The 56,627-nt window shown below is 74.6% G+C and carries 53 protein-coding genes (1 of these 53 running past the window's edge); 19 read left to right on the top strand and 34 right to left on the bottom strand.

Features of this window, described 5'->3' with window-relative positions:
* The 7 genes from ACI78Q_RS15950 to ACI78Q_RS15920 form a co-directional block, all read right to left on the bottom strand.
* Window positions 1–1,313 carry the 5' portion of an ABC transporter substrate-binding protein gene (locus tag ACI78Q_RS15950; RefSeq protein WP_456924388.1) on the bottom strand. It extends 25 nt beyond the left edge of the window, so only the first 1,313 of its 1,338 coding nucleotides appear in the window; it begins with the start codon at window positions 1,311–1,313; its stop codon lies off the left edge, out of view.
* Window positions 1,310–2,590 (bottom strand): branched-chain amino acid ABC transporter permease, encoded by a 1,281-nt coding sequence (locus tag ACI78Q_RS15945; RefSeq protein ID WP_456924387.1) that lies wholly within the window; start codon window positions 2,588–2,590, stop codon window positions 1,310–1,312. The genes ACI78Q_RS15950 and ACI78Q_RS15945 overlap by 4 nt, the downstream gene beginning before the upstream one ends.
* Window positions 2,587–3,513: a branched-chain amino acid ABC transporter permease gene (locus ACI78Q_RS15940; protein WP_456924386.1), complete on the bottom strand. Its 927-nt coding sequence runs from the start codon at window positions 3,511–3,513 to the stop codon at window positions 2,587–2,589. The genes ACI78Q_RS15945 and ACI78Q_RS15940 overlap by 4 nt, the downstream gene beginning before the upstream one ends.
* Window positions 3,514–3,525: 12 nt before the next feature.
* The gene (locus ACI78Q_RS15935; RefSeq protein ID WP_456924385.1) at window positions 3,526–4,242 is read right to left on the bottom strand and encodes an ABC transporter ATP-binding protein; all 717 of its coding nucleotides are present in this window, start codon (window positions 4,240–4,242) and stop codon (window positions 3,526–3,528) included.
* Window positions 4,235–5,071 carry an ABC transporter ATP-binding protein gene (locus ACI78Q_RS15930; protein ID WP_456924384.1) on the bottom strand — a complete coding sequence of 279 codons (837 nt, stop codon included), beginning with the start codon at window positions 5,069–5,071 and terminating at the stop codon, window positions 4,235–4,237. Before ACI78Q_RS15930 ends, ACI78Q_RS15935 begins: the two co-directional genes overlap by 8 nt.
* Window positions 5,072–5,075: 4 nt before the next feature.
* The gene (locus tag ACI78Q_RS15925; protein WP_456924383.1) at window positions 5,076–6,062 is read right to left on the bottom strand and encodes a DODA-type extradiol aromatic ring-opening family dioxygenase; all 987 of its coding nucleotides are present in this window, start codon (window positions 6,060–6,062) and stop codon (window positions 5,076–5,078) included.
* Between the two features lie 103 nt (window positions 6,063–6,165).
* Entirely contained in the window at window positions 6,166–6,843 is a 678-nt protein-coding gene (locus tag ACI78Q_RS15920; RefSeq protein ID WP_456924382.1) for a nuclear transport factor 2 family protein, read from the bottom strand.
* A 385-nt stretch (window positions 6,844–7,228) separates the two neighbouring features.
* Between ACI78Q_RS15920 and ACI78Q_RS15915 the strand changes: the two genes are divergently transcribed.
* The 4 genes from ACI78Q_RS15915 to ACI78Q_RS15900 all read left to right on the top strand — a co-directional run bounded on the left by ACI78Q_RS15915 (window position 7,229) and on the right by ACI78Q_RS15900 (window position 11,946).
* Window positions 7,229–8,428: a cytochrome P450 gene (locus tag ACI78Q_RS15915; protein WP_456924381.1), complete on the top strand. Its 1,200-nt coding sequence runs from the start codon at window positions 7,229–7,231 to the stop codon at window positions 8,426–8,428.
* Complete coding sequence (locus ACI78Q_RS15910) at window positions 8,416–9,132, top strand: SDR family NAD(P)-dependent oxidoreductase (protein ID WP_456924380.1); 717 nt, start codon at window positions 8,416–8,418, stop codon at window positions 9,130–9,132. The genes ACI78Q_RS15915 and ACI78Q_RS15910 overlap by 13 nt, the downstream gene beginning before the upstream one ends.
* Window positions 9,133–9,316: 184 nt before the next feature.
* Window positions 9,317–10,288: an ABC transporter substrate-binding protein gene (locus tag ACI78Q_RS15905; RefSeq protein WP_456924379.1), complete on the top strand. Its 972-nt coding sequence runs from the start codon at window positions 9,317–9,319 to the stop codon at window positions 10,286–10,288.
* The gene (locus ACI78Q_RS15900) at window positions 10,285–11,946 is read left to right on the top strand and encodes an FAD-dependent monooxygenase (protein WP_456924378.1); all 1,662 of its coding nucleotides are present in this window, start codon (window positions 10,285–10,287) and stop codon (window positions 11,944–11,946) included. The genes ACI78Q_RS15905 and ACI78Q_RS15900 overlap by 4 nt, the downstream gene beginning before the upstream one ends.
* Before the next feature lie 44 nt (window positions 11,947–11,990).
* Here ACI78Q_RS15900 and ACI78Q_RS15895 read toward each other — a convergent pair whose 3' ends face one another.
* From ACI78Q_RS15895 to ACI78Q_RS15845, 11 genes are all read right to left on the bottom strand, one after another.
* The gene (locus ACI78Q_RS15895; protein ID WP_456924377.1) at window positions 11,991–14,102 is read right to left on the bottom strand and encodes an acyl-CoA dehydrogenase family protein; all 2,112 of its coding nucleotides are present in this window, start codon (window positions 14,100–14,102) and stop codon (window positions 11,991–11,993) included.
* Window positions 14,099–15,112, bottom strand: coding sequence for an amidohydrolase family protein (locus tag ACI78Q_RS15890; RefSeq protein WP_456924376.1), 1,014 nt, complete (start codon window positions 15,110–15,112; stop codon window positions 14,099–14,101). Before ACI78Q_RS15890 ends, ACI78Q_RS15895 begins: the two co-directional genes overlap by 4 nt.
* A complete protein-coding gene (locus ACI78Q_RS15885) occupies window positions 15,109–15,501 on the bottom strand; it encodes a RidA family protein (protein ID WP_456924375.1) in 393 nt (130 codons plus the stop codon). Before ACI78Q_RS15885 ends, ACI78Q_RS15890 begins: the two co-directional genes overlap by 4 nt.
* A complete protein-coding gene (locus ACI78Q_RS15880) occupies window positions 15,498–16,136 on the bottom strand; it encodes an RraA family protein (protein WP_456924374.1) in 639 nt (212 codons plus the stop codon). Before ACI78Q_RS15880 ends, ACI78Q_RS15885 begins: the two co-directional genes overlap by 4 nt.
* Window positions 16,133–16,795, bottom strand: a complete 663-nt coding sequence (locus ACI78Q_RS15875) for an RraA family protein (protein ID WP_456924373.1) — start codon at window positions 16,793–16,795, stop codon at window positions 16,133–16,135. Before ACI78Q_RS15875 ends, ACI78Q_RS15880 begins: the two co-directional genes overlap by 4 nt.
* A gap of 25 nt (window positions 16,796–16,820) precedes the next feature.
* Window positions 16,821–17,495 (bottom strand): RraA family protein, encoded by a 675-nt coding sequence (locus tag ACI78Q_RS15870; RefSeq protein WP_456924372.1) that lies wholly within the window; start codon window positions 17,493–17,495, stop codon window positions 16,821–16,823.
* Window positions 17,495–17,959, bottom strand: a complete 465-nt coding sequence (locus ACI78Q_RS15865) for a MaoC family dehydratase (protein ID WP_456924371.1) — start codon at window positions 17,957–17,959, stop codon at window positions 17,495–17,497. The genes ACI78Q_RS15870 and ACI78Q_RS15865 overlap by 1 nt, the downstream gene beginning before the upstream one ends.
* A gap of 28 nt (window positions 17,960–17,987) precedes the next feature.
* Entirely contained in the window at window positions 17,988–19,601 is a 1,614-nt protein-coding gene (locus ACI78Q_RS15860; protein ID WP_456924370.1) for an AMP-binding protein, read from the bottom strand.
* Window positions 19,598–20,503, bottom strand: a complete 906-nt coding sequence (locus tag ACI78Q_RS15855; RefSeq protein WP_456924369.1) for an amidohydrolase family protein — start codon at window positions 20,501–20,503, stop codon at window positions 19,598–19,600. The genes ACI78Q_RS15860 and ACI78Q_RS15855 overlap by 4 nt, the downstream gene beginning before the upstream one ends.
* A 5-nt stretch (window positions 20,504–20,508) precedes the next feature.
* A complete protein-coding gene (locus tag ACI78Q_RS15850; protein WP_456924368.1) occupies window positions 20,509–21,420 on the bottom strand; it encodes an SDR family NAD(P)-dependent oxidoreductase in 912 nt (303 codons plus the stop codon).
* A 153-nt stretch (window positions 21,421–21,573) separates the two neighbouring features.
* A complete protein-coding gene (locus ACI78Q_RS15845; protein WP_456924367.1) occupies window positions 21,574–22,488 on the bottom strand; it encodes a PaaX family transcriptional regulator in 915 nt (304 codons plus the stop codon).
* Window positions 22,489–22,684: 196 nt separating this feature from the next.
* Between ACI78Q_RS15845 and ACI78Q_RS15840 the strand changes: the two genes are divergently transcribed.
* From ACI78Q_RS15840 to ACI78Q_RS15825, 4 genes are all read left to right on the top strand, one after another.
* Entirely contained in the window at window positions 22,685–24,295 is a 1,611-nt protein-coding gene (locus tag ACI78Q_RS15840; protein WP_456924366.1) for an AMP-binding protein, read from the top strand.
* 30 nt (window positions 24,296–24,325) lie between these two features.
* Window positions 24,326–25,837, top strand: a complete 1,512-nt coding sequence (locus tag ACI78Q_RS15835; protein WP_456924365.1) for an aldehyde dehydrogenase family protein — start codon at window positions 24,326–24,328, stop codon at window positions 25,835–25,837.
* Window positions 25,834–27,450, top strand: a complete 1,617-nt coding sequence (locus ACI78Q_RS15830; protein ID WP_456924364.1) for a GMC family oxidoreductase — start codon at window positions 25,834–25,836, stop codon at window positions 27,448–27,450. Before ACI78Q_RS15835 ends, ACI78Q_RS15830 begins: the two co-directional genes overlap by 4 nt.
* Before the next feature lie 84 nt (window positions 27,451–27,534).
* Window positions 27,535–27,879, top strand: a complete 345-nt coding sequence (locus ACI78Q_RS15825) for a nuclear transport factor 2 family protein (RefSeq protein WP_456924363.1) — start codon at window positions 27,535–27,537, stop codon at window positions 27,877–27,879.
* Window positions 27,880–27,885: 6 nt separating this feature from the next.
* On the opposite strand, the gene ACI78Q_RS15820 is transcribed toward ACI78Q_RS15825, so the two are convergent.
* Window positions 27,886–29,214, bottom strand: a complete 1,329-nt coding sequence (locus ACI78Q_RS15820) for an MFS transporter (RefSeq protein WP_456924362.1) — start codon at window positions 29,212–29,214, stop codon at window positions 27,886–27,888.
* A gap of 144 nt (window positions 29,215–29,358) precedes the next feature.
* On the opposite strand from ACI78Q_RS15820, the gene ACI78Q_RS15815 reads away from it, so the two are divergent.
* The 3 genes from ACI78Q_RS15815 to ACI78Q_RS15805 all read left to right on the top strand — a co-directional run bounded on the left by ACI78Q_RS15815 (window position 29,359) and on the right by ACI78Q_RS15805 (window position 32,780).
* A complete protein-coding gene (locus ACI78Q_RS15815) occupies window positions 29,359–30,357 on the top strand; it encodes a GlxA family transcriptional regulator (RefSeq protein ID WP_456924361.1) in 999 nt (332 codons plus the stop codon).
* A gap of 215 nt (window positions 30,358–30,572) precedes the next feature.
* Entirely contained in the window at window positions 30,573–32,174 is a 1,602-nt protein-coding gene (locus ACI78Q_RS15810; protein WP_456924360.1) for a DEAD/DEAH box helicase, read from the top strand.
* 105 nt (window positions 32,175–32,279) lie between these two features.
* Window positions 32,280–32,780: a hypothetical protein gene (locus ACI78Q_RS15805; RefSeq protein WP_456924359.1), complete on the top strand. Its 501-nt coding sequence runs from the start codon at window positions 32,280–32,282 to the stop codon at window positions 32,778–32,780.
* Window positions 32,781–32,815: 35 nt separating this feature from the next.
* Here the strand turns inward: ACI78Q_RS15805 and ACI78Q_RS15800 are convergent, their stop codons facing one another.
* The gene (locus tag ACI78Q_RS15800; RefSeq protein ID WP_456924358.1) at window positions 32,816–33,346 is read right to left on the bottom strand and encodes a helix-turn-helix domain-containing protein; all 531 of its coding nucleotides are present in this window, start codon (window positions 33,344–33,346) and stop codon (window positions 32,816–32,818) included.
* A gap of 54 nt (window positions 33,347–33,400) precedes the next feature.
* Here ACI78Q_RS15800 and ACI78Q_RS15795 point away from each other — a divergent pair, with 54 nt between their 5' ends.
* The 3 genes from ACI78Q_RS15795 (at window position 33,401) to ACI78Q_RS15785 (ending at window position 35,260) form a co-directional block, all read left to right on the top strand.
* Window positions 33,401–33,748, top strand: coding sequence for a hypothetical protein (locus ACI78Q_RS15795; RefSeq protein ID WP_456924357.1), 348 nt, complete (start codon window positions 33,401–33,403; stop codon window positions 33,746–33,748).
* 2 nt (window positions 33,749–33,750) lie between these two features.
* On the top strand, window positions 33,751–34,701 hold the full coding sequence (locus tag ACI78Q_RS15790; RefSeq protein WP_456924356.1) for an alpha/beta hydrolase family protein: 951 nt from the start codon (window positions 33,751–33,753) through the stop codon (window positions 34,699–34,701).
* Between the two features lie 88 nt (window positions 34,702–34,789).
* A complete protein-coding gene (locus ACI78Q_RS15785; protein WP_456924355.1) occupies window positions 34,790–35,260 on the top strand; it encodes a cupredoxin domain-containing protein in 471 nt (156 codons plus the stop codon).
* Window positions 35,261–35,358: 98 nt separating this feature from the next.
* Here ACI78Q_RS15785 and ACI78Q_RS15780 read toward each other — a convergent pair whose 3' ends face one another.
* From ACI78Q_RS15780 to ACI78Q_RS15750, 7 genes are all read right to left on the bottom strand, one after another.
* The gene (locus tag ACI78Q_RS15780) at window positions 35,359–36,366 is read right to left on the bottom strand and encodes a sugar phosphate isomerase/epimerase family protein (RefSeq protein WP_456924354.1); all 1,008 of its coding nucleotides are present in this window, start codon (window positions 36,364–36,366) and stop codon (window positions 35,359–35,361) included.
* 25 nt (window positions 36,367–36,391) lie between these two features.
* A complete protein-coding gene (locus ACI78Q_RS15775; RefSeq protein WP_456924353.1) occupies window positions 36,392–37,561 on the bottom strand; it encodes a Gfo/Idh/MocA family protein in 1,170 nt (389 codons plus the stop codon).
* A 67-nt stretch (window positions 37,562–37,628) separates the two neighbouring features.
* Window positions 37,629–38,687: a substrate-binding domain-containing protein gene (locus ACI78Q_RS15770; RefSeq protein WP_456924352.1), complete on the bottom strand. Its 1,059-nt coding sequence runs from the start codon at window positions 38,685–38,687 to the stop codon at window positions 37,629–37,631.
* Window positions 38,688–38,817: 130 nt separating this feature from the next.
* Window positions 38,818–40,002 (bottom strand): ABC transporter permease, encoded by a 1,185-nt coding sequence (locus tag ACI78Q_RS15765; protein WP_456924351.1) that lies wholly within the window; start codon window positions 40,000–40,002, stop codon window positions 38,818–38,820.
* Complete coding sequence (locus ACI78Q_RS15760) at window positions 39,999–41,543, bottom strand: sugar ABC transporter ATP-binding protein (protein WP_456924350.1); 1,545 nt, start codon at window positions 41,541–41,543, stop codon at window positions 39,999–40,001. The genes ACI78Q_RS15765 and ACI78Q_RS15760 overlap by 4 nt, the downstream gene beginning before the upstream one ends.
* 224 nt (window positions 41,544–41,767) lie before the next feature.
* Entirely contained in the window at window positions 41,768–42,934 is a 1,167-nt protein-coding gene (locus ACI78Q_RS15755) for an ROK family protein (RefSeq protein WP_456924349.1), read from the bottom strand.
* Between the two features lie 4 nt (window positions 42,935–42,938).
* Window positions 42,939–43,595: an alpha/beta fold hydrolase gene (locus ACI78Q_RS15750; RefSeq protein WP_456924348.1), complete on the bottom strand. Its 657-nt coding sequence runs from the start codon at window positions 43,593–43,595 to the stop codon at window positions 42,939–42,941.
* A 121-nt stretch (window positions 43,596–43,716) separates the two neighbouring features.
* Between ACI78Q_RS15750 and ACI78Q_RS15745 the strand changes: the two genes are divergently transcribed.
* Window positions 43,717–45,141, top strand: coding sequence for an NAD(P)/FAD-dependent oxidoreductase (locus tag ACI78Q_RS15745; protein WP_456924347.1), 1,425 nt, complete (start codon window positions 43,717–43,719; stop codon window positions 45,139–45,141).
* Here ACI78Q_RS15745 and ACI78Q_RS15740 read toward each other — a convergent pair.
* The 5 genes from ACI78Q_RS15740 to ACI78Q_RS15720 are packed head-to-tail and all read right to left on the bottom strand — an operon-like array spanning window position 45,119 to window position 51,098.
* Window positions 45,119–45,820 (bottom strand): alpha/beta hydrolase, encoded by a 702-nt coding sequence (locus ACI78Q_RS15740; protein ID WP_456924346.1) that lies wholly within the window; start codon window positions 45,818–45,820, stop codon window positions 45,119–45,121. The genes ACI78Q_RS15745 and ACI78Q_RS15740 overlap by 23 nt on opposite strands.
* 5 nt (window positions 45,821–45,825) lie before the next feature.
* Window positions 45,826–47,127, bottom strand: a complete 1,302-nt coding sequence (locus tag ACI78Q_RS15735; RefSeq protein WP_456924345.1) for an erythromycin esterase family protein — start codon at window positions 47,125–47,127, stop codon at window positions 45,826–45,828.
* Between the two features lie 4 nt (window positions 47,128–47,131).
* A complete protein-coding gene (locus ACI78Q_RS15730; RefSeq protein ID WP_456924344.1) occupies window positions 47,132–47,923 on the bottom strand; it encodes an SDR family NAD(P)-dependent oxidoreductase in 792 nt (263 codons plus the stop codon).
* 41 nt (window positions 47,924–47,964) lie between these two features.
* Complete coding sequence (locus tag ACI78Q_RS15725; RefSeq protein ID WP_456924343.1) at window positions 47,965–49,128, bottom strand: carboxylate-amine ligase; 1,164 nt, start codon at window positions 49,126–49,128, stop codon at window positions 47,965–47,967.
* Window positions 49,125–51,098 carry an alpha-amylase family protein gene (locus tag ACI78Q_RS15720; protein ID WP_456924342.1) on the bottom strand — a complete coding sequence of 658 codons (1,974 nt, stop codon included), beginning with the start codon at window positions 51,096–51,098 and terminating at the stop codon, window positions 49,125–49,127. The genes ACI78Q_RS15725 and ACI78Q_RS15720 overlap by 4 nt, the downstream gene beginning before the upstream one ends.
* A 103-nt stretch (window positions 51,099–51,201) precedes the next feature.
* Here ACI78Q_RS15720 and ACI78Q_RS15715 point away from each other — a divergent pair, with 103 nt between their 5' ends.
* The 3 genes from ACI78Q_RS15715 to ACI78Q_RS15705 all read left to right on the top strand — a co-directional run bounded on the left by ACI78Q_RS15715 (window position 51,202) and on the right by ACI78Q_RS15705 (window position 54,693).
* Window positions 51,202–52,152: a S1C family serine protease gene (locus ACI78Q_RS15715; protein WP_456924341.1), complete on the top strand. Its 951-nt coding sequence runs from the start codon at window positions 51,202–51,204 to the stop codon at window positions 52,150–52,152.
* A gap of 125 nt (window positions 52,153–52,277) precedes the next feature.
* Window positions 52,278–53,210, top strand: a complete 933-nt coding sequence (locus ACI78Q_RS15710) for a GGDEF domain-containing protein (protein WP_456924340.1) — start codon at window positions 52,278–52,280, stop codon at window positions 53,208–53,210.
* An 85-nt stretch (window positions 53,211–53,295) separates the two neighbouring features.
* Complete coding sequence (locus ACI78Q_RS15705; RefSeq protein ID WP_456924339.1) at window positions 53,296–54,693, top strand: NAD(P)/FAD-dependent oxidoreductase; 1,398 nt, start codon at window positions 53,296–53,298, stop codon at window positions 54,691–54,693.
* Between the two features lie 4 nt (window positions 54,694–54,697).
* Here ACI78Q_RS15705 and ACI78Q_RS15700 read toward each other — a convergent pair whose 3' ends face one another.
* The gene (locus ACI78Q_RS15700; protein WP_456924338.1) at window positions 54,698–55,510 is read right to left on the bottom strand and encodes an SDR family oxidoreductase; all 813 of its coding nucleotides are present in this window, start codon (window positions 55,508–55,510) and stop codon (window positions 54,698–54,700) included.
* 268 nt (window positions 55,511–55,778) lie between these two features.
* Here ACI78Q_RS15700 and ACI78Q_RS15695 point away from each other — a divergent pair, with 268 nt between their 5' ends.
* The gene (locus tag ACI78Q_RS15695) at window positions 55,779–56,192 is read left to right on the top strand and encodes a hypothetical protein (RefSeq protein ID WP_456924337.1); all 414 of its coding nucleotides are present in this window, start codon (window positions 55,779–55,781) and stop codon (window positions 56,190–56,192) included.
* Window positions 56,193–56,239: 47 nt separating this feature from the next.
* Here ACI78Q_RS15695 and ACI78Q_RS15690 read toward each other — a convergent pair.
* Window positions 56,240–56,627, bottom strand: a 388-nt coding sequence (locus ACI78Q_RS15690) for a DUF222 domain-containing protein (protein WP_456924336.1), incomplete at its 5' end; no start/stop codon positions are given.

The following is a 56,627-nucleotide window of genomic DNA, read 5'->3' as shown; positions in this document are numbered from 1 at the left end:
CTGGTGCCGGAGTAGTCCCAGTCCATCTGCGACTCCCAGCCCTTGGTGGCCGTGGAGTAGGAGGCCATCTCGCCGGACTCGGCGATGAACGGGTCCTCCGGACCGCTGGTGGTGGCCTGCGGGTGGAGCATGAGCGGCCGCTCCAGGTCGGTGTTCCACGCGGCGCTCATCAGGTTGGCCCGGGTCAGGCCGCCCTCCATCTCCGCGGCGTCCTCGAGGTTCGCGACGAGCAGCTGGGCCCAGCCGTAGCCGTCGAGGGCGTTGCCGAACCGGGCGAGGTCCTGCTGGCCGGCGGCCTCCATGTCGGCCAGGTACTCCTGCATGGCGGGGTCGGAGTCCCAGCGGGTGTCGGACGGGTCCTTGCGGAACAGCGGGGCGACGACGCCCTCACCGGCCGGGTCGGACGGCGTGATCCACTGCGCGGCGCCGTTGGCCGAGGAGTTGAGCACGATCAGGCCCTCGTAGCCGGCCCGCGCCAGGCCGGTGATGAAGCCGGGGGCGTAGTTGGGCAGCGCCTCGAGCACGATCGCGTCGGGCTGGCCGGCGACGGCGGCGGAGATCTGCGCGTCGATGTTCGTCGAGCCGGCCGGGATGGTCTGGTCCGGCTGCACGGTCAGCCCGGCGTCCTCGGCCAGGCGCGGGAGCGCGGCGTGGAAGTCCTCGCTCAGCGCGTCCGAGCCCTTGATCTCGGCGACCGAGCCACCGGGGACCTGCTCGGCGATGTAGTCGACGATCGCCTTCGCCTCCACCGGCGCCGGCGGGATGCCGTTGACGGTCCACTCGTGCTCCGACGGGTTGGTGAACGCCGGGCCGGTGGTGATCGTCCACAGCTGCGGCACGCAGGCGGCCTCGTAGATCGGCTGCGTCGCGCTGATCTGAGGGGTACCGACCTGGGCCAGGTTGGCGAACACCGGGTCCTCGCCGACGAAGGACTGCGCGTTGGACACCGCCCGAGCGGCGTCGTACGCGTCGTCCTTGGCGACCAGCTCCAGCTGGTGGCCGTCGATGCCGCCGGCCTTGTTCACCTTGTCGAAGTAGGCGGTGATGCCGGCGACGTTGGCCGCGCCGCCTGAGGCCAGCGGGCCGCTGAGCGGCTGGCTGGTGCCGATGCGGATCGGCTCGCCGTCGGCGAGCTCGGTCGTGGCGTCCTCGGGGCAGGCAGCGGTGTCCACGACGAACTGGCCCTCGGCGTTGGTCTCCCCACCGCCGCCGCCGCCGGCGTTGCCCTCGCTGCGGCTGTCGCCGCAGGCGGCCAGGCCGAGCAGCAGCAGGCCGGCACTGGCCACCGCCATCGAACGGGACCTTCTCGTCATCGAGTTCTCTCCTCCTGGCTGGCGCCACGGGCGGGGGTGAGGCCCCGGGCGGGCTGCCCGGGGTCGTGGGACGGGTCGTGCTCGCCGGCGGGCGACAGGTGCCCGCCGATGGCCGGGGTGGGGCCGGCCAGTCCTCCGTCGGGCGCGCCCGGCGTGGTGTCGCTGCCGGGCTGCCGCCGTCCGGTCGCCGTCCGGGGGACGGCCACCCCCGGGACGGCGACCGCGGCCGCCTCCGGCGGGACGATGAGGAGGTACCGGGTGCGCAGCCGGGTGAGCAGCGGCACGAGCCCGGACGGGACGAAGTAGATGAAGACGATGAGGACCACGCCGTAGATCACGTTGGCGAACAGGCCCGGCTGGTCGGTGAGGCTGCGCAGCAGCGGGATCTGCCCGGCCCACTCGGCGGTGTAGTACGGCAGGAAGACCATCGCCAGGCCGCCGAGCCAGGCGCCGGAGACCGTCGCGGCACCGCCGAGCACCATCGCGGTGATGAACAGCAGCGTGATGGTGAACCCGACCGTGGTGGGGCTGACGATCGGCGTGGTGAGCAGGTAGAGCGAGCCGCCGAGCGCGCCGAACAGCGCGCTGACGGCGAACGCCACCGTCTTGACCTCCGCGGGCCAGACCCCGGAGATCGCCGCGGCCGTGCCGTTGTCCCGCAGCGCCACCATGGCCCGGCCGATCCGGCTGCGGACCAGCCCGGTGGCCAGCCAGAACAGCACGCCGGCGACGGCGGCCATGACGAGGAACATCCAGCCGCGGTCGGAGACGTCCAGGCCGAACCAGCCGGGCTTGTCCCAGCCGATCCGCACCGGCTTGCCCGCGACGCCGCCGGTGCCCAGCGCGATGCCGACCGGCTGGCTGACCACCACCGGGAAGGCGACGCCGACGGCGAGGGTGATGACCGCGAGGTAGAGCCCGTGCAGCCGCAGCGCCGGCACGCCGACGACGAAGCCCAGCGCCAGGCCGAGCAGGGCGGCCACCGGCACGGTCGCCGCCCAGGCCCAGCCGTGGTCGGTCACCAGGATCGCCGTCGTGTAGGCGCCGATGCCGAAGAAGGCACCGTGGCCGAGGGAGACCTGGCCGGTGAAGCCGGTGACCAGGTTCAGCCCCAGCACCGCCACCGCGTAGGCGATGACCAGGCTGAACTGGCCGATCCGGAAGTCGCCGGCCAGCAGCGGCAGCGCCAGGACGACCAGCACGGCCAGCAGCAGGCCGGCGCCCTGCCAGATCCGGTGGGCCCGTGAGCCCTCGAGGACGACGCGCGGCGAACTCACACCCGCTCCAGGGTCTTGGTCCCGAACAGCCCCTGCGGCCGGACGAGGAGGACGACGAGGACCACCAGCAGCGCGATGACCAGGCTCAGGTCGCCCTCGATGACGGTGAACAGGCCCGGCACGAACGCCATGACCAGGCCGAGCACGAGCCCGCCGACCGCCGCGCCCGGGACGCTGTCGAAGCCGCCCAGGGTGGCCGCGGCCAGGCCGAAGATGAGGATCGCGCCCATCGAGTTGAAGTCGAGCGCGCCGGCGGTCTCGGCGACCAGCGCGGCGGCCAGGGTGCCCAGCGCCGCGGCGATCCCCCAGCCGAACATGTACATCCGCCCGACCGGGATGCCCATGACCTCCGCGGCCTCGCGGTTGGCCGCCACCGCCCGGTAGCCCAGGCCCAGCTTGGTCTTCTCGAGCAGCAGCCAGAGGCCGAGCAGGAGGACCACCAGGACGGCGAGCACGCCGATCGACACGTGGGTGATGAAGAACGGCGGGGCGCCGCCGATGACGTCGACCTTGTCCTCGATGCCGCCGGGGAACGGCCGCGGCGGGGCCACCGGCGTCGTCCCCCAGATGATGGCCACGCCGGCGTTGATGATGAGGAACAGGGCCAGCGTCGCGAGGATGACGGGGAAGATGCCCCGGCGCTCCAGCGGCCGGATCAGCCCCCGCTCCAGGCCCGCGCCGACGCCGAACGAGAGCACCAGCGCCAGCGCGATCGCCACCCACACGTTGACCCCGTGCCGGGTGAGCTCGAAGACGGCGAAGGCGCCGAGGGTGGCCATCTCGCCCTGGGCCAGGTTGATGTGGCTGGTCGTCTTGTAGACCAGCACGATCGCCAGGGCCACCAGCGCGTAGAGGGCGCCGTTGGTCAGCCCGCCGGTGAGCAGGGTGAGCAGGTAGGACGGGTTGTCGATGTTCGGTGACACGTCGGGACCTCCTCAGTAGCCCAGGTAGGCGCGGCGCATGTCCTCGTTGCCGCGGACCTCGTCGGCGCTGCCGGACAGCACGATCGAGCCGGACTCGAGCACGTAGCCACGGGTGGCGAAGGAGAGCGCGAGCTCGGCGTTCTGCTCGACGATGAGCATCGCCACGGACTCCTCGCGGTTGATCTCCTCGAGCTGGGCGAACAGCCCGCGCGTGATGATCTGGGCCAGGCCCAGCGACGGCTCGTCCAGCAGCAGCAGCCGCGGGCGCGCCATCAGCCCGCGCGCGATGGCGAGCATCTGCTGCTCGCCGCCGCTCATCCCGCCGGCCAGCTGCGTGCGCCGCTCGGCCAGCCGGGGGAAGACGTCGTACCAGCGGTCGATGTCGGCCTCGATGCCCTTGGTGTCCTTGCGGTTCCAGGCACCGACGCGCAGGTTCTCCTCGACCGAGAGGACGCCGAAGACGCCGCGGCCCTGGGGCACGTGCGAGATGCCCTGGCGCACGATCCACTCGGTCGGCTTCCCGGTGAGCTCGGTGCCGCCGAGACGGACCGAGCCGCGGGTGCCGACCATGCCGCAGATGGAGCGCAGCGTGGTCGTCTTGCCCGCGCCGTTGGCGCCGAGCAGGACGACGACCTCGCCGTCGCCCACCTGCAGGTCGATGCCGCGCAGCACCTCCGCCTCCCCGTAGGAGGCGTGGACGCCGGACAGCTGGAGCAGCGGCTCAGCCACGACCCGCCTCCTCCGCGGAGCCGTCGCCACCGAGGTAGGCCTCGATGACCGCGGGGTCACGCTGCACCTGGGCGGGGGTGCCGTCGGCGATCCGCCGTCCGAAGTCGAGGACGGTGACCCGGTCGCTGATGCCCATGACCATCTTCATGTGGTGCTCGACCAGCAGCACCGACAGCCCGAAGTCGTCGCGCAGCCCGCGGATGACCGCACCGAGCTCGTCGACCTCGGAGTGGGTCAGGCCGTTGGCCGGCTCGTCGAGCAGCAGCAGCTTGGGCCGCGCGGCCATGGCGCGGGCCAGCTCGATCCGCTTCATCGTGCCGAAGGGCAGCCCGGCCACCGGCCGCAGCGCGAGGTGGGCGAGGTCCAGCCGCTCGAGCAGGGCCATCGCCTCGGTCCGCGCCGCGGAGTCGGTGCGCCGGGTGCCGATCCGGAACGCGGACCGGATCCAGCCGCCGCGGCCCCGCGAGTGCGCCCCGACGGCGATGTTGTCCAGCACCGTCATGGTCGGGAACAGCGCGATGTTCTGGAACGTGCGGGCCACGCCCACCTCGGCGATCCGGTGGGCCGGCAGCCGGAGCAGGTCGATGCCGTCGAGCAGCACCTGACCCGAGCTGGCCTCGTAGACCCGGCTGACGACGTTGAACATCGTCGTCTTGCCGGCGCCGTTGGGGCCGATCAGGCCGCAGATGCTGCCCTTGGGGACGTCGAAGGACAGGCCGTCGAGGGCCACCACGCCGCCGAAGCGGACGCTGACGTCCTCCACCCGCAGGAGCGGGACGTCGTCCTGGCCGTACCGCGGAGCCGCCGCGGCGGCGGTCGCACCGGTCATCGCGTCACTGCCAGCGCAGGAAGCCCATGCCGCAGCCGGTGCCCGCCGCCGTGCGGTAGCACGGGGCGTACTCCGACCACGCGACCTCGCGGTCGTGCATGGCGCCGGCGACGGCCACCCAGTTGCGGATCTCCGAGGAGCCGGCGTTGAGCAGCTCGTCGGGGATGGTGCGCAGCTGCTCGGCGTCCCGGTTGGTGATGCCGTCGAGGACGCGGCGGTCCAGCTGCTCGTCGACGACGAAGTGGGACAGCCCGCCGGAGGCGACCAGCACCACGCGCGCCTCCACCGGGGAGGCCTCGATCGCTTCCCGCAACGCCGTTCCGAAGGCGTGGCAGCGCTTGGCCGAGGGCTGGTTCGGCGGGTAGTAGGTGTTCAGCATGACCGGGACGACGGGGACGTCGGTCCGCTCGCCCAGCAGCCGCTGGATGATGAAGCCGTAGGCGTGCCCGAAGCCGTGGCCGGGCGGGGTGCTGGCGACGCTGGCGACGTCGAACTCGCGGGCGACCAGGCCGGTGATCGCGTCGAGGGCCAGCTGCGGGTGCCCGTCGAACTTGTGGACGGCGTCCATCGCGTAGCCGGTCTTGACCGCCTCGAAGAACTCCCCGGGCGGGGCGCCCTCCATCGTGCCGGTCTCCCAGGTGTCACCCCAGAAGATCGCCATCGACGGCTGGTTGGTCGCGTCGAAGACCTCCTCCTGGTCGTCACCGACGACCACGAGCACGTCCGGCCGCAGCTCGGCGAGGTCGGCGGCCAGCCGGTCCATGCCCTGCAGGCAGGCGGTGTAGCGCTGCTCCCACACCTCGTCGGTGAGCTCGGCGGCGAACCGGTCCCCCACCGCGGCGGACAGCTCGTCGAAGGTGACGTGCCGGCCGGCGTTGTCGTAGAGCTCCTTGTTGGTGCGGTCCTGGGCGGCCCGCTCCCGCCACAGGCGCGGGTTCGTGAGCAGCATCGGGCTGTGCGAGGTGCCGATCGCCCCGACGATGGTGGCCATCAACGCTCCTTGAGGGGTCGAGGGGGCCCGGCGTCGCCGGGCGGGAAGGGGTTCCGGGCACGTGCCGGCCGGCCGCCGGGAGGGCGGCCGGCCGGCACCGAGGTCAGTACGCGACCTGCTTGCCGGTCACCGGGTGCTCGTAGTGGAACGGCATCGCCTCGGCGTGGGGGAACATCTTCCAGTCGTCGACGATCTCGTCGGGACCGTGCGGGTCGGCCGGGTAGGTCTCGGTCAGGTAGCCCTCGTACTCGACGGGGCAGCGCGCCCAGCCCTTGTCGAAGTCGCCCTGCCAGAACGACCGCAGGTTGAGCAGCTTGATCCGCCACTCGCCGTCCTGCTTGACGTACTCGTTCTCGTAGATGCCGCCCTCGAACCACTGGCGGAAGCCGGGCACGGTCTCGTGGGTGCCGGCCTGCATGACCGAGCGGAACCGGGCCTTGGCCGACCGGCCGTCCTCGGAGAGCGTGATGATCCCCTGCATCTGCGGGTGGTCGAGCAGCCGGCCGTAGCGCGGGCCGTTGTGCCCCTCGGCGAACTTCGTCATGAAGCGGCCGGTGTACAGGCGCGCGACGCCCTCCTTGCCGCGGAACACGCCGTGCAGGAAGCGCACCTCGGCGCCCTCGTCGGCGAAGAGCTCGACGACCTCCTCGTAGTAGGTCTTGTCGAGGTAGTAGCCGTACGTGTACTGCAGCCGCCGGATCGCCTCGATGTCCTCGGCCCGGGTGAGCCGGTTCTCCAGTTCCGCGATCCGCGCCTCGAGGGCGGCCACCTGGTCAGTCATCTCGCTCCTCCGCGTCGTCCTCTGCCACGGCCGCCGGGCGCGGCGGGGGCAAGCGGCAACGTATGCGTGACGCTGGTCACCGTCAACGATCTGACAAACGTTTCCGTCAGGCGCAAGACCTGGCGTCTCTTCCCGGGACGGCAGAACACGGGCTCTGAACACATAAGCGCTGGTCAGCGCAGTGGCGGAGAGTCCCCTGTCGCCCGATCGGGGGACGACGGCGACCTGATGCGCTTCCTTGACGAGAGGCAACCGGGGTGCCAGCCTCCACCCGTCCGCCCGCTGGGCCGGCGCCGTCGGCGCGCCCCGCGGGCCGGTACCGGGCCGAACCCGGGTCGAACCCGAGCGCCGGGCACCGCGGCCCGGCCGAGGAAGGGGAACGCGCATGCTCATCGACGCCGCCGCGAAGCTGGAGCCGGAGGCGCTGCGGTGCCCGTTCCCCGCCTACGCGGAGCTGCGCAAGCAGGGGGTCACCTTCGTCGAGGCGGCCAACGCCTACCTGGTGACCCGCGCCGAGGACATCGACGCCGTGCTGCGCGACCACACGACGTTCAGCTCCCTCAACGCCATCGGCGCGCCCCCGATCCCGCCGGACAGCGAGATGGCCAAGCGGGTGCCCTTCCTGCTGCTGTCGGACGAGCCGGTGCACTCCGAGCGCCGCAAGCTCGTGCAGCGCGCCTTCACCCCGAGCCGGCTGGCGAAGTTCGAGCCGCGCATCCGGGAGCTGTGCACCGACCTGGTCGAGGCGATGCGCGGGCGCACCGAGGTCGAGTTCATGGAGGAGTTCGCCGTCCCGCTGCCGATCGCGGTCATCACCACCGTGCTCGGCGTCCCGGGCGAGGAGACCGCCTCCTTCCGCCGCCTGTCGGAGGAGCTCGCCGCCACCGTCGGCAACCACGCCGCCGACCCGGCCGACATCGTGCGCATCGCCGAGGAGTTCGCGGCCCTGCTCGCCCCCTCACTGGAGGCCGCCGCGGCCGCCGAGGAGGAGGACACGATCCTCCACACCATCGCCGCCGCCGAGCGCACCGCCGGGCTGCCCCGGCACGACTCCACGCGGTTCGTCATGGAGCTGCTGATCGCCGGCAACGTGACCACGACCGACCACCTCGGCAACAGCATGGTGCTGCTGGCCCGCGACCCCGAGCTCGCCGACCGGCTGCGCACCGACCCGTCGCGGCTGTCGTACTTCATCGAGGAGTCGCTGCGGCTGGAGTCGCCGATCCAGGGGCTGTTCCGCATCACCACGCGCGACACCGAGGTCGGCGGGGTGCCGATCCCGGCCGGCTCGCGGGTGCAGGTCATGTACGGCTCGGGCAACCGTGACGCGGCCCTGGTCGAGCGGCCCGACGAGCTCGACCTCGCCCGCCGCGCGCCGTCTGCCCACCTGGCCTTCGGCAAGGGCGTGCACTCCTGCCTGGGCAACATCCTCGCCCGGCTGGAGAGCCGGGTGGCGCTGGAGACGCTGCTCGGCAGCACCCGCCGGATCGAGCCGGCCGTCGACGCCGACGCCGTCGACTACCTGCCGAGCTTCGTCAACCGCGGGCCGCAGGCCCTGCCGCTCCGCGTGCAGTGGGACGACTGACCACCGCCGTCGTCACCGGCGGGGCGCGCGGCATCGGCCGCGCGCTCGCCGAGCGGCTGCACGCCGACGGGCACGCGGTCACCGTGCTGGACGTCGTCGAGCCCGGCGACGACGCACCGACCGACTGGATCCGCTGCGACGTCACCGAGCCCGACCAGCTGCAGTCGGCCATGGAGACCGTCGCGGGGGCGGCCGGGGGCATCGACGTCCTGGTGAACAACGCCGGGCTCATCTCACCGCGCCGCCCCTACCTGGAGTCGGGCAAGGAGGAGCTGCTGCGGTACCTGACGGTCAACGCCGTCGGCTACGCGCTGGCCACCCAGGCCGCCCACCCGTACCTGGTCGCCGGCGACCGCGGCTGCGTGGTCAACGTCGCCTCGCGGACGTTCTTCACCGGCAGCCCGGGACAGCTGGCCTACGTGGCCAGCAAGGGCGCCGTCCTCGGCATGACGCGGGTGCTGGCCAAGGAGCTGGGGCCGCACGGCGTCACCGTCAACGCGGTCATGCCCGGGCAGGTCGCCACCCCGGGGACCGAGCAGTACAACTCCGAGGAGGACTTCGACCGCACGATGGCCCAGCAGGCCATCCGGCGGCGGGTCCAGCCGGAGGACCTCGCCGGCCTGGTGTCCTTCCTCTGCGGCCCCGACGCCCGCATGGTCACCGGCCAGACCATCGTCTGCGACGGCGGCGGCTACCTGCACTGAGTGCGGCCTTCGTGGCCACTCTGGCCGCTCCGGACTGAGCGGCGGCCTCCCGCCCGTTCGACATGGCGGAATGATCGGTGAGAAGTGGTCCGCATGGCGGGACGTCGGTTAGCGTTTCTCCTCGGGTCGTGGGCCGCGTCACAGCGTCGTGGGCCGCGGTCCGCCGAGAGGAGAACCCCGTCCGATGCTGCACCGCCGCACCACCGTCGCCGCCCTCACCGGCGTCACCCTGCTCGTCGCCTCCTGCGGCGGCGGGGACGACGCCGCCTCCTCGACCCCCGAGGAGGGCGGGCTCACCACGATCACCGTCGCCGACACCGCCGGCGCCCCGCTGAACTTCCTGACCTACGGGGTCCAGCAGGGGCACTTCGAGGACGCCGGCCTGGAGCTCGAGGTCAGCGCCTCCACCGGCGGCGCCACCGTCATCCCGCAGCTGGTCCAGGGCGACCTCGACGTCGCCGGCTCCAACGTGGTGTCGGTCCTCGTCGCCGCCGAGCAGGGCCTGCCGCTGCGCATGGTCGCCGGCGGCACCAGCACCTCAGAGGAGACCGAGCAGGACTTCTCCGCCCTCATGGTCGCCCCCGACAGCCCGGTCACCGACATCTCCCAGCTGGCGGGGCAGCGGATCGCGGTGAACACGCTGCGCAACATCAACGACGTCGTCGTCGGCGCGATGCTGGAGGACGCCGGGCTGGCCCCCGACAGCGTGGAGTTCGTCGAGCTGCCCTTCCCCGACATGGCGCCGGCGGTGCTCGGTGGTGACGTGGCCGCCGCCGTGGTCATCGAGCCGTTCCTCACCTCGGCCGAGCAGCAGGGCATGAAGATCATCGGTCACCCGTACTCCGAGCTGCGGCCGGGCCTGCAGATCGGCACCTACGTGATGAGCGCCCAGGCGGTGCAGGAGGAGCCCGAGGTGGCCGAGGCCTTCCTCGAGGGTGTGCAGGCGACCGCCGACGACATCCGCGAGGACCCGGAGGCCTTCCGCGCCGCCCTGCCCGAGATCAGCGACATCTCCCCCGAACTCGCCGCGCAGGTGCGGATCAACACCTGGCAGGGCGCCACCGACCGGGAGTCGGTGGAGCTCATCCAGGACCGGATGGTCAGCTACGGCCTGATCGACGCGCCGGTCGACCTCGACGAGGTCGTCGTCGGATGACAGCCCACGGGAGCATCGCAGTGAGCGCCGGCGAACGAGGAGCGGACCGGGGCGCGGGATCCGACCAGGAGCAGAGTCGGACGACCGCGCAGACCGTGCAGACGCAGGTCGCCATCGTCGGCGGCGGGCCGGTCGGGACGGGCCTGGCCATCGCCCTGGGGCAGCGCGGCATCCGGTGCGCCGTGATCGAACGCCGCCCGGAGCCGCAGCAGGTGCCGAAGGGCCAGAACCTGACCCAGCGGACCATGGAGCACATGCGGGCCTGGGGCGTCGAGGACCGCGTCCGCGCGGGCCGGCGCATCCCCACGGAGTACGGCATCGGCGGCATGACGGCCTACGGCTCGCTGCTGGGCCCGTACGCCTACGACTGGCACCGCCGGGCCGCGGTCCGCCGCTTCTACGCGGCCGACAACGAGCGCCTCCCCCAGTACGCCACCGAGGCGGCGTTGCGCGCCCGCGTCGCGGAGGTCCCGGCCGTCTCCCTGCACCACGGCTGGAAGGCCGAGGAGGTCACCCAGGACGACGGCGGCGTCCGCGTCCGGGCCACCGACGGTTCCGGCGGGGTCCTCGAGGTCGAGGCCGAGTACGCGGTGGGCTGCGACGGCGCCCGGTCGGTCGTCCGCGAGGCGGCCGGGATCCCGCAGACCCGCTCGGACCACGACCAGCTGATGGTGCTGCTGGTCTTCCGCTCCCGGCAGCTCGACGACCTGCTCGAACGCTACCGGGGCCGGTCGTACTTCAACGTGCTCAACCCCGAGCTCGAGGGCTACTGGCAGTTCCTGGGCCGGGTCGACGCCCGGGAGACCTGGTTCTTCCACGCGCCGGTCGACCGGGAGACCACCGACGCGAACACCGACTTCCGCCCCCTGCTGTTCGGCACGGTCGGGGCGGAGTTCGACGTCGAGTTCCAGCACGTCGGCTTCTGGGACCTGCGCTTCGCCCTCGCCGACCGGTACCGCGCGGGCCGGCTGTTCATCGCCGGCGACGCCGCGCACAGCCACCCCCCGTACGGCGGCTTCGGCATCAACACCGGGTTCGAGGACGCCGCGAACCTCGCGTGGAAGCTCGGCGCGGCCCTGGAGGGCTGGGCGGGCGCCGACCTGCTGGACTCCTACGACGCCGAACGACGGCCGGTCTTCGCCTCGACCCGCGACGACTTCATCAACAAGTCGATCGAGGTCGACCGGGACTTCCTCGCCGCCCACGATCCCCAGCGGGACCTCGCGGCCTTCGAGGCCGCCTGGGAGGAGCGGGCGTCGGGCTCCCCCGAGGAGGTCGACGCGTTCGAGCCGAACTACGAGGGCTCGCCGGTCGTGGCCGGGGCCGGCGGCGGCACGCCCAGCGCCCTGGGCCGGCACGAGACCCGGGCCCGGCCCGGCCACCACCTCGCCGCCCAGCCGGAGGGCGCGGACGTCGACCTGTTCGACCACCTGACCGGCGGCGGGTTCGTGCTGCTGCGCGCCGGGCACGGCGGCGACGAGCTGGTGGCGGCGGCGAAGGACGCCGGCGTCCCGCTCTCCGTCGTCGACGTCGGCGCCGACGTCCGGGCCGCCTACGGCGCGGACCTGGTGCTCGTGCGGCCCGACCAGTACGTCGCCTGGGCCGGCGACGCGGTCGAGGACGCCGACGCGCTGATCGCCACCGTCACGGGGCGCTGAGCGAGGTCGCCCGGGTGCGGTTGCCGCACCCGGGCGACCCCTCGTCAGCGGGGCAGGCCCAGCGCGCGGGCCACCAGATTGCGCTGGATGTCGTTGGTCCCGCCCGAGACCACCATCATGATCGACAGCCGCAGGGACTCCTCGAAGGTCTGCGGCGCCCCGGAGTTCGGGCCGTCGGCCAGAGCCGCGGCCGGCCCCAGCAGGCCGAGCACGGCCTCGCCGAAGTCCTCCTCCAACTCGCTGCCGATGATCTTCGCCATCGCGGCGGCCGCCGGGTCGCTGCCGGCCCCCAGCGCGCGACGGGTGCTCGACGCCACCAGCGCCCGCGCCGCCTGGAGCCGGACGGCGAGCCCGGTGAGCGTGGCCCGCGCCGCCGACCCGCGCTCCCCCGCGACGGCCGGGTCGGCCCGCAGGACGCCGAGCAGGTCGTCGAACAGCCGCAGCAGCCGGGCGGTCCCCGATGCGATGTGGATGCGCTCGTGCGCCAGCGCCTCGGTGAGCACCCGCCAGCCGGCACCCGGCTCGCCGACCCGCGCCGAGTCGGGCACCCGGACGTCGTCGAAGAACGACGAGCAGGAGATCTCCCCGCCCAGCGACCGGTGCTCCTGGATGCTCCAGCCGGGCAGCCCGACCGGGAAGCAGAACACCGTGATCCCGGCGTGCGCCCGCGCCTCGGGGTCGGTGCGCGCGGCCAGCCAGATCCACTCCGCCTGGTGCGCGCCGGTCCCCCACATCTTCTGGCCGTTGACCACCCACTCCTCGCCGTCCCGGCGGGCGGTGGTGCGCAGGTGGGCGAGGTCCGAGCCGATCTCGGGCTCGGAGTAGCCGAGGTAGAACGGCATCCGGCCCCGGCTGATCAGCGGGAGGAACTGCTCCTTCTGCTCCGGGCTCCCGTGCGCGGCGATCGACGGGCCGAGCATCGCCGCCGCCACGCGGGCGCCACGCGCCAGACCGGCGTAGGTGAGCTCCTCCCCGATCGCGACCTGCTCGGCCGGTGTGGCGGCCCGGCCCCCGAACTCCCGGGGCAGCCCCGGGGCCAGGTAGCCCGCGTCGGCGAGCAGGTCCAGCAGCGCGGGGTCCTCCCCCGCCAGCCCGGCCGGCACCAGGTGGGCGATGAACGCCCGCACCTCGGCGCGGGCGGCCTCGGCGTGCTCGCCCAGGTCCAGCGGTGGCAGCCCGGCGCCGGTCTCCAGCAGCACGTCGGCCGGTTCCCCGGCGGGGGCCGGGAGCGCGGCCAGCCGGGCGACGTCGGCGTGCACGCGGCGGAACAGCCACGGCGCCTCGTGCTCCTCGAAGTAGCCGATGGCGGCGAGGGTGTGGTGGGCGCCGAACTGCACCCGGGCCGCGGTGGCGGTGGCGTGCGCGACGGCGAGCTCGGTGGCCAGCAGCCAGGCCGGATCCCCCGCGAGGCCCAGCCGCACCGCCTCGTCGGCCAGCGCGGCGAAGGCGGCGACGTCGATGGCCCCGTTCACGCAGCGGTGCGAGACCGCCTGGAACGAGCCGATCGGCCGGCCGAACTGCTGCCGCAGGTTCGCGTGCGCCAGGGCCAGCTCCGCCGACCGCCCGGCCGCGCCGTACGCGCGGGCGGCCAGCGCGAGCCGCAGCACCGCGCGCGCCTCCTCGGCGTCGGCGGCCGCCACTGGCACGGTCACCGCGCCGTCGGCGGCCAGGTCGACGTCGGACCAGGCCGGCGCCGGGGTCCCCGCGGTGGGGCGGACGGCGGCGATCGGCGCGAGCCGGGCCTCGCCGTCCCCCGCGGGGAGCAGCAGGACGTGCGTGGCCGCCGCCGCGGCCTCGACGAACCGGACGGTGCCGGTCGCGGCCTCCGCGGCCGCCACCACGGGGCGGATGCGTCCCTCGGCGACGTCGCTGGCGAGCTCGCCGCCGAGCAGCCGCGCGGCGACGTAGCCGTCGGCCAGCGGCAGCGGGCAGGCCAGCCGGCCCAGCTCGCCCGTGATGGCGAGGAGCGCGTCGAGGGCCCCCTCGGCGCCGAGCTCCGTCCAGCCCTGCCGGACGGCGACGTCCCAGGCGGCCCGCAGCCCCGCGTCGCCGGCGTCCGGGCGCCCCGCGGCCTGCGGGGCGTCCCAGGCCGGCTGCAGTGCGCCGGCGACGGTGGCCCGCAGGTCGGCGAGCTCCTCGACGGCGAGCGCGGTCATGCCCCCTGCGGTCCCTTCCAGCGGCTGAACACCGTGCGCGCGTTCTGCTCGAAGACGGCCGCGCGGTCCTCGTCGGTCAGCGTGTCGATCGACTCGATGACCGGCTTGAGGTCGTCGAAGGGCCGGCCGGTGTCGGGGTCGGTCACCGAGCCGCTGCCCGGACGCTCGGTGCCGAACAGGCAGCGGTCGGCGCCGACGGTGGCGAACAGGTAGGCCAGCGAGGCCTTGTCGTAGAGGACGGTGTCGAACCACAGCCGCCGCAGCGAGACCTCGAACCGCTCCTCGAGGACGTCCTTGCCGAGGCCCGGCGCCTGGCGGGCGGCCTTCCAGCGGCCGATCTGGTACGGGACCGACCCGCCGCCGTGCCCGACGATGATCTTCAGGTCGGGGAAGTCGAGCAGCGTGCGCGAGCGCATCAGCGAGAGGACGGCGATCGACTCCTCGGTGATGAAGTGGTCGCTGTAGACCTCGCGGCCGTTGTAGCAGCCCGCGGAGTGGATCAGCGCGGGGACGTCGAGCTCGACCAGCTTCTCCCACAGCGGGTACCAGAACTCGTCGCCGAGGGTCGGGGTGTCCCCGCCGGTGCCCTCGTACGGGTCGGGGTTGAGGCTGACCCCGATGAAGCCGAGGTCCTCCACGGCGCGGGTCAGCTCGTCGAAGCAGGACTCCACCGGCGCCCCCGCGCACAGCGGCAGTCCGGCCACCCCGGCCAGCCGGTCGGGGTGCAGGGCCACCGAGCGGGCGATGACGTCGTTGTTGGCGCGGATCCAGCGGTGCACGATCTCGGCCGGCTTGGCGGAGTGCATCTGCTGGAACGGCCGCGGGGAGATGAACTGCACGTCGGTGCCGACGCCGTCCATGATCGCCACGTTGCCGGCCGCCGAGGCGGCGAGGGCCTCGTCGGTCAGCTTCGGCGGGTCCTGGTGGTAGCCGCCGCTGCCGAGCAGCTGGGCCCGGTAGGCGTAGAACACCTCGGGCGCGACGACGTGGGCATGGGCGTCGATGATCACGGGGTCTCCTCGGTCACGTAGGCGATGACCTCGCACTGCACGTGGAAGGCCGGCGGCAGGTCGCCGGGGACGGTGTGCCGCGCCGGGCGGGCGGCGGGGTCGGGGAACATCGCGAGCCAGTGCTCGTCGATGGCGGCGCGCGCGGAACGGTCGCGCACGTGGAAGGTCAGCTTGGCCACGTGGTCGGTGGTGGCCCCGCCGGCCGCGAGGACGCGGCGCAGGTTGGCGAACACCAGCGCGACCTGGGCGGCGACGTCGTCGGGGAGCTCCCCGGTCGCCGGGTCCTGGCCGAGGATGCTGCTGGAGACCAGCAGCGGCCCGACCCGGCTGGCCATGGGGATCGGCACCCCGCCGTGGTGCAGGCCCTCGACCTCGATCGACCGTCTCACTGCGATCCTCCCGGCAGGCCGAACAGCTCCAGCGTGGTCGCGCCGGCGCGCAGCTGCTCCATCGCGTCGGCCTCCTTGCGCTCGCGGGCCTCGCCGGCGGCGACGGCCGCCTCGGCCTGGCCGGCCGGGACGACGACCACCCCGTCGGCGTCGGCCACGACGAGGTCACCCGGTGAGACGAGGACGTCGCCCAGCCGCAGCCGGCCGCCGATCGCGCCGGGGCGCAGCGGGTCCTTGACCGTGCCGCGGATGCAGGTGCCGGTGCTGAACACCGGGAACCCGAGCCGCTGCATCTGCACCGCGTCGCGCACGCAGCCGCCGATCACCAGGCCGGCGATGCCGCGCTCCTGGGCGGCGGTCGCCATGATCTCGCCCCAGTAGCCGAAGTCCTCGCCGGTGCCGACCTCGACGACCAGCACCTCGCCGGGGGCCGCGGTGTAGATGGCGCGGTGCAGCCAGAGGTTGTCGCCGTCCGGGCAGAGCACCGTCGCGGCGGGGCCGGCGATCGGCGGCTGCTCCCGGTACAGGGCGCTGATGGACGAGGGCAGCGCGCCGATGCGACCGGCGGCCTCGTGCACGGTCGAGGCGCCGAGGTGCGCCGCCCGCGGGACGAGGTCGGTGCTCCAGCCGCTCACCGGGCGCCGTTCGCGCGCTGCAGCTCGTGGTAGCCCTGCGCGGCCCGCGCGTCGCGGAGGCTCGCGCCGGCCAGCGCGGCGGCGAGGATGGCACCCTCGCGCTCCTCGATCTCCCGGGCGACGGCGAGCACGTCCTGCTCGTACTCGACGGGGATGACGACCACGCCGTCGTCGTCGCCGACCAGCAGGTCACCGGCGCGCACGCGGATGCCCGCGACGCTCACCGGCGCCCCGACGTCGGAGACGGTGACGCGGTCCTTGCCGGTGCGCATGAACCAGCCGCGGCTGTAGACCGGGTAGCCGATGTCGCGGGCGCGGTGCACGTCCCGGCAGACGCCGTCGATGACCGTGCCGGCCACGCCGCGGGAGGAGGCGACTGCGGTGAGGATGTCGCCCCACACGGTGCAGTCCTCGCGGCCGCCGTTGTCGATCACCACGACGTCCCCGGGCGGGACGTCGTCGACGAAGTCGCCGACGGTGCCGGGCGGCCGGCCGGTGGCCACGTACCGGACGGTGAACGCGCGGCCGAGCAGCCGCTGCCCGGGCGCCAGCGGCTTGACGCCCTGGCAGGCGGCGGGCAGGGCCAGGCGGTCCATCGCGTCGGACAGCGCGGCCGTCGGGAGCCCGGCGAACTCGGAGGCGGGCAGCAGCTCGCTCATGGGGTGGGGCGCTCCTGGGGGCAGGTCACTGGGGGCTGGGGAACTGCGAGTCGTGCATGACGTCGACGACGGAGCGCCCGGAGCGCACCGCGGCGACCATGTCCCGCTCGCGGGCGGCGATCCGCTCGGCGAGCTCGACCACGCGCTCGGCGAGGTCGGCGGGGACCACCACGGCGCCGCAGACGTCGGCGACCAGCAGGTCGCCGGTCCGCGCCGGGACGCCGCAGACCGTGATCTCCTCGTCCATGCCGAGCTGCACGATGCGGCCGCGGGCGCTGGTGGGGACGACGGCCCGGCCGAACACCGGCAGCCCGAGCTGCTCGCTCTCGCCGATGTCGCGGCAGGCGCCGTCGATGACGATCCCGGCGATCCCGGCCTGGGTGGCGGCGGTGCTGAGGATGCCGCCCCAGGAGGAGACGTCGGTGCGACCGCCGGCGTCGACGAGGACGACGTCCCCGCGCTCGGCGGTCTCGATCAGCTGGGTGCCGAGGTGGACCGTGGGCCCGGACCCGGGCTCCTTGGGGCCGACCCGCAGCGTGCGGACCCGGCCGACGACGACCCGGGGCACCGGCCACAGCGGCCGCACCCCGGAGAGGACACCGGCGCGCCCGTAGCCGTCGAGGGCGTCGGACAGCGCGCAGGTGTCGAGGGCCGCCAGCCGGGCCGGCAGGGAAGCCGGCCCGGCCGGCGAGCCGCTCATCAGACGTACTGCCGGACCACGATGGTCGCGACGCAGGCCGGCTTGGTGCCGCCCTCGGTCTCGAAGGTGACCGTCTGCTGGATCTGCACGCCGCCCTTGATCTCGGTGACCTCGTCGACGACGGCCTTGGCGCGCAGCTTGGCGCCCACCGGCACCGGCGAGGGGAAGCGGACCTTCTCCGTGCCGTAGTTGACGCCCATGCCGAAGCCGGTGAACTCGGTCAGCTGCGGCAGGAACCGCGGGATGAGCGAGAGGGTCAGGTAGCCGTGGGCGATCGGGCCGCCGAAGGGGCTCTCCTTCTTCGCCCGCTCCACGTCGACGTGGATCCACTGGTGGTCGCCGGTGGCGTCGGCGAACAGGTTGACCATCTCCTGGGTGATCTCGACGTACTCGGTCGGGCCGAGCTCCTTGCCGACGAGGCTCTTGACGCCCTCGACGCCGTCGACGCTGATGGGGGTGGCCATGGGGTCCTCCTAGGGGTGTGTGCGTGGACTACTGGGCGGACTCGGCCAGGCGCCGAGCCCAGGACAGGTCGGCCTTGCCGGACGGGCTGCGCTTGAGCTCGTCGACGACGACCAGTTCGCGGGGGCGCTTGTGGTCGGCCAGCCGCTCGCCGACGTAGGACCGCGCCTCCTCGTCGGTGAGCTGCGCGCCGGGGCGCAACGCGACGACGGCGACGATCCGGGAACCCCACCGCTGGTCGGGGGCGCCGACGACCATGGCGTCCCGGACGGCCGGGTGGGTGAGCAGGACCTGCTCGACCTCCTCGGCGTAGACCTTCTCGCCGCCGGTGTTGATGACCCGGCTGCCGCGGCCGTGGAAGACCACGGTGCCGTCGGCGTCGATGCTGGCCATGTCGCCGGGGACGACCCACCGCCGCCCGCCGAACTCGCGGAAGGTCTTGGCGGTCGCCTCGGCGTCGCCCTGGTAGCCGATGTGCTCGTCGACCGGCGCGGCCAGCATCCCGATCTCACCGGAGCCGGCCGCGATCGGCCGGCCGGTCTCGTCGATGACCTGCGCGCCCGGGAAGAGCTGGAAGCGCGCGGTCTCGGTCGGGTCGCCCCGCCGGGTCTCCTGGACGGCGTAGGGACCGCCCTCCGAGGAGGCGACGAGGTCGCGGCAGACCATGTCGGCGTGGTGGAGCAGCCGCTGCTTGACGTCGGCGCTCCAGGTCACCCCGACGCTGATCATCAGCCGCAGGGTCGACAGGTCGTACGGGCGGCCGGCGGCCTCGGCGGCGTCGAGCGCGTCGGCCAGCGGCCGGGCGAAGACGTCACCGACGATCGACACCGTGTCGACCTGCTCCCGCTGCACCGTGGCCGCGAGCTCGTCGGGGTCGTAGGACTTCGACGCGAGGTAGACCACCCGCCCGCCGGCCAGCAGCGCGCCGAAGGTCGTGTACATGCCGGTCGCGTGCATCAGCGGCGGCGCAGGCAGGCACACCATCGCGTCCCGGTCGACGCCGAGCCGCTGCAGCGTGGCCCGCAGCTCCTCCAGCGACTGCGGGAGGCGCTCCCCCAGCAGCAGCAGCCCGTTGGCGCTGCACGTGGCGAACAGCCCGGAGTGCCGGGACAGCACGCCCTTGGGCTTGCCGGTGGTGCCGCCGGTGTACATCAGCCAGTGGTCGTTGCCGCGTTGGATGCGCGGCGCCGGCTCGGCGGCGGACAGGGCCTGCTCGTAGTCGGCCGCCCACGCGGGGACGTCGTCCGGCGCGCCGACCTGGACCAGCGCGGTCAGCTTCGGCAGCGCGCTCCGGGCCTCGCCGAACCGCTCGGCCAGCGAGGCGTCGAAGACGACGGCCTCGGCCTGCGCGTCCTCCAGCAGCTGCACGATCTCGTCGCGGCGGTACCGGTAGTTGACGTTCAGCGGCACCGCACGCAGCTTGAGGATCGCGAAGACGCTCTCCAGGTACTCGATGCCGTTGTAGAGCGCCACGGCCACCCGCGACTCCGGGCCGATGCCCTGGGCGGCGAGGTGTCCGGCGAGCCGGGACGCGCGCTCGTCGAGCTCGGCCCACGTGCGGCTCCGGTCGCCGTGGCTGACCGCCAGCCGGTCGCGCCGGAGGTCCCCCACCGTCTCCAGGACGGTCGCGAAGCTCTCGTTCACGCCCCGTTCCCGGAAGCGGTGAGGCCGACGGGCCCGAGGCCGAAGAGCTTGGCGGCGTTCTCCTTCATGATCTTCGGCCGGACCTCGTCCTTGATCGAGATCGAGTCGAAGTCCTTCATCCACCGCTCGGGCGTGATGACCGGGAAGTCGGACCCGAAGAGCACCTTGTTCTTCAGCAGCGAGTTGGCGTACTGCACCAGCTGCGGCGGGAAGTACTTCGGCGACCAGCCCGACAGGTCGATGTACACCTGCGGCTTGTGCGTGGCCACCGACAGCGCCTCGTCCTGCCACGGGAAGGACGGGTGCGCCAGGATGATCTTCATGTCCGGGAAGTCGACGGCGACGTCGTCGACGTGCATCGGGTTGGAGTACTTCAGCCGGATGCCGCCGCCGGCGCGCTGGCCGGCGCCCACGCCGGTCTGGCCGGTGTGGAACAGCGCCACCAGGTTGTGCTCGGCGATGACCTCGTAGAGCGGGTAGGCCATCCGGTCGTTCGGGAAGAACGCCTGGGTGTTCGGGTGGAACTTGAAGCCCTTGACCCCGTACTCGGTGACCAGCTTCCGGGCCGCCCGCACACCGGCCGCGCCGCGGGCCGGGTCGATGCTGCCGAAGGGGATGATGACGTCGCTGTGCTCGGCGGCGAGCTCGGCGACCTCCTCGTTCGTGGGCACCGGCTCCTCACCGGTCTGCGACACGCTGTCGACGCCGAAGGCGACCGCGGCCATCTTCCGCTCGCGGTAGTACTCGGCCAGCTCCGGCAGCGAGTACTCGGGCATCTTGCCGATGCCGAAGTACTCCCCCATGTCCTCGGCCCCGGCGCTGCGCGGAGCCGTGCCCCGCACCGACTTGTGCACGTGGGTGTGCACGTCGATGGCGACGATCTCGTCCAGGTTGATCCCCATGCCGGTCACTTCCCCGCGGGCTGGCCGGGGACGGTGTCCGGCTTGAAGGGCTGCAGGTGCGGCTGGAAGGTGGTCGGGAAGGCCTCGGCCAGCGCGTCGGCGCTCCAGCCGCCCTCGCGGACCTCGACCGCGACCTCGGTCGGGTGCGACCAGATCGCGATCCGGTCGCCGCCGGCGGCGATGGCCTGGCCGGTGACGCCGGCGGCCTCGTCGGAGGCGAGGAAGACCACGAGCCCGGCGACGTCGTCCGGGGTGCCCAGGCCGCTGGCGCGGACGTCGGCGGGCAGCTGCTCGCCCCGCTCGGCCATCTCCACCAGCTCGGCCATGCCGGGGATGGTGGCGACCATGCGGGTCAGGGCGACGGGGATGACGGCGTTGACCGTGGTGCCGCTGCGCTCGAGCTCGGCGGCCCAGGTGCGGACCAGGCCGACGATGCCGGCCTTGGAGGCGGTGTAGCCGGTCTGGCCGAAGCTGGCGCGCTGGCCGGCCGGCGAGCCGATGAGGATGAGGCGGCCGTTGCCGCCCTGCTCCTTGAACTGCCTGGCGGCGGCCCGGCCGCAGGTGAAGGTGCCGCGCAGGTGGGTCTCGACGACGACGTCGAAGTCGGCGTCCTCCATCTTCAGCAGCGTGCGGTCCCGCAGGACGCCGGCGTTGGTGACCATGATGTCCAGCCGGCCGAACTCCCCGACCGCCTTGGCGACGAGCGCGTCGGCGGCCTCGGTGGAGCCGATGGCCGAGCCCTCGGCGACCGCGGAGCCACCGGCGGCCTGGATGGCCTTGACCGTCTCCTCGGCGAGCTCGACGTCGAGGTCGTTGACCACGACGGCGGCGCCGGCCGCGGCGAGCGCCTTGGCGTAGGCCTGGCCGAGGCCGCGACCGGCCCCGGTGACGACGGCGACCTTGCCGTTCAGCTGCATGGGAGTCCTCTCGAGAGCGTGGCACGGGGGCGCACGGGGTATCCGGGCGGCACGCGCCGAGCACCTGCCGCCTCCGGCAAGTTATTCACTTTCGTGGCGGACGTCAACGCACGAGCGCAGAAAGCGGAAGCCCCCGGGACGCCGCCCCGCGGGTCAGCCCGCGTCGGCGTCGGCGCCGCCGAGGTGTTCCACGAGGCCGGCCGCGATGGCCGCCGCGCCCCGGTCGTACCGGGTCCGCAACCGCAGGGCGACGTGCTCGGCGCGCACGGCCGGCCAGTCCGCCGGCAGGTACTCCACCGGCAGCCCGGGGTCGTGGCGGCCCAGCAGCGTCCACTCGCCGAGCAGCCACAGCTGGCGGGCGAGGTCGTCCGGCGCGTCGGGCAGGGGGTCGGGCCGGTCCCAGCGGGCCAGGAACTGCTCGTAGCCGCGCGCGATCGTGGCGACGTCCCAGGCGTCGTCGATGAGGTCGGGCACCTGGGTGGGGGCGGCGACCGAGGCCCGGAACACCTTGAGGTGGTCCAGGACGTCGAGCTTGCGCACCAGCGCCTCGACGTCCACCTGGCGGGGGGCCACCCACAGGCCGTTCTGCAGCATGCCGAACCCGGCCCACTGGAGGCGGGACCGCAGCAGGTGGCGGTCGGCCCGGCGGCTCTCGGGGAGGGAGAAGCCGAGCAGCGTCCACTGCCCGTCCCAGGTCCGGTTGACCGGCGAGCGCCAGGCGCGCTCGCCGCCCTCGGCGAGCTCGGCACGGGCCCGCGGCGTGGGCGACAGGAAGATCCGCTTGCCGCGGCGGTGCCGTTCGAGGGTGCCGCGGCGCAGCATCCGGCTGACGGTGGACCGCGCCGCGTGCTCCCCGACGCCGACGCGGGCGAGGGCGTCGATGAGACCGAGGGTCGGGACGGCGAGCCCGGGCTCGGTCAGGTGCACGCCGCAGAACATGAGCACGTGGGTCTGCGGCCGCACGTGCGCGGGGGCCAGCGGATCGCCCTCGCCCAGGCCCGGCACCGTCTCGCGGACGTCGGGTGCGAGGTCGTCGTCGCCGGGCGGGCTCGGCGCCACGGTTGTCACGGCGCCGGACTCCACGACGCCGGTGCGGACGTGCTCCTCATCGTGCACTCCTGCCGTTGCGGGACGATTCGCGACGAGCGGGTGACCACGCCCGGGCAACCCCGCTTTCCGCGGGGCGGCAGAGCCGTCTCCCACCGCCGCGACGGTGGGAAACAAGATACGCAAGATCGTGACGATCGCCAGTACTGTGCCTCTCATGGAGGAGAATCTGGCGACGATCCTCGAGACCGTGGCCGACCAGCTCGGCGACTCCGTCGCGGTGGTGCAGGGCGACCGGGTCCGGACGTGGGCGGAGCTCGACGACCGCGCGGCCCGCCTCGCCGCCGCCCTGGCCGCCCGCGGCGTGACCGCCGGCGACCGGGTCGGCATCGGTCTGTGGAGCAGCCCGGAGTACGTCGAGGCGGTGTTCGCCGCCTGCAAGCTCGGCGCGACGCCCTTCAACGTCAACTACCGCTACCGCGCCGCGGAGCTCGGCCACGTCCTCGCCGACGCCGGCGCGGCGGCGCTGGTCTTCGACGGGTCGACCGCGGCCGTCGTGGCCGAGGCCGCGACCGGGCTGCCGGCCCTGGTCCGGGTCGGCGCCGCCGCCGAGCACGCCGTCCCCGTCGGGGAGGACCTCGAGCAGCTGCTCGCCGGCACCGCCCCCCTCCCCCGCACCGCCCGCCCCGACGGCGACTGGCTGCTCTACACCGGCGGCACGACCGGCCTGCCCAAGGGCGTCCTGACCCGCCAGTCGACGGTGTTCGCGGTCAGCTGCGTGCCCAACGGGTTCGCCAAGTTCGGCATCCCGGCGCCGCGCACGGTCGACGAGCTGGCCCGGCGCGCCCGCGAGTCGCGCGCCGAGCCCGACCGGCTGGTCACCTACACCCCGACCCCGCTCATGCACGGCACCGGCATCTACACGACCCTCGGCACCCTGGTGGCCGGCGGCCGCATCGTCTTCCCGGCGTCGCGTTCCTTCGACCCCGACGAGATGGCCGCAGCGGTGGCCCAGCACCGGGTCACCGACCTCGTCATCGTGGGCGACGTCTTCGCCCGGCCCCTGGTCACCGCCCTCGACGCGGCCGCCGCCGCGGGGCGCCCGTACGACCTGTCGAGCCTGCGCCGGGTGGTCTCGGTCGGCGCGGTGTTCAGCGCCGAGAACAAGGCGGCCCTGCTCCGGCACGCCGACGTCGACATCACCGACGTCGTCGTGGCCTCCGAGGGCGGGCCGTACGCGGTGTCCCTCACCCGCCGCGGCGAGGTGGCCCCCACCTCGCGGTTCGTCCTCGCCCCGGGGGCCCGGCTGCTCGACGAGGACGGGCGCGACGTCGTCCCCGGCTCGGGCCGGGTGGGTGTCCTGGCCGCCCCCGCGCCGCCCGAGGTGCACTACGCCGGCGACGCCGCGGCCAGCAACGGCACGTTCCGGGTCGTCGACGGCGTCCGGTACTCCGTGCCCGGCGACCTCGCCCGGCTGGAGGCGGACGGCTCGCTGGTCTTCCAGGGTCGCGGCAGCCGGGTGGTCAACACCGGCGGGGAGAAGGTGCAGCCCGAGGAGGTGGAGCAGGTCCTCCTGCGCCACCCCGCGGTCCGGGACGCGATCGTCGTGGGCGTCCCCGACGAGCGCTTCGGCCAGCGCATCACCGCCGTGGTGGCGCTGGACGACGGGCAGGAGGTGAGCGCGGAGCAGCTGCGCGCCGCCGTGGGCGCGGAGCTGGCCGACTACAAGCGGCCGCGCGAGGTCGTCTTCGTGCGGGAGGTGCACCGCTCCCCCGCCGGGAAGGCCGACCTGCGCTGGGCCGGCCGGGTGGCGCGCGGCGAGGACTGACGCCGCTACCCGTGGGTAGCCTCCGGTGCCATGTCGCTCGCGCAGCCGCTGGACGCCGACCCCGCACCCACCGCCCCGACGTTCGAGTCCACCGACCCGGCCTCGGGCGCGGTCGTCGGCGTCTTCCCCGTGGACGACGCCGCGGCGGTCCGCGCGGCGGTCGGGCGGGCCCGCGCCGCCGCCGTCCCGTGGGCCGCGCTCGGCTTCGACGGCCGCCGCCGGCGGCTGGCCGCCTTCCGCGGCTCGCTGGCCCGCCGCCTGCACGAGCTGGCCGACCTGGTGCACCGGGAGAACGGCAAGCCGCACGCCGACGCGATCCTCGAGATCAGCCTCGCCGTCGACCACCTGGCCTGGGCCGGCGCCCACGCGCGCAAGGTGCTGGGCCCGCGCCGGGTCAACCCGGGGCTGCTGGCCGCCAACCACGCCGCCTCCGTGGAGTACCAGCCGCTCGGCGTGGTCGGGGTGATCGGCCCGTGGAACTACCCGGTGTTCACGCCGATGGGCTCGATCGCCTACGCGCTGGCCGCCGGCAACGCGGTCGTCTTCAAGCCGTCCGAGCACACCCCCGCGGTGGGCGCGTGGCTCGCCGCGGCGTGGCGGGCGGCCGTCCCGGACGCCGCCGACGTCCTGCAGGTGGTCACCGGGGCCGGGGAGACCGGGGCGGCGCTGTGCCGGGCCGGGGTCGGCAAGCTGGCCTTCACCGGCTCGGCGCCCACCGGCCGCAAGGTGATGGCCACCTGCGCCGAGACCCTCACGCCGGTGCTCATGGAGCTCGGCGGCAAGGACGCGATGATCGTCGACGACGACGCCGACGTGGCCGCCGCCGCCGACGCGGCCGTGTGGGGCGCGATGAGCAACGCCGGGCAGACCTGCATCGGCATCGAGCGGGTCTACGCCACCGAGCGGGTGTACGACGCGTTCGTCGCCGAGGTCACCGAGCGGGTGCGCGGGCTGCGGCCGGGGTCCGACGACGGCGCCGCCTACGGCCCGATGACCATGCCGACGCAGACCGACGTCGTCCGGCGGCACGTCGAGGACGCGGTCGCCGCGGGCGGGCGGGTGCTCGCCGGCGGGACGGTCGACGGGCGGTACGTCGCGCCGACGGTCCTGCTCGACGTCCCGGAGACCTCCGCCGCGGTGTCCGAGGAGACCTTCGGGCCGACCCTCACCATCAGCCGCGTGCGCGACGCCGAGGAGGCGCTGGCGCGCACCAACGCCAACCCGCACGGCCTGGCCGGCGCGGTGTACTCGCGGTCGCGGGCCCGGGCGATGGACCTCGCCAGGCGGATGCGCACCGGCATGACGTCGGTGAACTCGGTGCTCACCTTCGCCTCGGTGCCGGCGCTGCCCTTCGGCGGGGTGGGCGAGAGCGGCTTCGGCCGGATCCACGGGCCGGACGGCCTGCGCGAGTTCACCCGGGCCAAGGCGATCACCCGCCAGCGGGTGCCGTTGCCCGTCAACCTCATGAGCTTCGGCCGACCCGCCGCGGCCGCCGACGCCCTGGCCCGGGTCATGGGGCTGGTGCACGGACGCCACCGGTGAGCGCTGCGGAGGAGGACGGCGGGACGTTCGACGTCGTCGTCGTGGGTGCGGGCTCGGCCGGCTGCGCGCTGGCCGGGCGGCTCAGCGAGGACCCGTCGCGGCGGGTGCTGCTGCTGGAGGCCGGGGGCTCCGACGACGTCCTCGAGGTCCGGGTGCCCGCGGCCCTCTACAAGAACTGGCGCACCCGGCGGGACTGGAACTACACGACCGAGCCACAGCCGGGCCTCGGCGGGCGCCGGCTGTTCTGGCCGCGGGGCAAGCTGCTCGGCGGGTCGTCGTCGATCAACGCGATGATCTACGTGCGCGGGAACGCCCGCGACTACGACGAGTGGGCGCGGCTGACCGGCGACCCGTCGTGGTCCTACGAGCACGTGCTCCCGCTGTTCCGGCGGATGGAGGACAACGCCCGCGGCGCCGACGGCTTCCACGGCACGGGCGGGCCGCTGCGCGTGGAGGACCCCCGCTCCCCGCACCCGTGGTCGCGGGCCGCCGTCCAGGCCGCGGTCGCCGCCGGCCACCCGCGCAACGACGACTTCAACGGCGCCGCCCAGGACGGCGCCGGCCTGTACCAGCTCACCCAGCGGCGCGGCCGGCGCTGGTCGGCCGCCGACGCCTACCTGCACCCGGCCGCGGCCCGGCCGAACCTGACCGTCCGGACCGGCGCGCTGACCACCCGGGTGCTGCTCTCCCGCGGACGGGCCACCGGCGTCGAGTACCGGCGCGGCGGACGGACGCACACCGCGTCCGCCGCGGAGGTGGTCCTGGCCGGCGGGGCGGTGAACTCCCCGCAGCTGCTGATGCTGTCCGGCATCGGCCCGGCCGCCCACCTGCGCACGGTCGGCGTCGACGTCGTCCACGACCTGCCGGGGGTCGGCGGCGGCCTGCAGGACCACCCCCTGGTGCCGGTCGTCTGGCACACCCGGACGGGGCGGTCCCTGCTGCGCGGCGAGTCGCCGTCGGGCTACGCGCGCTGGTTCGCCGCCCGCCGCGGCCCGCTGTCGTCCAACCTGGCCGAGGCCGGGCTGTTCAGCCGCTCCCGGCCCGGGCTCGACGCGCCGGACCTGCAGCACCACTTCCTCCCGGTCAAGTTCTGGCGGCAGGCGGAGGTCGACCCGGACGTCGACGCGTTCACCGCCGCCGCCGTCCTGGTGCGGGTGCACTCCCGCGGCACGGTGCGGCTGCGCTCGGCCGACCCGGCCTGGGCACCGGCGGTCGACCCCGGCTACCTCACCGACGGCCGCGACGTCGACGCCCTGGTCTGCGGGGTCGAGCAGGCGCGGGAGGTCGCCGAGACCGGCCCGCTGTCGGCCGTCCTCGCCGAGGAGTGGTCGCCCGGCGGCACGGTGCGCGGCCCCGACGGGCTGCGGCGGGCGGTGCGGGAGACCCTCGAGTCGCTGTACCACCCGGTCTCCTCCTGCCGGATGGGCACCGACGCCGAGGCGGTGGTCGACCCCACGCTGCGGGTGCACGGCCTCGAGGGGCTGCGGGTGGTCGACGCCTCGGTCATGCCGACGCTGGTGCGGGGCAACACCAACGCGCCGACGATCATGATCGCCGAGCGCGCGGCCGACCTGATCGCCGGGCGCACCCTCGACCCCGCGCTCACCGGCTGATCCCCGGGCCGCGGGGCCTGTGCAGCGCGGCCGACCGGGAGCATGCTCGCACTCCCCCGACAGCCGACCAGCTCAGGAGCAGCCATGGCCCGGACACCCCAGGAGATCTTCGCCGACCACGTGGCGGCGATCGGCGCCGGCGACGTCGACGCGATCGTCGCCGACTACGCCGAGGACGCCGTCGTCATCACCCCCGACGGCGTGACCCGGGGCCGGGACGGCATCCGGCAGGTCTTCACCACGCTGCTCGGGGAGATCCCCGACGCCCGGTGGGACGTGCCCACCCAGGTGTTCGAGGGCGACGTCCTGTTCATCGAGTGGACGGCGGTCGCGGAGAAGGCCCGGGCCGAGGGCGTCGACACCTTCGTCTTCAGCGGCGACTCGATCCAGGTGCAGACGGTGCGGCTGACGCTGGAGCGCACCGCCTGACCCGGCTCAGCCGTGTGCCTGGCCGGCCGCGGCCTGCGTCGGTGACGGCGGCAGGCCCACCTCCGGCCCCCCGGCCGGTGCGGGCCGGCGGCGGATCGCGATCGACATCGCCGCGGCCGCCAGGCACAGCGCGCCCGCGCCGAACCAGGCGAGGTCGTAGGAGCCGGTGACGTCGCGGATGACGCCGCCCCCGTACGCGGCGAACGCCGACCCGACCTGGTGCGAGGCGAACACCCAGCCGAAGACCACCGGCGCCCGCGCGCCGAAGTGCTCGCGGCACAGCGCCAGCGTCGGGGGCACCGTGGCCACCCAGTCCAGGCCGTAGAAGACGATGAACGCGATCATGCTGACCTGGACGTCGGGCCCGAACAGCGGCGGCAGCAGGAACAGCGAGAAGCCGCGCAGCGCGTAGTAGGCCAGCAGCAGCACCCGCGGGTCGACGCGGTCGGTGAGCCAGCCGGAGAACACCGTCCCGGCGATGTCGAAGATCCCGACGACGGCCAGCAGACCGGCCGCGGTGGTCACCGGCATGCCGTGGTCGTGCGCGGCCGGGATGAAGTGCGGCTGCACCAGCCCGTTGGTGGACAGCCCGCAGATGAAGAAGCCGCCGGCGAGCAGCCAGAACGGCCGGCGCTGGACGGCGTCGGCCAGGCCGCGCACCGCCGTCCGCGCCGCGCCGGTGCGCACCAGGGGAGGCTCGTCGGCCGGCGTCCCGCCGTAGGGGGCGACGCCGAGGTCGCTCGGCCGGTCGCGCAGCAGCCACGCCACCAGGGGGACGACGGCCAGCGCGGCGGCCGTGGTGCCCAGGGACGCCGAGCGCCAGCCCCAGTTCTCGTCCGCCCAGGCGACCAGGGGCAGGAACACCAGCTGCCCGGTGGCGCCGCCGGCGGTGAGGATGCCCGACACCAGCCCGCGGCGGGCGACGAACCAGCGGCCGGTGACCGTGGCGACCAGGGCCAGCGCCATCGACCCGGTGCCCAGCCCCACCAGGAGCCCCCACAGCAGGACCAGCTGCCAGCTCGCCGTCATGAACACGGTCAGGCCGCTGCCGGTGGCGGTCAGCAGCAGCGCGCCCACCACGACCCGCCGGATGCCGAAGCGCTCCATCAGGGCCGCCGCGAAGGGCGCGGTCAGCCCGTACAGCGCCATGTTGACCGCGACCGCGGCGGAGATGGTGGACACCGACCAGCCGAACTCGGCCCGCAGCGGCTCAATGAGCACGCCGGGCACCGCGCGGAAGGCGGCGGCGCCGACCAGGGCCAGGAACGTGACCGCCGCGACCCACCACGCCGGGTGGACGCGGCGGGCGGAACGGCGGTGGTCGGTCGTCGTCACGACGACGAGCATGACCGACCGGCACGGCCGACCGACAGTGGCCCGGAGGCCAACATGTGCAACGATCCGGCCATGCCACCAGGCCCGAGTCCGGCCATGCCAACAGGCCCGGGTCCGGCCACGCCCCCAGGCCCGGGTCCGGCCGTGCCCCCGCGTGCGGACCGGCACGAGGTCGCCGTCCTGGCGCTGCCCAACACCATCGCCTTCGAGCTCGGACTCCCCCACCGGCTGCTCGAGTCCGCCGTGGACGCCGACGACCGGCGCCTCTACCGCGTGCGGGTGGCCACCCTCGACGGCGGGCCGGTGCGCACCTCGGCCGGCTTCGACGTGCTGCCGCAGCACGACGTCTCGCTGCTCGACGAGGCCGCCACCGTCGTCGTCCCCGGGGTGTACGGCGGCACCGCGATGAGCGAGGGGACGCTCCCGGCCGAGCTCGGCGAGGCCCTGCGGGCGGCCGCGGGGCACGCCCGCATGGTGTCGATCTGCACCGGCGCCTTCGTGCTCGCCGCCGCCGGGCTGCTCGACGACCGGCCGGCCACCACCCACTGGATGCACGCCGCGGCCTTCCGGCGGCTGTTCCCCTCGGTGCACCTGGACCCCGGTGTGCTCTTCGTCGACGACGGCGACGTGCTGACCTCCGCGGGCAACGCCGCCGGCATCGACCTGCTCCTGCACCTCGTCCGCCGCGACCACGGCAGCGAGGTGGCCAACCGGGCCGCCCGGCGCAACGTCGTCGCCCCCTGGCGGGAGGGCGGCCAGTCCCAGTTCGTCGAGCGCCCCCTCCCCGAGACGGGCGAGACCGGCACCGCGGCCACCCGCGCCTGGGCCGCCGACCGGCTGGCCACCCCGCTCACCCTGGCCGACCTCGCCGGGCACGCCCGGATGAGCGTGCGCACCTTCACCCGCCGGTTCCGTGAGGAGACCGGGCTCTCGCCGCTGCGCTGGCTGGCGGGGCAGCGGCTGGCCCTGGCCCGCCAGCTGCTCGAGTCCACCGACGCCCCGATCGACCGGGTCGCCGTGGACGCCGGGTTCGGCACCCCGGCCTCGCTGCGACAGCACCTGCGGGCCAGCATCGGCGTGGCCCCCGGCACCTACCGGCGCGCCTACCGCGGCAACGGTGTGACCGGACACTCCCCGGGGTGAGGGCACAGACACCCTCCGCGTCTGGTTGAGTACGACGTACCGGCGCCGCCCTCCGCTCATCCGGAGCTGCAGGACTCGACGTCGGACCGAGGCTGCGCCACCGAGGCGCGCCCGGTTGCCCGACGTCCCGCTGACGACGTGAGCCCGCGCAGGTGCGCCGGCGCTCGCGGTCGCCGGGTCGCCCGGGGAGCCACACCGAGCGTCAGGACACCCAGATGACCTCGCACGACCCCGCCACGCCCACCGCCGACAGCGCCGCCCCGCGCCCCCGCCGCCGCGGCAGCCGCGGCCGCGGCCGCCCCGCCGGTGCGCAGCCGGCCGGCGCGCAGACCCGCCCGCAGCCGGACCCGGTGCCCGCCGCCGTCGTCCCCGCCGGGGACGACGCCACCGTGCTGCCGACCGACACGACCTTCGCCGCCCTCGGCGTCCCCGCCCCCCTGGTCGAGGTGCTCACCGCCAGCGGCATCACCGCGCCCTTCCCGATCCAGGTTGCCACGCTGCCGGACACCCTGGCCGGGCGCGACGTCCTCGGCCGCGGCCGCACCGGCTCCGGCAAGACCCTCGCCTTCAGCCTCCCGCTGGTGGCCCGGCTGGCGGCCTCCACCAGCCGGCGGCAGCCGAAGCGGCCGCGGGCGCTGGTCCTCGTGCCGACCCGCGAGCTGGCCAACCAGGTGCTCGCCGTCGTCGACCCGCTGGCCCGGGCACTCGGCATGAAGGCCACCACCGTCTTCGGTGGCGTCGGCCAGAACCCGCAGGTGCAGGCGCTGGCCGGCGGCATCGACGTGCTCATCGCCTGCCCCGGCCGGCTCGAGGACCTCATCGGCCAGGGCCACGCCGACCTCGGCGCGGTCGAGGTCACCGTCCTCGACGAGGCCGACCACATGGCCGACCTGGGCTTCCTGCCCGGCGTCAAGCGCCTGCTCGACCGGACGCCGAAGATCGGCCAGCGACTGCTGTTCTCCGCCACGCTGGACAACGGCGTCGACGTCCTGGTCAAGCGCTACCTGTCGAACCCGACGACGCACTCGGTGGACCCCGCCGTCGCACCGGTGTCGACCATGACCCACCACGTGTTCCGGGTGGACGCCGCCGACAAGGCGCAGGTCGTCAAGGAGCTGGCCTCGGGGCTCGGCCGCAGCGTGCTGTTCACCCGCACCAAGCACCAGGCCAAGAAGCTGGCCAAGCAGCTCACCGCCGCCGGCGTGCCCGCCGTCGACCTGCACGGCAACCTCAGCCAGAACGCCCGCGAGCGCAACCTCGAGGCGTTCAGCAGCGGGGACACCCGGGTGCTGTGCGCGACCGACATCGCCGCCCGCGGCATCCACGTCGACGACGTCTCGCTGGTCGTGCACGTCGACCCGCCGGCCGAGCACAAGGCCTACCTGCACCGCTCCGGGCGCACCGCGCGCGCCGGCGCCGGTGGCACCGTCGTCACCATCGCCACGCCCGACCAGGCCGGCGAGGTGCGCACCCTGGCCCGCCAGGCCGGGATCACGCCACAGGTGTCGGTCGTCAAGCCCGGCGCCCGCGAGATCGGCGAGCTGACCGGGCCGGCCGCGCCCTACGTCGAGCCGGCCGCGGCACCGGCGCCGCAGCCCCAGGGGCAGGGCGGCGGCCGGCGTCGGCGGGGCGGCGGCGGGAACGGTGCGGCCGCCGCCGGCGGGCGCACCGCGACGACGGGCACGGCCGGTACCGGCAGCCGTGGCGGCTCGGGCCGTCCGGCCGGTCCGGCGCGCACCCGCGCAGAGCTCGCCGCCCGCGCGGGCACCCACTCCGCCGCGGGCTTCAGCGGCCGCTCGCGCCGCGGCGGGCGCTGACCTCCCGGGGGCCGGCCGGCGACGGCCGGCCCCCGGGTGGTGGGCACGACGAGGGGCGACCAGAGTGTGGGCGAACCCCGTCCCACCTGATCAGCGAGGTACGCCATGCGTCTGCCCATCACCCTGTCCGAGATCGGCCCACGACTCTCGGCCGGCGCGTTCATCCTCAACAGCGGCCTGGGCAAGCGCGGTGCCGACGAGAGCACCGCTGCCGGCCTGCACGGGTTCGCCGCGGGCACCTACCCGTTCCTCAAGGACATCCCGCCGCAGCAGTTCGCCAAGGGCCTGGCCTATGGCGAGATCGCGATCGGCAGCCTGCTACTCGCCCCGTTCGTGCCCACCGCGGTCGCCGGCGCCGCGCTCACCGCGTTCTCCGGCGGGCTGCTCGGCCTGTACCTGAACACGCCGGGGATGCGGAAGCCCGGCAGCCTGGCCCCCACCCAGGAGGGCCTCGCCGTCGCCAAGGACGTCTGGCTGCTCGGCATCGGCGTCGGGCTGCTCACCCGCGGCACCATCGACCGCGAGCCGCGCCGGGTGCGCAAGGCCGCCCGGACGCTGGCCAAGGCCAACCGGAAGGCCGCCCGCGCCGCCGCCCGGACCGAGTGACCCCTCGCGGGGGCGGGACCGGCCCGCCCCCGCGGTCACCCGGGCAGGAACACCTGGCTCACGATCCGCCGCCTGCGGACGCCGTCGGGCTCCAGCGCCATCCGCGCGGTGAGGACGGTGCGCAGCTCGGTGACCAGCTCCGCGAACTCCTCGTCGCTGAGCCACACCGCGATCTGCCGGTAGCCCACGCCGTCCCGCGCGAGGTCGAGCCCGCCGTCCCCCGCGCCGTCGGCGTACCGGTCGAAGTCGGCCAGCAGGGCCGCCACGAAGGTGGCGAACGCGCGGCGGTGCTCCTCGGGCGTCATCGCCGCGGCCGCCTCCCCACCCACCGAGGCCGCTCCGGTCACCAGCCGGTAGCTGCGCTCCGCGGCGCCGCGCACCTTCCGCTCCCCCACCACCGTCAGGACGCCGGCGTCGCCGAGCACCCCCACGTGCCGGTAGAGCGTCGCGGGCGGGACGTCGGGCAGCAGCCCACGCAGCTCGGCCGTGGTGAGCGTCCGATCGCCGAGGAACGCCTGCACGATCCGCAGCCGGACGGGGTGGAGGAGGAGGTCCGCGGACGCCATCGACTCACCGTTCTCATGTTTGACATTGGTCGCGATGTTGAGAATGATAGCCGCATGGCGACGATGACGACGACCCCGCAGACCCTCCGGCTCACCCTCACCCGCAGCGAGAAGATCTTCGGGCTGCTGCGCGACCTCGAGGTCCCGCGCGACTCCGTCACCTCCGTCGAGTCCGTCCCGGACGGGCTGTCGGTCCTCCGCGGGCTGCGCGCCCCGGGCCTGGGCCTGCCCGGTGTCCGCGCGATCGGCACCTGGCGCCGGCGCGGTGAGAAGTCGCTGGTGAGCGTGCGCCGCGGCCAGCCGGCGGTGCGCGTGCGGCTGGCCGGCCAGCGCTTCGACACGCTGCTGGTCGGCGCCGACGACGCCGCGGCGGTGGCCGGCGAGCTGACCGGGGGGCGGTGACGGTGCGCGAGACGACCCTGCACGTCCCGGGCGAGCCCCCGCTCGCGGGCACGCTGACCCTCCCCGACGACGGGTCCCGCCCGGTGCCCGCGGTGCTGCTGGCCGCCGGCTCCGGCCCCCTGGACCGGGACTCCAACCACCGCCGCATGCGCTTCGAGGTCACCCGCCAGCTGGCGCACGCCCTCGCCGCCGGCGGCATCGCCTCGCTGCGCTACGACAAGCGCGGCGTCGGCGAGAGCCCCGGTGACTGGCGCACGGCCGGCTTCACCGACAACGTCGACGACCTCGGCCGTGCGCGCGAAGCCCTCGCCGCCCGCCCGGAGGTCGACCCCGCACGCATCGTGCTCGCCGGCCACAGCGAGGGCGCACTGCTGGCGGCCGCGCTGGCCGCACGCGGAGCGCGGACGGCCGGGGTGGTCCTGCTCTCCCCCAGCGCCACCCCCGGCGAGGAACTGCTGCGGTGGCAGGCCCGGCAGATCGCCCCGACGCTGCCGGCCCCCGTCCGCGCGCTGCTGCGGCTGTTCCGCACCGACCTGGAGGCGAAGGTCGTGGCCAACCACGCGCGCATCCGGGCGACCACGACCGACGTCGCCCGGATCGGCGGCGTCCGGCTCAACGCCCGCTGGACGCGGGAGTTCATGGCCCACGACCCGCGCACCGACCTCGCCCGCCTGTCCGTGCCCGTCCTCGCCCTCACCGGCGAGAAGGACCTCCAGGTGCCGGTCGCGGACCTCGACGTCCTCCGGGCCACGGTGCCCGGCCCGGTCGAGGTGCACCAGGTGCCCGACCTGACCCACACGCTGCGCCGGCAGCCGGGGCCCGCCTCGCTGCGGGCCTACCGGTCGGAGCTGCGCTCCCCGGTCGACCCGCGGGTGCTGGCCACGGTCGTGGACTGGTGCCGCCGGACGGTCGCTGCGCACGACCTGCCGAGGACCTGTGAACCCCCTGTGTAGGGGTTCCCTCAGGTCCTACAAAGTTGCAGTATCTGCGGCACAGCGGCCCCCGGCGACGGAACGGGGCCACCGGCCCCGAGGAGAACCCGTGCCGCAATCGACCGGTCCCGCGCGCCGTACCGCCGCCGTCGTCCTCGCCCTCGGCCTCGGCCTGAGCGCCTGCGGTGGGGACGACGGGGGCACCGACGCCGCGTCCGACAGCACCACGAGCAGCGCGGCGGAGACCAGCAGCAGCGCCGCCGCCTCGCCGGGGTCGTCGGCACCCGCCGAGTCCGAGGCGGAGGTCGTGACCGTCAACGCGGTCGACTTCGACTTCGAGCTCTCGGAGGACAGCTACTCCGCCGGCACGTACACCTTCGAGGTGACCAACACCGGCAACATGCCGCACAACTTCGTCGTCGAGAAGGACGGCGAGGACGTCGCCGGCACCGAGGTCCTCCAGCCGGGCGGCACCGCCACCCTCGAGGTGACCCTCGAGCAGGGCGACTACTCCTTCTACTGCGGCGTCGGCCAGCACCGGGCCAACGGCATGGAGACGGCGGTGACCGTCACCGCCTGACCGACCACCCGACCCGGCCGCTCCCCTCGGCCGGGCCGGTTCCCGAGATCCCGGGAGGTGGGCGGCGGGACCCCCGCTCGCCGCCCACCTCCCGGGCCTCAGTTCCCGCTGGAGAAGGCCGCGTCGAACGCGGCGGCCGGTGGGTCGAACGCCAGCCGGCGCACGAAGGCCAGGGCCTCGGGGGCGCCGACCAGCCGGTCCATCCCGGCGTCCTCCCACTCCACCGAGATCGGCCCGTCGTAGCCGATGGTGTTGAGCATCCGGAAGCACGCCTCCCACGGGACGTCGCCGTGGCCGGTGGAGACGAAGTCCCAGCCGCGCCGCGGGTCGGCCCAGGGCAGGTGCGAGCCCATCCGGCCGTTGCGGCCGTTGCCCACCTGCCTCTTCGCGTCCTTGCAGTCGACGTGGTAGATCCGGTCCTTGAAGTCCCAGAGGAAGCCGACCGGGTCGAGGTCCTGCCAGACGAAGTGGCTGGGATCCCAGTTCAGCCCGAAGGCCTCCCGGTGCCCGACCGCCTCCAGCGCGCGGACCGTCGTCCAGTAGTCGTAGGCGATCTCCGACGGGTGGACCTCGTGGGCGAAGCGGACACCCACCTCGTCGAAGACGTCGAGGATGGGGTTCCAGCGAGCGGCGAAGTCGGCGTAGCCGTCCTCGATCATCGACTCGGGCACCGGCGGGAACATCGCGACGGTCTTCCAGATCTTCGACCCGGTGAACCCGACGACGACGTCGACGCCCAGCTTCGCCGCGGCGCGGGCGGTCGTCTTCATCTCCTCGGCCGCCCGCTGCCGGACGCCCTCGGGGTCTCCGTCGCCCCACACCCGCGGGTGCACCATGCCGCGGTGCCGCTCGTCGATCGGGTCGTCACAGACGGCCTGGCCGTTGAGGTGGTTGGAGATGGCGAAGACCCGCAGCCCGTACTTCTCCAGCAGCGCCTTGCGGTCGGCGACGTAGGAGTCGTCGTTCGCGGCGCGCTCGACGTCGAGGTGGTCGCCCCAGCAGGCGATCTCCAGGCCGTCGTAGCCCCATTCGGAGGCCAGCCGGCACACCTCCTCGAACGGCAGGTCGGCCCACTGGCCGGTGAACAGCGTGACGGGACGGGGCATCAGGCGTCTCCTCGCGGGTCGGTCGTCACTGGGGGATCCCGGTCCAGGCGGAACCGGCGGCGGCGCTGCGCTCGACGGCGTCGAGCACCCGCTGGACCTGCAGGCCGTCGGCGAAGGACGGCGCGGGGTCCTCCCCCTTGGCGATGGCGGTGACCAGGTCGACGACCTGGTGGGTGAAGCCGTGCTCGTAGCCCAGCCCGTGCCCGGCCGGCCACCAGGCGCCGACGTAGGGGTGGCCGGGCTCGGTGACCAGGATGCGGCGGAAGCCGGCGACCTCGGCGGGCTCGGTGCCGTCGAAGAACTCCAGGACGTTCATGTCCTCGAAGTCGAAGGCCAGGCTGCCGGCCGAGCCGTTGACCTCGATGCGGATGGCGTTCTTGCGGCCGAGGGCGAAGCGGGTGGCCTCGAAGCTGGCCAGCGCGCCGCCGCTGAACCGGCCGATGAACAGGGCCGCGTCGTCCACGGTGACGGTGCCCGTCTCCGAGCCCCCGACCCCCGACAGCTTGCCGGTCTCCGCCGGCAGCGGGCGCTCCTTGACGAAGGTCTCCAGCAGTGCGCTGACGCCGGTGACCCGCTGCCCGGTGATGTACTGCGTCAGGTCGACGACGTGCGCGCCGATGTCTCCCAGCGCCCCCGAGCCGGCCTTGTCCTTCTCCAGCCGCCACGACATCGGCGCGGCCGGGTCGGCGATCCAGTCCTGCAGGTACTGGGCGCGCACGTGCCGGATCTCCCCGAGCCGGCCCTCGGCCACCAACTGCCGGGCCAGCCCGATCGCCGGCACCCGGCGGTAGGTGAAGCCGACCATCGACCGCACCCCGCGCCGGGCGGCCCGCGCGGCGGCCTCGGCCATCGCCTCGGCCTCCGCGACGGTGTTGGCCAGCGGCTTCTCGCAGAGCACGTGCTTGCCGGCGTCCAGCGCGGCGATCGCGATCTCGGCGTGCGTGTTGCCGGGTGTGCAGACGTCGACGAGGTCGACGTCGGGGCGCTCGACCACGCGGCGCCAGTCGGTCTCGGTGCCCGCCCAGCCCAGCTTGCGGGCGGCGTCGCCGACCCGGACGGGGTCCCGGCCCGCGAGGACCGTGAGCTCGGGCTGCAGCGGGAGGTCGAAGAAGTGCGGGGCGGTGCGCCAGGCCTGCGAGTGCGCGGCGCCCATGAAGGCGTAGCCGATCAGGCCGACGCCGAGGGTGGGGGTCATCGGGAGGGCTCCTCGGTTGGCGGGGCCGCCGGGTGGGCTCGCTGCCCACCCGGCGACCCCACGTCGATCAGGACTCGAAGGCGCGGTCGATGTACTGGTCGACGTTCTCGGCGGTGACCACCGGAGCGTCGAGCACGGTCCGCCGCGGGACACCCTGCGAGGTCAGGTCCGACAGGCTCTTCTCCTGGGCGATGAGCCGGGCGAGCTTGATGCCGTCGGCGGCCTGGGTGTGCGGGTAGATGACGGTGGCCTGCAGGACCGACTCGCCGGACTCGATCTCGCGCATGGCGTTGGCCGAGCCCGCACCCCCGACCATGATGAACTCGTCGCGGCCGGCGTTCTGGATGGCGGCCAGGACGCCGACGCCCTGGTCGTCGTCGTGGTTCCAGAGCGCGTCGATCTGCGGAGCGGCCTGCAGCAGGTTCGCCGCCGCCTCCTCGCCGCCCTCGACGGTGAAGTCCGCCGCCACGCGGTTGGCGACCGACAGGCCGCACTCGCTGAGCGCGTCGGCGAAGCCCTGGCTGCGGTCCTGGGTCAGCGGCAGCGAGTCGATGCCGGCGATCTCGGCGACGACGGCGTTGGGGTTGTCGCCCACCTGCTCGCAGACGTAGGTGCCGGCCGAGACGCCCATGCCGTAGTTGTCGCCGAGGATCGTGGCGCGCGCGGCGAACGGGCTGTTGAACTCGCGGTCGACGTTGATGACCGGGATCCCGGCCTCCATCGCCTGCAGCGCGACCGGGGTCAGCGCGGCGCCGTCGAAGGGCAGCAGCACGATCGCGTCGACGCCGTCGTTGATGAACGTCTCGACCTGGCTGATCTGGGTGCCGACGTCGTTGGTGCCCTCGGCGACGGTGAGCTCGACGTCCTCGTACTCCTCGGCAGCGGCCCGGGCGGCCTCGGTGATGCCGGCCATCCAGCCGTGGTCGGCGGCCGGGGCCGAGAAGCCGATGCGGACGGTGTCGCCGGTCTCGTCGTTCGAGCTGGCGGCGTTGTTCCCGCCGCCGTCCCCGCCGGAGCTCTCCTCGGGGGTGTTGCTCGTGCAGCCGGCGATCAGGGCGCCGGCGCCCACGAGAGCCACCGCGGTGGACGTCAGGCGCCGGTAGGGGCGCCGCCTCGCTGCAGACATGTCATCTCCTCGAAGGACAAGCCTCCCTGGCAGGGACTCGGCCAGGTGGTGGTGCGTCGGTGGTTCACCCCGCCGGGCCGGCGGGGGTGGTGCGGCTGGGGGCGGACGGCGGCTGCCGCCCGCGGGCGGGTCAGGGTCGGGGGCGGTCGGTGGTCGCGCCGGGCGGGGTGCCGCCGGGCCCACCGGGGACCGACCCACCGGACACCGCACCGGCCGGTGCGCCGGCGGTCGGGGAGGTGGTCGGCCCGGATCCTCTGCCGAGCCGGCCGAGGCTGAAGCTGCCGGTCGCCAGCCGCATCTGCAGCAGGACGGCGACGACGATGATCACGCCCTTGGCGACCGCCTGCGCCGAGCTGGACAGGTTGTTCAGCGTGAACACGTTGTTGAGCGTCGTGAAGATCAGGACGCCGAGGACGGTGCCGACGATCGTGCCGCGGCCACCGATGAGCAGCGTGCCGCCGATGACGACCGCCGCGATCGCGTCCAGCTCGTACAGCGTGCCGTGGGTGGAGCTGCCGGTCGTCGTCCGGGCCATGAGCATGACCGCGGCGATGCCGCAGGCGACGCCGGAGAGGACGTAGAGCCACATCGTGTGCCGCTGCACCCGGATGCCGGCCAGGCGGGCGGCCTCGGCGTTGCCGCCGACGGCGAAGGTGCGCCGGCCGAACGTCGTCCGGTTGAGCAGGACCCACCCGGCGATCGCGACCAGCGCGAAGATGATCACCAGCGTCGGGACGCCGAGGACGTCGCCGGAGAAGAACGCGAGGAAGTCCCGGTCCTGGACGATCTGGGTGCGCCGGTTGGCGATGATCTCCGCCAGACCGCGGGCCGCGGCCAGCATCGCGAGGGTGGCGATGAAGGCGACGAGCTTGCCGTAGGCGATGACGATGCCGTTGACCAGCCCGGCGCCGGCACCGACGGCCAGCGCCGTGAACACCATGACGATCCAGTGGAAGTCCTCGGCCATGGCCTGGGTGGCCAGCGTCGTGGCCCACACCGAGGACAGCGCGACCAGCGCGCCGACCGACAGGTCGATGCCCCCGCCGATGATCACGAAGGTCATGCCGACGCTGACCACGCCGATCACGGCGGCCAGCCGCAGGATCGTCAGGACGTTGTCGACGTCGAGGAACTGGTTGGGAGCGGTGACCGCGCCGACGACGCAGAGCAGCGCCAGGGCGATGACCAGGCCGAGGTTGCGACCCACCGGGCCGGCCAGGAAGCCGGGACCCCGGTTGCCGCCGCGTCCCGCCGCCGAGCCGGACGGCTCCCGCGAGGCGTCCACCCCGGCCGCCGCCGTCGTGCTGCCGCTCATGCCACGTCCCCTTCGTGCTGTGCGTGCGCGCCGTGGGCGGCCGCGTCCTCCATGACCAGGTCGAGCACCCGGTGCTCGTCGAGCGCGCCGGCCGGCTCCTCCGCGAGCACCCGCCCGTCGGCGACCACGAGGACGCGGTCGGCCAGGCCGAGCACCTCGGGGATCTCGCTGGAGACGACGACCACGGCGACACCGCGGTCGGCCAGCTCCCGGATCAGCGCGTAGATCTCCGCCCGCGCGCCGACGTCGACCCCGCGGGTCGGCTCGTCGAGCAGCAGGACGTGGCAGTCGCGCAGCAGCCAGCGGGCCAGGACGACCTTCTGCTGGTTGCCGCCCGAGAGCGTGCGCACCTCGCGGTCGACGTCGGCCGGCCGGACGTCGAGGGCCTGCACCTGCTCCCGGGCCGCGGCCTTCTCCGACCCGCGGGAGAGGAAGCCGGCCCGGGCGAAGCGGCGCAGGCTGGAGATGCTGATGTTGCGCGAGACCGACTCGCCCAGCAGCAGCGCCTGGCTCTTGCGCTCCTCCGGGGCCAGGCCCACGCCGGCGGACACCGCGCCGCCGACGTCCCCCGGGCGCAGCCGCCGGCCGCCGACCCGGACGGTGCCGGCGGTCGCGCGGCGCGCGCCGTAGACGGTCTCGAGGATCTCCGACCGCCCGGAGCCCACCAGCCCGGCCAGGCCGACGATCTCGCCGGCGTGCACGGAGAAGGAAACGTCGGCGAACCGGCCGCGCAGGCCGAGACCCTCGACCTCCAGCAGCGGCCGCTCGTCGGTGTGCGGCCGGGTGCGCCGCTCGGGGAAGACGTACTCGATGTCCCGGCCGGTCATCAGCGTGATGACCTCGCGGGTGGCGGTGGTGCGGGCCGGCAGGCCGGTGGCGACGGTGCGGCCGTCCTTGAGGACGGTGATCCGGTCGCCCACCTGGCGGATCTCCTCCAGCCGGTGGGAGATGTAGACGACGGCGACGTCGTGGGCGGTCAGGTCGCGCATGACCGTGAAGAGCCGCTCGACCTCCTCGTTGTCCAGGACGGCGGACGGCTCGTCCATGATGATCAGCTTCGCGTCCTGGGACAGGGCCCGGGCGATGCTCACCATCTGCTGCGAGGCCGCCGGCAGGGAGCCGACCTCCGTGGTGGGCCGGATGTCGGCGTGGCCGAGGCGGGCGAGCAGCTCGGCCGCGGCGCGGTTGGCCGACGCCGGGCGGGTCAGCCCGAGGCGGGCGTGCTCGCGGCCCAGGAAGACGTTGTCGGCGACGGTCAGCCCGGCCACCAGGTCGAGCTCCTGGTAGATCGTCGCGATGCCCAGCGACATGGCCGCCTGCGGCGTGCTCAGGGAGACCGGCTCACCGCGCCAGGTGATGCTGCCGGCGTCGGGCTGGTGGGCGCCGGCCAGGACCTTGATCAGGGTGGACTTCCCGGCGCCGTTCTGGCCCAGGAGGCAGTGCACCTCCCCCGCGCGGACGTCGAGGTCGACGCCGTCCAGCGCCCGGACCCCGGGGAAGCTCTTGACGATGCCGTGCATCTCCAGCAGAGGGGTGGTCACTCCGTGCCTCCTCCGGCGGTCGGGGCCGCGGCGCGCTCGCTGGAGCCGACCACCACGCCACCCCCGGACTTTTGCTCACCGTTGACCATTAGTCGTGTCAGGCGAGAACTTATGAGCCGGGTCACGTCCGGTCAAGCCCATCGGGAGGAGTTACCGAACCGCAACCACCGCGCCGGGGCCCCGGTAGGGGCCGGGCGCGGGGCTGAACGCCCTGCTGAGCGGGTCTACTGGGCCAGGGCCTGGAGGAGGGCGTCCTCGTCGAGGAAGCCCTCGATCGCCATCAGGGCCGCCCCGAGACGGCCGGAGAGGTCCGGCGCGTCGCTGACGGTGATCTCCAGGTTCCGCGCGGCCAGCGGCATCGACCGGCGGTACACCGCCTCGCGGATCCCGGCCAGGAGCGGGGCGCCGGCGCGGGCGACGCCGCCGGTCATCACGATCCGGTGCGGGTTGAAGAAGTTGACCAGCGCGGCGAGCACCGTGCCGATGGTGCGGCCGGCGTCGCGGACCAGCTCCAGCGCCGGGCCGTCGCCGTGGGCCGCGCGCTCGACGAGCTCCCGGGTGGTGCTGACCGGCAGTCCCGCGGCGACGGCGTCCCGCAGCAGCGCCCCGCCGCCGGCGATCGCCTCGAGGCAGTTCTCGTTGCCGCACCGGCACACCACGGTCCGACCGTCGGGCTGGGCGACGTAGATGTGCCCGATGTCCCCGGCACTGCCCTGGGCGCCCCGGTACACCCGGCCGTCGACGATGACGCCGCAGCCGATGCCGGTGCCGACCTTGACGACGAGCACGTCCTGGACCGAGCCGCCGACGCCCATCTCCCCCAGGGCCATGACGTTCACGTCGTTGTCGACGAAGACGGGGCACTCGTAGCGGCGGAACGCGTCAGGGATCGGGTGGTCGTGCCAGCCCGGCATGATCGGCGGGTGGGAGGGGCGGCCACTGGAGAACTCGACCGGCCCCGGCACGCCGACACCGACCGCGCAGACGTCGGCCGGGGTGAGACCGGCCTCGGCGAGCACCTTCTGGCAGAGCCGGTCGACCTCGGCCAGCACCGGCCCCGGGCCCTCGGCGATGTCGATCGGGTGCCCGGCCGTGGCGAGGATCTGCGCCGACAGGTCGGTGACCGCGACGTCGACGCTGGTCACCCCGAGGTCGACGGCGAGCACGCACCCGGCCCGGCTGTTGAAGTGGAGCAGCGTGGGTGGCCGGCCGCCGGTGCTCCAGCCCGGACCGCCCTCCTCCAGGAGGTTGGCCGCGATCAGCTGGTCCACCCGCGCGCTCACCGTGTTGCGGGACGCGCCGGTGAGCGCCACGAGGTCCGCCCGGCTGCGCGCACGGCCGGTCCGCACGTGACGCAGGAGCGCCCCGGCGGATGCAGATGTGTGCGCCACGCCGTCATCGTGACACGACCGCGCCACTCTCCCCCTCGATCAGCGCGGCGACCTCGTCCGGGTGGGTGTGCACGGTCATGTGCGCGGCCCCGGGCAGCTCGACCAGCCGGCCCCGCGGCGCGGCGGCCGCCACGGTGGCCGCCCAGTCGTGCGCACAGAGCCGGTCGCGGGTGCCGCGGACGACGGTCACCGGCACGCGCACACCGCGCAGGCGGACGTCGATGCGGTCCGGCGCGGCGACCCGCCACAGGCGCCGCATCGCCCGCGGGCCGGTGTGCAGCCACTGCGCGAGCACCAGCGGCACCTGCGCCCACGGCTCGCGGGCCGCCGTCCGCAGCCACCGGCCGGCCAGCACCGGCCACGTCCGCAGCCGCGGGTCGGTCGTGGGCCCGAGCAGCACCACCGCGGCCACCCGCGGGTCATCGGCCGCCGCGGCGACCACCTGGCAGGACTGCGAGTGCCCGACCAGCAGCACCGGACCGTCCCCGAGCCGGGCGCGCAGCCGCGCGGCCAGGTCCTCCAGCGGGGGCACCGGGCCGGGCAGCCCCATCCCCGGGAGGACGACGACGTCACCGGGCCGGCGGGTGCGCACGCGGGCGGAGGAGCGCGCGTCGAGCCCCAGGCCGGGGACGAACACCGGTCGCGGGCGGCGGGTGGGCACCGCTCCGGTCTACCGGTTCCCCGCGTGGTACGCCGACCAGCGGGTAGTGCGCCAGACTGTGGCCTGCATCGCGCGGGGCCGCGCACGGCCAGGAGAAGCCGGAGTGGGAGACTGATTCATCATGACGACATCACCTGAGACCGCCCCCGTCGGCACCACCCGCTCCGGTCGGCCTCGGGTCGTCATCATCGGGTCGGGCTTCGGCGGGCTGTTCGCCGCGCAGGCGCTGAAGAAGGCCCCGGTCGACGTCACCATCGTGGGCAAGACCAGCCACCACCTGTTCCAGCCGCTGCTCTACCAGGTGGCCACCGGCATCCTGTCCGAGGGCGAGATCGCCCCGCCGACCCGCGAGATCCTGCGCGGTCAGCGCAACGCCCGGGTCGTGCTCGGCGAGGTCACGAGGATCGACCTGGCCGCCCGCACGGTCACCTCGACGATCCTGGGCCGCACCACGGTGCACCCCTACGACGAGCTGATCGTCGCCGCGGGTGCCGGGCAGTCCTACTTCGGCAACGACCGGTTCGCCGAGTTCGCCCCCGGCATGAAGAGCGTCGACGACGCCCTGGAGCTGCGCGGCCGCATCTTCGGCGCGTTCGAGCTCGCCGAGCTGGCCACCGACCCGGCCGAGGTCGACCGGCTGCTGACCTTCGTCGTCGTCGGCGCCGGCCCCACCGGGGTCGAGATGGCCGGGCAGATCGCCGAGCTGGCCCACCGCACGCTGCGCCGGGACTTCCGCAGGATCGACCCGACCCAGGCGCGGGTGATCCTGCTCGACGCCGCACCCGCCGTCCTCCCGTCGTTCGGGGAGAAGCTGGGCGACCGGGCCCGCCGCCAGCTGAACAAGATCGGTGTCGAGGTGCAGCTGGGCGCCATGGTCACCGACGTCGACGCCAACGGCATCGAGGTCAAGGACGGCGACGGCCAGGTGCGCCGCATCCAGGCCGCCACCAAGATCTGGGCCGCCGGCGTCCAGGCCAGCCCGCTGGGCCGGCAGCTGGCCGAGCAGTCCGGCGCCGAGATCGACCGGGCCGGCCGGGTCTCGGTGCAGCCCGACCTCACCCTGCCCGGCCACCCCGAGGTCCACGTGGTCGGCGACATGATGAGCCTGGACCGGCTGCCCGGCGTCGCCCAGGTCGCCATCCAGGGCGGCCGCTACGCCGCCGAGCAGATCCAGCGGAGGATCGCCGGCCGCGAGCCCAAGGGCCCGTTCCGGTACTTCGACAAGGGCTCGATGGCCACGATCTCCCGGTTCTCCGCCGTGGCCGACGTGGGCAAGCTGAAGATGGAGGGCTTCCTGGCCTGGGTGATGTGGCTGGTGGTCCACCTGGCCTACATCGTCGGCTTCAAGAGTCGCCTCACCGCCGTCCTGCACTGGATCGTGAGCTTCCTCGGCCGGGGCCGGGCCGAGCGGGTCGCCACCCAGCAGCAGGTCTACGGCCGGCTGGCCCTGGAGCAGCTCGGCTCGGACTTCGCGATCTCCAAGAGCGGCGGCCCCAAGGACGCCCAGCACAGCACCGAGGACCTCACCGAGCGCCGCTCCGCCTAGCGTCCGCTCCTCCGCCGTCACCCAGCCAGCTGTCGAGGGCGGCGGCCACCGAGTCCGGCGGGACGACGTGGCCGCCGTCGAACTCGTCGTAGGTGACGTCGTACCCGGCCGCGGCCAGTTCCCGGGACACCCGCCGGCCGCAGCGGTCGACCGGGAGCACGCGGTCGCCGGTGCCGTGGGAGACCCACACCCGCGGCCGGCCGCGGTGGGCGGGCGCGGCGACGAAGCCCGGGGAGAAGGCCAGGACGGCCTCGAGCAGGTCGCCGTTGGCCAGGCCGAGGGAGAGCGCGTAGGAGGCGCCGTCGGAGAAGCCCCCGATCGCGACCCGGCTCACCGGATGGGCGCCGAAGACCCGGTCGAGGGCCGCGTCGAGCACCGCCACGTCGCGGCCGAGGCCGCCGGTGAGCAGGTCCCAGGTCCGGGCCACCGACGTCGTCGCCAGCACGAGCGCCCCGCGGGCGGTGGCGGCCGCGCGGACGGCGACCAGGCCCTGCGCCGCCGTCCCCCCGGCGCCGTGGCAGAAGACCAGCAGCGGCCGGGGTCCGTCCCCCGCGGGGACGGCGACCAGCGCCTCGGCCCGCCCTCCGAGGTCCAGCGAGGTCAGGCCGGCCGGGAAGGGCCGTCCGGAGGGGGTCGTCGCCGGGCGGCTCTCCAGCCGCCCGTCGGCCGCCTCGCGCACCGGCCTCAGACCGTGTGCGCGACCGGCGGCACGTGCTCGTCGGCACGCTCCAGGTGCAGCGGCTGCAGCGGGCGGCTGGTGTCGAGGTAGAGGAACGCGTCGTAGCGGCGGGCCAGCACGGTGGGCACGTAGTTGCCCCACCGCTCGCGCTCGGGCCGGTAGACCACGCCGATCGCGCGGTGGTCCAGCTGCCGGTCCAGCGCGGCCGGGCGCGGCCCGTCCGGGGGCCAGACCAGCAGGGCGTCCTCCCCCACCTCGTCGTGCAGCAGCGCCTCGAGACTGCCGGCCCGCGCCGGGGGCACCTCCATCCGCTGCATCTGCGCACCCCACTCGCGCCCCGCGACGACGCCGCCGCGGTGGCTGCCGAAGCCGACCAGGACGACGTCCCCGGCGCCGTGCCGCTCCCGCAGCAGCTGGCCGACGTTGACCATCCCCGCCCCCGCCATGTCCGTGGCGCGCGCGTCGCCGACGTGGGTGTTGTGCTCCCAGACGACCGCCTTGGGCGGGTGGGTGCGGTCGTCACGGTGCTCGAGCAGCCGGTCGAGGGTGTCGGCCATGTGCACGTCGCGGACGTTCCACGACTCCGCCGAGCCGCCCACCATGGCCCGGTAGTACCGCTCGGCGCCGGCGACGACCGCGGCGTTCATCTCGGCCGACAGGTGGGCCTCGGGGTCGTCGGCCGGTGCCTGCCGGCCGCGCTCCTCGCACAGGTGGGCGAGCAGCTCGATCACCGTCTGCTCGCACGTGGTCGGCGCGAAGCGGGTGGCGAAGGCGTACTCGGCGCCGTCCTCGCCGAAGGGCTCGAAGCAGGCCAGGGCCTGCGTCGCCTTGGCCACGTGCTCGGGCTCGTGCTCGCGCAGCCAGCCGACCAGCTCGTGCATCGAGTCCCAGAGGCTGTAGACGTCCAGGCCGTAGAACCCCACCCGCTCCGCCTCCGGCCGTGCGGCGTTGACCTCCCGCAGCCAACGGCAGAACCCGACGACGTCGTCGTTGGCCCACATCCACGTGGGCCACCGGGCGAAGGCGTCGAGGGTGTCGCGGGGGTCGTCGTCGGCCCCGGGGCGCAGCTTGACGCTGCGGTTGACCCGGTAGCAGTCGGGCCAGTCCCCCTCGACCGCCACGAGGCCGAAGCCGCGCTCGGTGACCAGGCGCCGGGTCAGCGCCGCCCGCCACGCGTAGTACTCGTGCGTGCCGTGGCTGGCCTCGCCGATCGCCACGATCCGCGCCTCGCCCACCCGCTCGAGCAGCGGGTCGAGGTCGGCGGGCTCCCGCAGGGGGAGCGCGAGGTCGCGGAGGCCGTCGGGCACGGTCCTACTCCGCGCTCCCGGGCTCGGCCATCTGCCGGTGCGCCTTGCTCTTGAGCCGGTCCGGGATCACCGCGTTGGCCGCCCCCTGCACCTTGGTCATCAGCGAGCCGGCGACGACCTTGTCCTCGCCCTTCATCAGCGCCTCGAAGCCCTGCTTCGCGACCTGCGCCGGGTCGTCCTTCTCGCCGGCGCCGATCTTGGTGTCCTGCATCTCGGCGCGGTCGAAGAACTCGGTGTCGGTCGGGCCGGGCATGAGCGAGGTGACCGTGACCGCGCTGTCCCTCAGCTCCTCCACCAGCGCCTCGGCGAAGGACTGGAGGAAGGACTTGGAGGCGTTGTAGACCGCCTGGAACGACCCGGGCATGGTCGAGGCGATCGACGAGGTGAACAGCACCCGGCCCTCGTTGCGGGCCACCATGTCGCGGAGCACCAGCTTGGCCAGGACGACGGTCGAGGTGACGTTGAGGTCGATGATCTCGAGCTCCCGCTCGAGGGGGTTCTCCACGAACGGCCCGCCGAAGCCGACCCCGGCGTTCAGGGCGGCCGCGGCCAGCGGGCGGCCGGTGGCCTGGACGGCGCCGTGGAGGGCCTCCACCCCGGCCCGGGTGCGCAGGTCGGCCTGCACGGCCTGGACCGTGGCGCCCTCGGCCCGCAGCTGCTCGGCGGCGGTGGTCAGCTCGGCGTCCTCGGCGTTGACGACCAGGTCGAAGCCCGCGCCGGCGAACTGCCGGGCCAGTTCCAGGCCGATCCCGCTGGAGGCTCCGGTCACGAGGGCGAGGGGACGCGTCTCCGTCATGGACCTGCCCGTACCCGCGCGCCGCGCGGCCACTCCTGCGCTCACGGGCCGGGCACACCGCCGCCCACGGCCGTGCCCTCGCGCACGACCTCGGCGGCCACCGCCCGCGGGTCCCCGGTGCGTGCCCAGGTGCGCCGCTGCCGGGCGGCGGAGGTGCCGTGCGCCCACAGCCGGTCCAGCAGGGCGGACACCTCGTCCTCCTCGCCGTGGGCCCGCAGGTCGTCGGCGAGCTCCGCGACGAACCGGTCGACCGCGGCGCGGGCCGGCACCGGCTCACCGGCCCCGGGGTCGAACAGCTCGCCGGTCAGGCCGTCCTTGGCGGCCCGCCAGCGCGCGGCGCGCAGCAGCTCGGGACGCACGTCGGGGAACGGCTCGCCGGCCTCGGCGCGGCCCGCCAGCACCCGGACCAGCGCGCGCACCAGCGCGGCGTGCAGGACGGCGGCGTCGAGGTCGGTGCAGACGTCGGCCAGCCGGAACTCCAGCGTCGGCCAGCGCGCGGAGGGCCGCACGTCCCAGTACAGGTGGGAGCCGTCGGCGACGACCCCGCTGCGCACCAGCCCGGCGACGACCTCCCGGAACCGGTCGGCGCTGCCCAGGTGCTCGGGCGGGCCGGCGTTGGGCCAGCGGGACCACCACGTGGTGCGCCAGCTCTCGTAGCCGGTGTCGACGCCGTCGTGGAACGGCGAGCTGCCGGTCATCGCCAGCAGCACCGGCAGGTGCGGGCGGGCGCGGTCCATGACCGCCACCGCGGTGTCCACGTCCGGGACGCCCACGTGCACGTGGCAGCCGCAGATGTCCTGCTGCTCGGCGAGGACCGCCCAGCGGGCCACCATGGCCTCGTACCGCGGCGCCGGGGTGAGCCGTTGCTGGCGCCACGAGCCGAAGGGGTGGGTGGAGGCGGCCAGCACGGCCAGGCCGGCACCGGCGGCGGCGGCCACCGCCTCGGCCCGGGTGGCGACCAGTGCGGCGCGCAGGTCGTCGATCGTGGTGCAGATGCCGGTGGAGGTCTCCAGCTGCGTCGTGACGATCTCGGCGTGCACGTGCGCCCCGGCGGTGCCCTGCAGCACGGCGGCGCTCAGCGACGGGCTGGGGGTGAGCTCGAAGGTGCCCGGGTCGACGAGGTGGAACTCCTCCTCGACGCCGACGGTCGCGCCGGCCCGTGAGGGCGTGGGCGCCGCGGTCCGGCCGGCCCCCGCGCCGGTCATGGCTCGGCGAACCAGGCGAAGCCGAGCCCGGGGACCACCAGCCGGCCCTCGACCACCTCCAGCGGGCCGTCGCTGCCGTGCACCTGGTCGAAGGTGCCGAACCCGGTGACGGTGTCGGCGTCCACCGTCCGCGGCTCCGGGGAGAAGTTGGCCAGGCCGACGAACGTGCCGCTGCGCGGGTGGCGCCGCGACCAGGCCAGCACCGCGTCGTCCCCGACGTCCAGCACGACGGGCTCGACCCCGCCGCGCAGCGCGAGCAGCGAGCGCCGGACCTCCCCCAGCCGGCGGAGCGCGGCGAAGACGCGGCCCTCGAGGGTGGCCGGGTCGCACCGGCGGGTGGCGGCGGACCAGTCCATCGGCGGGCGGTGCATCCAGCGGTTGTCCGGGGCGCGCTCGGGGTCGTCGAGGTAGCCGGGGTCGTTGCGCAGCGCCAGCTCGTCGCCCATGTAGAGCAGCGGGATGCCGCCGTGGGCGTAGGCGACCGAGTACAGCAGCACCAGCCGGCGGATCCCGGCGTCCAGCGCCGCGTCGTCGCCGGCCTCGAGCGCGGCCTCGATGCCGCACAGGGACGCCGCCGAGCCCGAGATGCGGGCGTCGCCGGTGACCTCGTTCTCCTGGAACAGCGCGCCGCGCGCGAAGGAGCCGGGGAAGCGGCCGGAGTAGAAGTCGTTGAGGAACCGGCGGTGGCCGAACCCGTCGACGCCGGTCGCCGCGGCGTCCTCGTCGGTGATCGCCCAGCCGATGTCGTCGTGCCCGCGCACGTAGGTGACCCAGGTGGACGACGGCGGGATCGGCTGCATCCGGCGCAGCGCGGTGCGGGCCAGGCGGGCGTCCTGGGTGGCCAGGCTGCTCCACAGCAGCACCATGAGCTGGTTGTGGTAGGCCAGCTCGCACTCGGGCCGGAAGCGGTCGTGCCCGCCGAGGTAGGGCACCAGGTCGTCGGGCGAGACGATCGCCTCGGCCTTGAAGATCACGCCGGGGGCGGCCAGCCGGGTGAGCGCGTGCAGCATCTGCAGGAGGCTGTGCCCCTCCGGCTGGTTCTGGCAGGAGGTGCCCAGCCGCTTCCACATGAACGGCACGGCGTCCATGCGGAAGACGTCGACCCCGCGGTTGGCCAGCCAGGCGATCTCGCCGAGCATCGCGAGAGTCACCTCGGGGTTCGAGTAGTCGAGGTCCCACTGGTAGGGCCAGAACGTCGTCCACACCCACCCGCCGGCGCCGCCGCAGGCCTCGGGCACCCAGCTGAACGAGCCCGGCGCCCGGTCGGGGAACACCTCCGGGATGGTGGCGTCGTAGGCGTCGGGCACCGTCCGGTCGGGGAAGGCGGTGTAGAAGCCGGCGTACGCAGGGTCGCCGGCCAGCCACCCCTGCGCCCACGGGTGCTCGCGGGCGGTGTGGTTGAGCACGAGGTCGATGCACAGGCTCATGTCCCGCTCGTGCAGGGCCGCCGCCACCGCCTCCAGGTCGGCCATCGTGCCCAGCCGCGGGTCGACCGACCGGTAGTCGGCGACCGCGTACCCGCCGTCGTTCTCGCCCTCGCGCGGCCGCAGCAGCGGCATGAGGTGCAGGTAGGTGGTGCCGAGCTCGGCGAGGTGGTCCAGGTGCGCGGGCAGCCGGTCCAGCGTGCCGCAGAAGCGGTCGACGTAGCAGACGTAGCCCTGCGTGCTCGCCCGCTGGAACCACGCGGGGTCGATCTCCCGCCGCCGGTCGAGCCGGCGCAGCGGCTCCGGCCGATCGGCCGCGGCGGCGAGGACGACGCGCAGCGCGCGCTCGACCAGCTCGTCGGCGGCCGGTCCGTAGAGGATCGCCAGCGGCTCGTGCACGTCGTACACCGCCAGGTCGGCGCGGGCGAGGAAGGCGTCGGCCTCGGCCTCTCCCAGCGCGGCGACCGCGGCCTGCTCCACCCGGGGCCGCAGCCCCGCCCATGCCCGTTCCGCCGCCTCCCGGCGAGCGGCCGCCGAGACCGTCATCGGCCCAGTATCGGGGCGCTGTTCGCCCACGGCATGACTCTCGCCGGACGACCCCGCGGAGGCGTTCACTGGGAGCTGTAATCCTGTAAGCAAGGAGGCGACCGTGTCCCTGGCCCCTGATCCCGACACCACGGCCCTCGACGCCTACTCCCGCATCGTCACCGCCGTCGCCGCCGAGCTCACCCCGCACGTGGCGGCCCTGCAGGTCACCGGGCCCGGCGGGCGCGGCGGTGCGGGCTCGGCGGTCGTCGTCCCCGGGGACCGGCTCATGCTCACCAACGCCCACGTCGTCGGCGGTGCGCGGTACGGCCGGGCGGTGTTCGCCGACGGCAGCGAGGCCGACGTCGACGTCGTCGGCGCCGACCCGCTCTCCGACCTGGCCGTGGTCCGCGCCCGGACGGCGACCCCGCCCCCGGCCGAGCTCGGCGAGGCCACCGAGCTGCGCGTGGGCCAGCTCGTCGTCGCGGTCGGCAACCCGCTGGGGCTGGCCGGCTCGGTCACCGCCGGGGTCGTGAGCGGGCTAGGCCGGTCCCTGCCCACGCGCGACGGGCGGACCGCCCGCGTCGTCGAGGACGTGATCCAGACCGACGCCGCGCTCAACCCCGGCAACTCCGGCGGTGCACTGGCCGACTCCGCGGGCCGGGTCGTCGGCATCAACACCGCGGTCGCCGGCTGGGGTCTGGGGCTGGCGGTCCCGGTCAACGACACCACCCGGCGGATCGTCGGTGCGCTGGCCCGGGACGGCCGGGTGCGCCGGGCCTACCTGGGCCTGGTGAGCACGCCGGCGCCGTTGCCCGCCCCGCTCGCCGAGCGGACCGGACGCCGCCGGGGGCTGCGCATCGTCGACGTCGTCCCCGGCTCCCCCGCCGACCGGGCCGGGCTCAAGGCCGGCGACCTGGTGCTGGAGGCCGGGCGCCGTCCGGTGGCGGAGGCGCAGAGCCTGCAGCGGCTGCTGTTCGAGGACGCCATCGGGCAGCCGCTGCCGGTGACCGTCTCGCGGCGCGGGGCGATGGTCGACGTCGTCACGGTGCCCACGGAGCTCACCGGCGGGTGACCGGACGGCGGCCCCGGTCGCCCGGCCGGGTGCCCGCCGGGCTCCCCCGTTCGGGGCACGTCCCGTCGTCGCACTGCGGAGCGTCACCGGTCCGGCCGATGCTGACCGGGACGAACGGGGGACACGTGGATCGGGATCGGCCGACTGGCATCGCACTGCTCGCGCTGCTGTACGCCGTCAGCGGGGTCCTCTGCGCCGTCGGGGCGCTCAACCCGATGTCGCCGGACACCCCGGTGCGCCTGGCGTGGGCGCTGAGCACCGTCGGGGTGCTGGGCGCCGCGCTGCTGTGGTGGCGGCGCGACCGGCTGGGCGACGGCGCGGTGCAGTTCGCCGTCGCGCTGATGTCGGCCCTCATCGGCCTGCTCGCCTGGCGTTCGGCCACCGCCGTGGGCGTCGTCGGCCTCGGCCCGTCCATGGTCGCGGTCGCGCTCCTGTGCGCCCACTACCTGTCGCTGCGCGCCGCCCGGGCACACGTGGTGTTCCTCGTCCTCGCGGCCACCGCCGGCGCGGTCGCTGCGGCCCCGACGGGCTTCGTGATGCCGTGGGTGACGATGACGGTGACGGTCGTCGTCCTGGCCGAGGCGCAGGCCCGCATCTCGGACAAGCTGCAGCGCGCCGCCGGAACCGACCCGCTCACGGGGCTGGCCAACCGGCGGGCGTGGGTGGCCGGCGCGGAGCGCAGCCTCGCCCACGCCCTGCGCACCGACGAGCCGCTGACCATCGCCGTGCTCGACCTCGACGGGTTCAAGTCGATCAACGACATCGACGGGCACCACGCCGGCGACGCGCTGCTGCAGTCGCTGGCCCGGGCGTGGAGCAGCGAGCTGCGCACCGCCGACCTGCTCGGCCGCTACGGCGGTGACGAGTTCGTGCTGTGCCTGCCCGACACGGACGCCGCCTCCGCGTCCGAGCTGATCGCCCGGCTGCAGGAGAGCCACCCGGCGTCCTGGTCGGCCGGCACCGCCACCGCCGGCCCCGGCGACACCCTCTCCGAGCTGCTCCTGCGCGCTGACGCCGACCTCTACCGGCACAAGCGGCGCAGCCGCCGCTCCGCCTGAGGGAGCGCCCCTGCCGGGGTCCTCCGGCCCTGTCCCTCCCCCCGCGGGCGGGAGACCGTGGCCGGGTCCGTCCTGGGAGGCCGGCATGGCAGCGATCGTGGTCTGTGGCGGGGGCGTCATCGGCCTGTCGGTGGCGATGATGCTGGCCGACGACGGCCACGAGGTGACCGTCCTGGAGGCCGATGCCCTCGATCCGCCGGAGACGCCGGTCGACGCCTGGGACGACTGGCGCCGCAAGGGCGTGGCGCAGTTCCGGCAGCCGCACACCCTCTTCCCGCGTTTCCGCCTCGTCGCCGAGGAGGAGCTGCCGGGGCTGGTCGACCGGCTGGATGCCGGCGGCTGCACCTGGGGGGACTACACCTCCGCCCTGCCGCCGACGATCGAGGACCGCGCGCCGCGGCCCGGGGACGACCGGCTGCGGTTCGTCACCGGGCGGCGTCCGGTCGCCGAGGCGGTGGTGGCGAGGGAGGCGGCCGAGCACCCGGGGCTCACCGTGCGACGGGGCGTGCGCGCCACCGGCCTGGTGCCGGGGGCGGCGGCGCTCCCCGGCGTCCCGCACGTCGCCGGTGTCCGGACCGAGGACGGGTCCGTGCTGCCGGCCGACCTGGTGGTGGACGCGTGCGGCCGCCGGACGACCGGCGCGGACTGGCTGGCCGAGCTCGGTACCCGGCCACCGCACGTGGAGGGGCAGACCGGTGGCTTCGTGTACTACACCCGCTACTACACCGGGCCCGAGCAGCCCCGGCGGATGGGCCCGCAGCTGACGCCGCTGGGCAGCATCTCGCTCATCACCTTGATCGCCGACAACGGCACCTGGTCGGTGACGGTCTTCGGACCGACCCGCGACACCCCGCTCAAGGCCCTCCGTGACCCTGCCGCCTTCACCCGTGTGGTGGCCGCCTGCCCCCGGCACGCGCACTGGCTGGACGGCCGGCCGATCACCGACGTGCTCGCGATGGCCGGCGTCCTCGACTGCTACCGCCGGCTCGTCGTCGACGACGAGCCGGTCGTGACCGGTTACGCCCCGGTGGGCGACGCCTGGGCCTGCACCAACCCCTCGGCCGGACGCGGGCTGTCGGTCGGGATGGTGCACGCCCAGCAGCTGCGGACCGCGGTCCGCGAGCACCTCGCCGACCCGGTCGACCTCGTGCGCGCGTTCGACGAGGCCACCGAGCGGGAGGTGACCCCGTTCTTCCGCAACCAGGTCGCCGCCGACCGCGTCCGGATCGCGGAGATGGACGCGATCCGGGAGGGGCGCGAACCGCCGCCCCTGGACCCGGTCCGGGCGCGGCTGCTGGCCGCCGCGATGTACGACGCCGACGCCTACCGGGCAGTCATGGAGACCATCACCTGCCTCGCCCTGCCGGAGCAGGCGCTGGCCCGACCCGGGCTGCGCGAGCGGCTGGAGGCGTACGCGGACGCGCCGGTACCGGCCGCCCCCGGCCCGGACCGGGCGCTACTGCTGGAGCTGCTCGCCGGGTGAGCCGTCAGGGTCGGCGCCAGTCGTCACCCTGCATGTGGGAACCGGCCATCGGGCCCATCTGCAGCATGCCGCCGTCCACCGCCCACGAGGCGCCGGTGACGTACCCGGCCGCCGGGGAGGCGAGGAACGCGATGACGGCGGCGACCTCGCGGGCGTCGCCGGGACGGCCGAGCGGGACACCGGGGCGCTCGTGTCCGGGCGCGGTCGGGTCCTCGTCCTCCTGGCCGGTCATCGGGGTGGCGATCTCGCCGGGGGCGACGGCGTTGACCGTGATGCCGTGCTCGGCGAGCTCGATCGCGGCGACGCGGGTGAGCAGGCCCAGGCCGCCCTTGGCCGCGCAGTAGGCGGCCGCGCCGACCCGCGGCTGGTGCTCGTGGACGCTGGTGATGTTGACGATCCGCCCACCCCGCCCGGCGGCCACCATCCGGCGCGCCGCCCGTTGCAGGCAGAGGAAGGCGCCGTCGAGGTCGGTGGCCAGCACCTCCCGCCACGTGGCGAAGTCGGTGTCGAGGACCGTGGACATGTGCCCGGTGCCGGCGTCGTTGACCAGCACGTCGACCCCGCCGAGCGCCTCGGCCAGGTCGTCGACGACGTCGGCGGCCCCCGGCAGCTGCGTGAGGTCGAGGTGGCGGACCTCGGCCCGGCGGCCCAGCCCGCGGACCTCCTCGGCGGTGGCCTCCGCGGCGGCCTGCTCGCGGTACCACGTGATGCCGATGTCGCAGCCGGCCTCGGCGAGCGCGACCGCGGTCGCCCGCCCGATGCCCGACTCGGACCCGGTGATGATGGCGACCCTGGACCTGCTCGCGCTCTCCGTCATGGCCCGAGGCTAGGAACAGCCGGCGCGGACCGCAGCGTGCGTGCGGACTCGGCGCGCGTCCCGGGCCGGCGAGGCAGCCGGGACGGCGCATGCGACCCGCTGGGTGGCTGCAGGTGGCCTGCGCCCCTCCGCCGGACCGGGACAGGAGTGCACGCCGCGGCGCCGGGAAGCCCTGCCCGGTCGCGTAGACCTGGATCGACGCCGGGGTCCGAGCACGTGGGGTCGCTGGCCGACGGTGTCCCTACGAGTGAGACGAGAGGAGCAGACGGTGGAAGACCAGCCCACCTGCGGGCGCGGCCTGGCACAGAACGCGGCCGTGCCGGCCGCTCTGGCCGCAGTTGCCGCCGGCCTGGCGCACCACCTCGAGGTCCACGTGCGCGCGCTCGACCCCGGTGATGCCGCAGCGGCGCAGGAACGGGGTGCCTACGAGAGAGTTGCGCAGAGCCTGCGCAGCGCCGCCGCCGATCTCCGAGCTGCTGCTGCGCAGATGGCCTCGGCCGACGACCTGCCGATGGGTGCGCACGACATCGCCGCGATCACCACGCCGGACGCCCTCGGCGCCTTCGAGGCCCACGTCGCTGCCGGGGCCGCCCTGCGTCGAGTGCTGGATGCGCGGCGTGAGGAGAACGCGCAGATGCTCGAGGCGATCCGGGCGGAGGTCGGGAGCCCGGACGCCGGTTGACGCGCCGGGCCTTCCTGGACGACGCGCGGCCGTACCCGGCCGCCACCTCATGCGGCGGTGAGCAGGGGCGGGCCGATGCGGATCTCGGTGCCGTCGGGTCGCCAGGTGCGCCAGCGGCCGTCGGGTTGGCGGTGCACGCGGAAGCCGTGGTGGACCTTGGTGTGGTGGCGTTCGCACAGCAGCGCGGAGTTCTGCAGTGACGTCTCGCCGCCGTTGATCCACTCCACGACATGGTGGACATCGCACCAGAAGGTGGGCGCCGCGCAGCCGGTGAACACACATCCCCGGTCGCGGGCCTCCACCGCCCGGCGCAGGTGTGGGGGCACGACGCGTTTGTCCCGGCCGAGGTCGAGTGGGGTGCCGTCGGGGGTCATCACGATCCGGGAGACGGCCGCGTCGCAGGCCAGCCACCGGGCGCGGGCGGCGGAGATCGCG

Source organism: Geodermatophilus sp. SYSU D00705, from assembly GCF_054050135.1.
This window is presented reverse-complemented; position numbering and strand designations above follow the sequence as displayed.

Coding starts and splice junctions, on each gene's coding strand:
- ACI78Q_RS15865 (WP_456924371.1), bottom strand. CDS start 17,959: ATGGCCACCCCCATCAGCGTCGACGGCGTCGAGGGCGTCAAGAGCCTC.
- ACI78Q_RS15925 (WP_456924383.1), bottom strand. CDS start 6,062: ATGGCCACCATCGTCGGGGCGATCGGCACCTCGCACAGCCCGATGCTG.
- ACI78Q_RS15780 (WP_456924354.1), bottom strand. CDS start 36,366: ATGCCCCGTCCCGTCACGCTGTTCACCGGCCAGTGGGCCGACCTGCCG.
- ACI78Q_RS15870 (WP_456924372.1), bottom strand. CDS start 17,495: ATGAGCGGCTCGCCGGCCGGGCCGGCTTCCCTGCCGGCCCGGCTGGCG.
- ACI78Q_RS15765 (WP_456924351.1), bottom strand. CDS start 40,002: ATGAGCGGCAGCACGACGGCGGCGGCCGGGGTGGACGCCTCGCGGGAG.
- ACI78Q_RS15905 (WP_456924379.1), top strand. CDS start 9,317: ATGCTGCACCGCCGCACCACCGTCGCCGCCCTCACCGGCGTCACCCTG.
- ACI78Q_RS15700 (WP_456924338.1), bottom strand. CDS start 55,510: ATGACGGAGAGCGCGAGCAGGTCCAGGGTCGCCATCATCACCGGGTCC.
- ACI78Q_RS15705 (WP_456924339.1), top strand. CDS start 53,296: ATGGCAGCGATCGTGGTCTGTGGCGGGGGCGTCATCGGCCTGTCGGTG.
- ACI78Q_RS15770 (WP_456924352.1), bottom strand. CDS start 38,687: ATGTCTGCAGCGAGGCGGCGCCCCTACCGGCGCCTGACGTCCACCGCG.
- ACI78Q_RS15805 (WP_456924359.1), top strand. CDS start 32,280: ATGCGTCTGCCCATCACCCTGTCCGAGATCGGCCCACGACTCTCGGCC.
- ACI78Q_RS15840 (WP_456924366.1), top strand. CDS start 22,685: ATGGAGGAGAATCTGGCGACGATCCTCGAGACCGTGGCCGACCAGCTC.
- ACI78Q_RS15730 (WP_456924344.1), bottom strand. CDS start 47,923: ATGACGGAGACGCGTCCCCTCGCCCTCGTGACCGGAGCCTCCAGCGGG.
- ACI78Q_RS15930 (WP_456924384.1), bottom strand. CDS start 5,071: ATGACCGGTGCGACCGCCGCCGCGGCGGCTCCGCGGTACGGCCAGGAC.
- ACI78Q_RS15900 (WP_456924378.1), top strand. CDS start 10,285: ATGACAGCCCACGGGAGCATCGCAGTGAGCGCCGGCGAACGAGGAGCG.
- ACI78Q_RS15875 (WP_456924373.1), bottom strand. CDS start 16,795: ATGAGCGAGCTGCTGCCCGCCTCCGAGTTCGCCGGGCTCCCGACGGCC.
- ACI78Q_RS15850 (WP_456924368.1), bottom strand. CDS start 21,420: ATGCAGCTGAACGGCAAGGTCGCCGTCGTCACCGGGGCCGGTCGCGGC.
- ACI78Q_RS15720 (WP_456924342.1), bottom strand. CDS start 51,098: ATGACGGTCTCGGCGGCCGCTCGCCGGGAGGCGGCGGAACGGGCATGG.
- ACI78Q_RS15800 (WP_456924358.1), bottom strand. CDS start 33,346: ATGGCGTCCGCGGACCTCCTCCTCCACCCCGTCCGGCTGCGGATCGTG.
- ACI78Q_RS15835 (WP_456924365.1), top strand. CDS start 24,326: ATGTCGCTCGCGCAGCCGCTGGACGCCGACCCCGCACCCACCGCCCCG.
- ACI78Q_RS15775 (WP_456924353.1), bottom strand. CDS start 37,561: ATGACCCCCACCCTCGGCGTCGGCCTGATCGGCTACGCCTTCATGGGC.
- ACI78Q_RS15915 (WP_456924381.1), top strand. CDS start 7,229: ATGCTCATCGACGCCGCCGCGAAGCTGGAGCCGGAGGCGCTGCGGTGC.
- ACI78Q_RS15855 (WP_456924369.1), bottom strand. CDS start 20,503: ATGGGGATCAACCTGGACGAGATCGTCGCCATCGACGTGCACACCCAC.
- ACI78Q_RS15745 (WP_456924347.1), top strand. CDS start 43,717: ATGACGACATCACCTGAGACCGCCCCCGTCGGCACCACCCGCTCCGGT.
- ACI78Q_RS15920 (WP_456924382.1), bottom strand. CDS start 6,843: ATGACTGACCAGGTGGCCGCCCTCGAGGCGCGGATCGCGGAACTGGAG.
- ACI78Q_RS15810 (WP_456924360.1), top strand. CDS start 30,573: ATGACCTCGCACGACCCCGCCACGCCCACCGCCGACAGCGCCGCCCCG.
- ACI78Q_RS15825 (WP_456924363.1), top strand. CDS start 27,535: ATGGCCCGGACACCCCAGGAGATCTTCGCCGACCACGTGGCGGCGATC.
- ACI78Q_RS15725 (WP_456924343.1), bottom strand. CDS start 49,128: ATGACCGGCGCGGGGGCCGGCCGGACCGCGGCGCCCACGCCCTCACGG.
- ACI78Q_RS15795 (WP_456924357.1), top strand. CDS start 33,401: ATGGCGACGATGACGACGACCCCGCAGACCCTCCGGCTCACCCTCACC.
- ACI78Q_RS15895 (WP_456924377.1), bottom strand. CDS start 14,102: ATGACCGCGCTCGCCGTCGAGGAGCTCGCCGACCTGCGGGCCACCGTC.